This window comes from Cryobacterium sp. TMT3-29-2, assembly GCF_004564305.1.
In the GTDB taxonomy this organism is placed as follows: domain Bacteria; phylum Actinomycetota; class Actinomycetes; order Actinomycetales; family Microbacteriaceae; genus Cryobacterium; species Cryobacterium sinapicolor.
Window position 1 is genome coordinate 1 of sequence record NZ_SOGK01000025.1, and the last position, 57,671, is coordinate 57,671.

Sequence of the window (57,671 nt, forward strand, 5' to 3'; positions counted from 1 at the left end):
CAGGGTGACCGGGTCATGCGCCCGAGTGCCCGCCTCGTCCAGAACTCCTGCAATTTGCCGCGGGGCCGTTTCGGCTGAATCGGGCACATCGGTCAGAATTTGCAGCAGTTGCGCGCGCCAATCCGGGGCTGGCGCAGGAGAATCTCGGTCGGCGGTGGCTTCTACCCGCGGATTCAGGCACCGCCTGTGTCCAGTCCGTCGAGACCCGGAGGCACAGCCCAGCCCTCTTGCTCGGCGGTGCGATCAGCGTCTGTTCCGAGTCGACCTATACCGGCCGGTGCTCGGTCGCAGTCGAGCCACAGGCATCCGCCGTCACGCACGGCCATCGCGGCCCGCTGTGCATCGGTGAAGGGTCGTTCGTCGAGGCCGACGTTGACGATCTGACCGACGGTGTCGAACGTGGTGGCGCGGATGCCGGTTGCACCCAGGATCCGGTCGATTGTTTCCAGCGAGATCGGAACCGGGTTGCCCTCGATCTGCCCCGTGCGCGGCGGGTTCGGCCGGCCCGTGTTCGCCGTAGGCCTGCTTTTCGCAGGCGGCGATGCCGGCCTCGTCGAGCCCGTCACGCATCCGTCGCGTCCGTGTGAAGATCTAGTCGGCATTCAGCGACGACACCTCTGCCAGGAGGGCTTCGAGTGTCGCCGCGAGCCTCTCGATTGTCACGGCGGTATCGATCTGGCCGAGCCCCGCGGCGTCCGGGTCAAGGAGGCGGCGGGCGGAGGCTATTCGCTTCTGACCGGCCGGCGCCTCGGCGTCGGTAGGACCGCAAGGTCGGCACTCGAGGAGCCCAGGAGGGGCGTCGCCACCGGCTTGACCATCGGGGCGGGAAGGGGGAAGGCGGCCTCCCCGGGGATGACCCCGACGAAACCACCACCCACCGGGAGAGTGAAAAGCCCCTACGCGGCCACGCGATCCAGCCGTGCCACCCCGATCTTCGAGTCGGCCATGCCGTAGAACACGAACAGCTGCCCCGCGATCTCCTCGATCGCGGTCGGGAACACCACGTTCGGCACGATACCGCTGATTTCGTCGGGTGTCTCCGCCTGGAGCAGCGGCTCCGACGTGCGCTGAAGAACAATCGTCGGGTCGTCCGCATCCAGAATCATCGCGCCGGCCGCGTAGTTCACCTTCTGCTGCTGCGAGAACGCGCCGTCGATGGTTCCGGTGACGCCATGGTGCATCAGGAGCCAGCCCTCCGGCACCCGCAGCGGGGCCGGGCCGCCGCCGATCTTCAACTCCTCGAACGCGAACTCCGGCCCCGCGAGGAAGCGGTGCCCGCTCCAGAGTACGAGCTTGGTAATGTCGGCCAGCACATCCGCGACCGGCACGTAGCTGATCCAGATGCTCTGGCGAGTGTCGGTGACGCCCGCGGGAACACGGATGCCCTCACCCGGCTTGACCTCGTCCAGATCCCACATCGGCCGGTGCAGCACGGCGAAACTCTCGACGCCACCGGGTCCGGCGACGGGCTCCGGGAAGAACACGGTGTCCTTGTTGTGGAACAGGTTCAGGTCCATGTCCAGCGCGTCGTCGAAGGTGAACAGCGCCGGGCCGAGCCGGCGCCACTCGCGCAGGTCCGAAGACACGGCAACGGCCGTACGCGGGCCGAGCGGGCCGTATGCGACGTAGGTCATCACGTGCAGGCCCAGTCGGGGCACGAAGGTGATCCGGGGGTCTTCGACCCCGGCGTTGTTCGCTCCGCGCTCCCAGCCGCGGTCCGGCTCGAGTACCACGCCCTCGCGTTCGACGCCCGTGGGCACGCCGTCGGTGATGATGACCTTCGCGAGTCCGACGCGGGAGACGTTGCCGGTGGCGACCAGACGGGGGAGGAGATATAGCGTTCCGTCGGCGGAGTGCCCGGTGCCAGGGTTCAGCACGCCTTCGGCCTCGAGGTCGTTGCCCGGTTCGGGCGTCATGATGACGCCCATTCGGGTCAGGGTGTACGGGAATTCACTGGGGTTGGGCATTTCTAACCTTTCACGCCGGAGCCGATATTGTTCGACACGAAGTGTCGTTGGAAGAGGATGAACAGGATCACAGCAGGGCCGGCCAGGACGCAGGCCCCGGCGAGGACCGCCCCGAACGGGTTTGCCGCGGTGGCGGCGATGTTGCTGAGATAGTTGGCGAGTGATACGGCGAGCGGCTGGAGGGACGCCTCCTTGGTGATCAGGAACGGCCAGAGGAACTCGTTCCACGGACCGATGAAGGTCAGCAGTACGACGGTCAGCAGGGCCGGCCGCACGAGAGGTAAGGCGATTCGCCGCAGGATCCGCAGTTCGCCTGCGCCGTCGATGCGGGCGGCGTCGAACAGTTCCTTCGGAATCTGAAGGAAGTACTGCCGGAAGATGATCACGGCCGTCGAGTTGATGGCGAACGGCAGGATCATGCCCAGGTAGTTGTCGGCCAGCCCATAGTCCCGGGCGATCATCACGTAGAGCGGGATCATCAGCAGCTGGAACGGCACGACCTGTACGAGCAGGGCGAGAGCGAAGGTGACCCCACGTCCGCGCCACTGCAGCTGGGCGAGGGCGTAGCCCACCAGGACACCGAAAATCACGGTGCAGAGGATGACGCCACCGGTGAAGATCCCCGAGTTGAGCAACCCCTGAAGAAGGTTGATCCGGCTGTTGATGTCACCGTAGTTGTCGAGCGTCAGATTCGCGGGGTTCGGGAACGCGCCGGCGACGGTCGGGTCCGGTTCCTCCTGCAGCGAACCGATGACCATGTAATAGAACGGGAACAGGAACACGAGAGCCCCGACCGTGAGCACCACGCCCCGCAGGATATTCTGCCCGCGGCTCATGATTCGTCACCGCCCGCAAGCTTGCGCTGGATGAACGCGAGGATGAGAACTCCGATCACGAGGATGACGCCGATCGCAGCCGCCGTGTCGGGCGATCCCTGTTCGATCCCGCGCTGGTACATCATCAGCACGGGCGATGAGGACGCCCCGTTCGGACCGCCGCCGCCGGTGAGCAGGTACGGCTCCGTGAAAAGGTTGGCGCCGGTGACCGTCGAGAGCAGCATCACGAGCACGGTCGCCGGGCGCACACCCGGCACGGTGACGGAGAAGAAGCTGCGGATCTTGCCGGCGCCGTCCGTCGAAGCGGCCTCATAGAGCTCCTCCGAGACGTTTTGCAGGGCGGCCAGGTAGAGCAGGATGAAAAATCCGAGGCCCTTCCAGGTGACGAAGATCGCGATGGTGGGCATGGCCCAGTCCTCGTTGATCAGCCACGCCGGATTGGGGGCGAGTGGGCCGAGAATCTGGTTCACAAGGCCGTTGCCGCTGAACAGGAAGATCCAGACGCCGACGACCGCGACGCTCGCGGTCACATACGGCACGTAGTACGCCACGCGCAGGAAGGTGCGGAACCGCACGGCCTTGTTCAGGGCGGTGGCGAGCACGAGCGAGAGGATGACCGTGAGCGGCACGTTGATCAGCAGGAAGATCCCCACGTTGCCGAACGAACGGATGATGGCCGGGTCGGCCAGCACTTCCCGAAAATTGTCCAGGCCGACGAAGGGCCGGTCGACGTCGGCGCCGGGGGCGGCGAAGAAGTAGTCGTGGAACGACATCCAGAAGGCGAAGACCAGCGGATAGGCGAAGACCGCCAGTACGAAGACCAGGTACGGAGCGCTGAGCAGGAGGCCGAACGGATTCTTGCCCAGGAGGGGGCGTTTGCTCCGGCGGGGGCCCCCGCCGGGAGGAGTGGTGCTCCTCCCGGCGGCGGTCCGACTCGCGGTTGACTGAGACATCCGTTACGGCTTGGCGATCAGCGTGTTGATCTTCTCGGCGGCGGCATCAAGAGCGGCCAGCACGTCGCCCTCGCCGGTGATGACCGATTTCGTGTACGCGTCGCGGAAGGTCTGCCACATGGCAACCGAGCTGGGGACGTTGGGAACCTCGACCATGCGGGATGCCTGGTCGCCGAACTGCTCGTAGGCCGGGTTGGCCGCGAAGTACTCCGGGTACACCGTGGGGAGGTCCTCGCGGAGCGGCATCTGGCCGGTCAGCTCGAGGAGCTGTCCGTCCTGGTCCTCGCTGGTGGCGAACTTCAGCACGTCCCAGGCGGTGGCCTGATTCTCGCAGGCCGTGAACATTCCGACGTTCTTCGCGTCGCTGAACGTGTAGGTTTCCTCGGCCGGCGTGCCCTCGCTGGTGGGAACGGGGACCGCACCCCAGTTCACGGCGTCCTTGTAGACCGACACGGCCCACGGGCCGACGATGGACATCGCGGCCTGACCGTCGGCGAACGAGTCACCCTGATACTGCTCCTTGCCGGCGAGACCCTCGGCGTACAGGGTCTTCCAGAACTCCGCGACCTTCGCGCCGTCCTCGGTGTTGAAGGTGGCCGCGCTGTCTTCGACCAGCTGCGCTCCGCCGGTCTCGGCGGCGTACAGCGGGTAGAAGTCGAACCAGCTCTGGAAGAATTGGCTGGTCGGGGCCGGGTAAATTGCGTTCGGCGCGGCGCCGCTCTCGACGAGGGTGCGCGAGGTGGCGAGGAACTCGTCGTAGGTGGACAGCTGCGGGTTCTCGGCGTCGAGTCCGGCGGCGGCGAACATGTCCTTGTTGTAGAAGATCATCACGGGGTTGGACTTCCACGGCATCTGGAAGTACTTCCCGTCCGCGCCCTGATACTGCTCCGCCGTGTCGCCGCTGCGTGCCTCGATGTAGGCGGCGCCGTCCTCGAAGCCGGACAGGTCGACGAGACCACCCTGCTTCTCGAACTGCGGTACCGCCACCGGGGCCGTGTTGAACACGAGGCAGGGGGCGTTGCCGGCTGTGATGGCTGCGCCGATGACTTCCTCGCTGCTCTTGCCTGCCGGGATCTCCTGAGCCTTCACCGTCTCATCCGGGTTTTCGGCGTTCCAGGCTTCCACCATCTGCTTGCCCCAGGCGATCTCGGTCTCGTTGTTCGAGTACCAGATCGTGATCGGCCCCCGACTGGTGGCCGTGTCGCCTGTCGTTCCCCCGGACGCGCAGGCGCTCAGTGCCAGGGCCACGGTGGCGGATGCCGCCGTGACGGTGAGAATCCGCCTGGCCATTCCATTGCTGTGCATGTGTTGCTCCATTTCTCAAAACCCGCAGCAGCTTTGCTGCGGTAATCTTGTGTGTTCGCTGTGTTCGCTGTGTTCGCTGTGTTCGCTGTGTTCGCTGTGTACGAGCCGTTCCTTGTCAGGTCCCGCTTCTGCGTCAGCTGCTCGGTGTCAGCCGCGGGACGGTGCGGTCGAACCGCGGATCACGAGCCGGGCCGCCGGGAGATCCACGTCGTTCGCCGAGCCGTTCTCCATCAGGGCCAGCAGCGTGCTTGCCGCCGCGCGGCCCCACACCATCGGTGCGGCGCTGACGGTCGTCAGGGGCGGGTAGACGTAACGGCAGAAGTCGATGTCGTCGTAGCCCGTGATCGAGAGATCGTCGGGAACCCGCACGCCCAGTTCGTGCGCCATACCCAGGCCGGCGATGGCCATCGGGTCGTTGGCGTAGACGATCGCCGTCGGGGGCGTGTCCTGGGTCAGCAGGCGCCGGGTGGCGTCCGATCCGGCCGCGACGGAGAAATCGGTCTCCACGGTCTGCCCCTCCGGCAGGCCTGCCTCGCGCAGGGCGCTGGTGAAGGCCCCGCTCCGGCGGCTGCCGTGCAGCAGGGTCGAGCTACCCGCGACGTGCGCGATGCGCCGGTGGCCGAGGGCGACGAGGTGGGCAACGGATGCCATCACGCCCGGTGTGTCGTCCACGGTCACCGCGGGAAAAGGGCTGGGTCCGTCGGGGCGCCCGAGCGTGACCGCCGGCAGGCCGAGGCCGGCGAGGAGCGGGATGCGCGGATCGCCGTGCCGGAGGTCGCTGAGGAAGACTCCGTCGACGCGGCCGTCGGCCACGAGTGAGCGGTAGGTCCTCAGCTCCGTCTCTTCGTCGGGAACGACGCTGAGCACCAGCGCGCGACCCTCCGGCGCGAGGATGCTCTCGACGCCCGCGATGAAGGAGGGAAAGAACGGGTCGGACGCGAGCACGTCCGGGTTGCGGGCGATGACCAGGCCGAGGGCGTAGGACCGCTGGGTGGAGAGCGATCGGGCGCGGAGCGAGGGCTTCCAGCCCAGCTCCTTGGCGACCTGCAGAATGCGCACCCGGGTCTCGGGCGCGACGCCGGGGCGGTTGTTGAGGGCGAAGGAGACGAGGCCTTTACTGACGCCGGCCCGCTTCGCGACCACCTCGATGGTGACTTTCGGGGGATTCGCGGCAGACTTCGCGCTGGACTTGCCGCTGGTCTTTGCGCGGGGGTTAGCCGTGGTGCCGGCAGGAATGATCACAGGCATGTTCACTGGGCCTCCTCGTATACAGCCGACCAAACCTGAACCGGTTTAGAAAGGCTATACCGGTTTAGTTCCCCCCGTCAAGGTGCCCTCGTCGATTGATCGCCTGTCGATTGAACGCAGGCCGAGGGAGGCCTAGATTGTGTGCAAATGGACTGGTTCGGGGCCGGAGACTACGAGATCGCGCGGCAGGTGCTGCAGCGCGGGGTGGCAGCCTGCTACCTGATCGCCTTCGTCTCGGCACTCAACCAGTTTCCCGTGCTCCTCGGCGACCACGGCCTGCTTCCGGTGGCCCGGTTCGTCGCCCACGTGCGGTTTCGCGAGTCGCCCAGCGTCTTCCACTGGCATTACTCCGACCGGATGCTCCGCGTCCTGGCCTGGGCCGGCGCCGCCGTGGCGGCGGCCCTCGCGGCCGGGCTGCCGCAGCTCGGGCCACCCTGGCTACCGATGGTCGCCTTCCTCCTGCTCTTCGTGGGGTACCTCTCGATCGTCAATGTCGGCCAAACTTTCTACTCCTTCGGCTGGGAGAGCCTGCTGCTCGAGGCCGGTTTCGTCGTGGCTTTCCTCGGCTCCGATCAGGTGGCCCCACCCATTTTCGTGATCCTGTTCTGTCGCTGGCTGCTCTTCCGGCTGGAATTCGGCGCCGGGCTGATCAAGATCCGCGGCGGCCGGGAGTGGCGGGACCTGACCGCGCTGTACTACCACCACGAGACCCAGCCGATGCCGAACCCGCTCAGCTGGTTCGCGCACCACCTGCCCCGGTGGTTCCACCGTGGTGAGGTCATCGGCAACCACTTCGCGCAGTTGGTCGTGCCGTTCTTCCTGTTCGCACCTCAGCCCGTCGCATCCGTCGCGGCCCTGATCGTGATGTTGAGCCAGTTCTGGCTGGTGCTCACCGGCAACTTCGCCTGGCTGAACTGGATCACCATCGTGCTGGCCTTCTCCGCCGTCGACGACGTCACGCTCCGCGCATTGCTGCCGTGGTTGCGGACCGAGACGGCGTCGCCGGATGACCCGCTCTGGTTCGTGATCGTGGTCAGCTTGGCCACGGTCCTGCTCGTCATACTCAGCTACTGGCCGCTGCGCAACCTGTTCGCCCGCCGGCAGCTGATGAACGCGAGCTTCAACCGCTACCACCTGGTGAACGCCTACGGAGCCTTCGGCACGGTCACCCGTCAGCGCCACGAGGTGGTCATCGAGGGCAGCGACGCCGCCGACCCGGCCGACGAAACGGGCTGGCGCGCCTACGAGTTCCGCGGAAAGCCCGGCGACCCCGAGCACCGGCCCCGCCAATTCGCGCCGTACCACCTGCGGCTGGACTGGCTGATGTGGTTCCTGGCCCTCGGCGCACGCGACACCCGGTGGTTCGAGATGTTCCTGGCCCGCCTCCTCGAGGGCGACCGGCCCATGCTCCGGATGCTGCGGGTCAACCCGTTCCCGCAGGCCCCGCCCCGCTACGTGCGCGCCCGGGTCTACCGCTACCGCTTCTCCACCCCTACCGAACGCCGTGAGACCGGCGAGTGGTGGGTCAGGTCGGAGGTCGGACTGCTCGTGGCCCCGATCACCCTGTCCTGGAGGTCCCGTGCCTGACGTCACTGTGGTCGAAGCCGGTCCCAACGGGCTGGCGGCGGGGCGCCGCGCTCTCCGGCCCGTGCCGCTCCCGCCGCCTCACCACTTCGACGGAGATTTTAGGGAAAAAGCCGGTTTCCGGGCTGTTCTGTCCCGTTTCGGACACAATCTCCGTCGAATTCGTTCGGGCGGCGCCCGGGAGCGCGTGCTGGATGCCCGGACCGCGCGAGAGCTGCCCATCCGGCGGCACTTGCGGCCGCCTCCGGAGACCCGGTCAGGGTGGAGCCCCGCCTCGGGCATGATTCCTGCAATTCGCCGACGGAGGCCGTGTTGGGCCCGGAAGTCGGGGGACTCCGATGGCACCGGCACGGAGTCATGCGCGCACGTCGGCGGCTAGAACTGGCCCACGGAGTCATGCGCGCACGTCGGCGGCTAGAACTGGCCCACGGATGTCGGGACGCACCCCGGCTACTCGTCGTCGGGGTCCGGCGGCAACGCCTCGGGCGCCCGGAGTCTGTCGATCTCGCGGCGTTCGCGCTTGGTGGGACGGCCGGCGCCGCGGTCCCGCATCGGGAGCAGCGCCACCTCCTCACGCGGGGGCGGCGGGGGAGTCGTGTCGATGAAGCACTCCGCCGCGACCGGTGCGCTGACCCGCTTGACCATGATCTTCGACACGACCAGGATGCGGTCGAAACCGCTGATCCGCACCCGCACCTCGTCGCCGATCCGCACGGTCTGCGCGGATTTGGCCCGCTCGCCGTTCACCTTCACATGGCCGGCCCGGCAGGCAGCCGTGGCCTGGGAACGGGTCTTGAACATCCGCACGGCCCAGGTCCAGCTGTCGACGCGGGCGGAGTTCAACGGTTCCATCCCTCGACTCTACGGCCCGCAGGCGGGACGGGTCAGCAGGCTAGAACGGCCCGAGCATCACCCAGGCGATCAGCAGCATGGTCACCAGGAAGCCGGTCAGGAAGTTCAGCCAGAGAAAACGCTTCCAGCCGGCGTTCGCGGTCTCGGCCTGCTCGTCAGAGACCGACCGGAACGGCCAGGCCGCCAGAATGTAGGGCACTGCGAGTACCGAGGCCAGCAGTCCGGGCCAGCCGGTGAACAGCATGAGCACCCCGGCCAGGGCCCAGAACGTGAGTGCCAGACGAACGGTGCGCGCCGCGCCGAGCGCGGTCGCGATCGAGGAGATGCCGCCCTCCCGGTCCGGCACGACATCCTGCACAGCGCCGAACGCGTGGCTGGCCATGCCCCAGAGGAAGAAGGCCGCGAGCAGGGCCACCAGGCTGGGCGTCACGACGGCGCCGGCCACAGCGAGACCGTAGACGGCGGGGCTGACGAAGTGCGTGCTCGAGGTGATCGAGTCCACGATCGGGCGTTCCTTGAACCGCAGTCCGGGAACGGAGTACGCGGCCACGGCGAATAGGCTCACGGCCAGGATGAACCACGACCACGGATGCTCCGGGCCGGCCAGCACGAGCATCGCAACCAGTATGGGCACGGCCGTCACGATCCCGGAGACGAGCACCGTGCGGTGCAGACCCGGGTCGAGCATGGCTCCCTCGATCCCGCCCTTGCGCGGGTTGCGCAGGTCGGACTCGTAGTCGAAGACATCGTTGATGCCGTACATCAGCAGGTTGTAGGGGATCAGGAAGAAGAGGGTGCCCACGACCAGCAGGGCGTCCACCCGGCCGGTCGTCACGACATACGCGGCGGCGAACGGGAATGCCGTGTTGATCCAGCTCAGCGGCCTCGACGAGAGCAGGACCTGCCGGGTCTTCCAGAACGGCGGGGTGCGGGTCTCAGTCATTCGGTTTTCTTTCCAGCAGGGCCCAGAGCGCGGGCAGCAGGAGCGCTGCCCCAACGGGGTAGGCGAAGTCTTCGATCGGGGCCAGGCCGATCCGCAGCCCGAAGATGCGCGTCGGGTCGTAGTCGACCAGTCCGACCCCGATCATAATGCTGTCGAAAACGGCCGTGAGCACGAGCACGGCGGCGAGGGCGATTCCGGCGGCGATGATGCGGCTCCGGGAGAGCCGGCCGCGGCGCACGGCCACGAGGAACACGGCCGCGGCGAGCACGAGGAAGACGGTGTTCAAGAGCAGGTACGTCATCCGTCGCTCCCGTCATCGAGGCCGGCCCGGCCGGCACGTGCGGCCCGGGTGGCGAGCAGTAGGTGCGCCCCCTGCACGGCGTTCATGGTGAGGTAGCAGAGAAAGGTGAGGAAGAAGAATTCCTCCACGGGCAGTTCCGGGGCTAACACCAGGCCCGTCATCAGGGTCGTCTCGCCGCGGTAGAAGATGCCCAGGCCGATGCCGAACAGGTCCCAGACCAGGAAGTATACGAGCCCGGCGCCGAGCACGACGGCTGCCCGCCCCGGGCTCCGCCAGAAGAAGAGCCGGAAGCGATGGTCGAGGAGAACCATCGCCCCCAGGCTCATGAGCAGCGTCAGCAGATACGCGAACGTCACCGTGATACCAGAATCACGGTGCTACCGGAGTCACTGGGCTTCCGGCAACGGTGTGCGCACGGAGTTCGGCAGCGGTTCCGCCAGTGGTCCCGTGGACGTGTCGCCGTTGATGCGCTTCAGGAGAATCTCGGCGCTGATCAGACACATCGGCAGACCGATGCCCGGAATCGTGGTTCCGCCGGCGTAGTACAGGCCGTCGACCTTCGCCGAGGCGTTCGAGCCGCGGAGGAACGCGCTCTGCCGCAGGGTGTGCGCCGGGCCGAGGGCCCCGCCCCGCCAGGAGTTGAGGTCGTCGGCGAAGTCGCCGGGCCCCACGGTGCGCCGCACCACGATCCGCTCGGCGAGGTCGGGGATGCCGGCCCAGGCGCTGAGCTGCGCGATGGTGTCGTCGGCGATCTTCTCGATCGCGGCCGAGCCCTGGCCGTTGATGCCGCCGCGGCCGAGGCCCGGGTCAGCGGGAATCGGCACCAGCAGGAACATGTTCGTGTGGCCGTCGGGGGCGACGCCCGGGTCGGTGGCACTGGGCATGCAGGCATAGAAGGAGGCCGGGGAGGGCACGCTGGTCGTCTTGCCGAAGATGCGGCCGAAGTTCTCGGCCCAGTCCTTCGTGAAGAACAGGCTGTGGTGAGCCAGCGTGGGCAGGTCTCCCTTGATGCCGAGCAGCACGAGCACGGCGCCCGGACCGGAGACGCGCTTCTGCCACCAGCGCTCCGGGTAGGTCTGCGCGGATGCCGGCAGCAGCTCGGTCTCCGTGTGGTGCAGGTCGGCGGCCGAGACGATCGCGTCGGCGTCGAGGGTGACCATGGTGCCGTCGACAGTGCGGTAGCTGACGCCGGCGACGGCGGTCGAGGCGCCTGGGGTGGTGTGGATGGCGGTGACGGTCGCCTCGGTGATCACGGTCACGCCCTGCGCCTTCGCGAGGTCCGCGATGCTGTCGATCAGCCGGGTGAACCCGCCCTGCGGGTAGAGCACGCCGTCGGCCATGTCGAGGTGGCTCATCAGGTGGTACATCGACGGAGTCTGGTCGGGGGAGGAGCCGAGGAACACGGCCGGATAGCCGAGGATCTGGCGAAGCCGGTGGTCCTTCACATAGCCGGCCACGAACTTGTCCAGCGGCTGCAGCAGCAGCCGGGCCAGCCGGCCCAGCCGCTTCAGGACATCCGGCACCAGCAGCGGCTTGAAGGAGGCGAAGCTCGTGTACAGGAACCGTCTGACGGCCATGTCGTACGTCTCTTTTGCCGAGTCGAGGTAGCGGTCGAGGGCGGCGCCCGCACCGGGTTCGAGGCTTTCGAACAGACGGATGTTGTCGGCCCGCTCGGCCGCGATGTCCACCGGCTCCTTCATGCCCTCGAAGAACACCCGGTAGCCCGGGTCGAGGCGGGTCAGCTCGAGCTGCTCCGCGGAGGACGTGCCGAACAAACGGTAGAAGTGGTCGAACACCTGTGGCATCAGGTACCACGACGGCCCCGTCTCGAACCGGAACCCGTCGACCTCCCAGTAGCCGGCACGGCCGCCGAGGGTGGCGTGCTTCTCCAGCAGGGTGACCTGGTGGCCGTCGCGCGCCAGCAGGGCGGCGCTGGCCAGCCCGGCGATGCCGCCGCCGATGACGACGGTGTGCGTGGCGGGGGTGCTCAACGCTTCCACGCTCCCGGTCCGAACGATGCGGTGAGTGCAATCATGATTTTCTCCGGATCCGGCACCCGTACCCGGGCGCTCATCAATGCTCGTGCGGGGGTGGCTCGCAGCTTCGCCGACAGGCGGGCGAAGAGGTGGTGTGCGGCGGTGACCGCGCGGCGGCTCCCCACCGGGAGCATGGGCAACACGCGGGCGGCCGCTTCGAGGTCGGCGTCCATGTCGTCGAGGAGTTCGTTCTTCTGTTCCTCGGTCATGGTCAGCAGGTTCACGCCGGGAAAGTAGTTGCGGCCGAGAGCGTCCCGGTCGGCCGCGAGGTCGCGCAGGAAGTTGACCTTTTGGAAGGCCGCGCCGAGGCTCCGGGCGCCGGTCTCCAGCACCTGAAGCTCGTCCGTGGTGCGGGGCGTGTCCTGCACGAAGCAGCGCAGACACATCAGCCCGACCACCTCGGCCGAACCGTAGATGTACTCGGCCACGCCCGCCGCGTCGAACGGCGACGGGTCGAGGTCCCGGCGCATCGAGGCGAAGAAGGGTGCGGTCAGGCTGGTGTCGATTCCGGCTTCCCCGGCGGTCGCCGCGAAAGCGTGCACGACCAGGTTGGTGCTGAAGCCCGACCCCATCGCCTGAGCGGTCTCCCGTTCGAGGGCGTCCAGCAGGTCGCGCTGGCCGGCCACGCTCACGCCGGCCTGGCTGGCGGCGCCGTCCACGATCTCGTCGGCAACCCGCACCAGGGCGTAGATGGTGCGCACCTGGCTGCGCACGCGCGGCTCGAGGAGCCGGGCGGCGAGGCCGAACGAGGTGGAGTAGTGGCCGATGACCGTGGCGGAGCTGGCGCGGGCTGCGGCGTTGTACTTCGCGATGCCGGTGTGGGCGGCGGGGCGGTCGCGGTTCATCGGCTGCGATTCACGGCCGTGGCGGCCAGGGTGGTGAGCATCTCGCGCAGGGGGTCCGGCACGGCGGCGGTGTCGAGCGCGGCCACGGCGCGATTGAGGTGGTCGGTGGCCAGTTCATCCGCTGCCTGCAGGGCGCCGCAGGCCCGCAGCAGGTCGCGCGCGGTTGCCGCCTCCACCTCGGTGAGGTCGGCCTTGCCGATGTATGGAGCGATCTCGGGCCAGCCGGTCGTGGTGCCGGCGTGGGCGATCAGGGTGGTCTGCTTGCCCTCCCGGAGGTCGGTGAGCACGCTCTTCCCGGTCTTCTCGGGGTCGCCGAACACGCCGAGGATGTCGTCGGTCAGCTGGAAGGCCACGCCGATCAGGCGGCCGTAGGCGCCGAGCACGCCGATCACCTCGTCTGAGCCGCCGGCCAGGATGGCTCCGGCCTGCAGAGGAGCCTCGAACGAGTAGACCGCGGTCTTCTGCTCCAGGGTGGAGACGACCTGGGCCACTGTAAGCGGATGCTTTGAGGCGGCGTTGGTGACGTCGGCCAGTTCCCCGGCGGCCGAGATGAACACGGCGCGGTCGAGGAGATCCAGCAGTCGGCCGCGCAGTTCGAGCTCGACCGGCAGCATCGCGAGGGCGCGGTGGGCTTCGCTCAGTGCGAGGTCGCCGGCCAGGATCGCGGCCGTCGCGGCCCACGCCCCGGCCTGGTCGCCGGCGCCGTGGGAGAGGGCCCGTTCGGCGAACCGCCCGGCGATGTTGGCCACGCCGCGGCGGGCGAGATCGTGGTCGATCACGTCGTCGTGGATCACGAAGGCAGTGTGCAGCAGCTCGAAGCTGACCGCGACCGGGGTGGCCAGGGTGAGATCGGTGCCGCCGAGGCCGGTGAACGCAGCCAGGACCAGCGCCGGGCGAACGCGTTTGCCGCCGCTGCTGGCCTGCTCGAGGGAGTCCCAGAGCGCGACATAGTGATCTCCGTAGTCACTGGCCCGCAGGCGGGCGGCAGCGAAGAAACGCTGCAACTCCGTCCCCACCCCGAGTGTCTGGATTTCATGCATTGAAGCTGGTCAATTCCTTGAGCTGCAGCCCCAGCCAGGGGCTGAAGGCCCACGGGGAGTCCCGCACCGAGCGCTGCAGGGCGGCCGGCTCGACCCAGGCGAACTCCATGACCTCGTCCGGGTTGGGCACGGGGTCGGCGGTGGCCCGGGCCAGGTAGACGGGGCAGATCTCGTTCTCGACGATCCCGCTGCTGTCGACGGCACGGTAGCGGAAGTCCGGCAGGGTGACGGTGAGGTTCGCAATCCGGAGTCCGAGCTCGAATAGCGCACGTCGTTCGATGGCGGCCTGGAACTCCTCGCCCGGCAGCGGGTGTCCGCAGAAGGAGTTGGTCCAGACGCCCGGCCAGGTCTTCTTCGACAGGGCACGCCGGGTGACGAGAACCTCGCCGGCCGGGTTGAGCACGTGGCAGGAGAAAGCGAGGTGAAGCGCGGTGTCCGTATCGTGAACGCTGAGCTTCGGGGCCGTGCCGATTTCGCGGCCGGACTCGTCCAGCAGGACCACGAGTTCTTCAAGCACTTCGACCGGCCGCATTAGCCATCCCTTCGGGTGATTCAGTCAAGATACTCGAAAAAGTACCTAACCTTATTAGCTAAATTCGAGGCTATCACGGGGCCCTGTCCGAACCGTTCAAAACGGGTGGTCCGGAGGCCTGTCGGGGAGCGTTCGGGAGGCCCGGACGGCAGCGGTCGGCCGAGCGCTTAAACTCGGGGGGTGCCCACCCCCGCTGCAGACCATGTCCATGCCCTTCTCGCCTCGTACGAGGACTTCCCGCAAGCGGGCATCCTCTTCCGAGACCTCAACCCGGTGTTTGCCGACGCCGCAGCTTTCCGGGCGCTGATCGATGAGCTCGCCGGCCGGTTCCGGGGTGAGTTCGACGCGGTGGCCGGCATCGAGGCTCGCGGGTTCCTGCTGGCCGCGGCGATCGGCTACGCGGCGGATGTCGCCGTGCTCGCCGTGCGTAAGGGCGGCAAACTTCCCGGAGCGGTGCTGAGCGAGGAGTACGACCTCGAATACGGCTCGGCCTGCCTCGAGCTCGAGATCGGTCAGCTCGCGCCGGGCGCCCGAGTGCTGGTCGTCGATGACGTGCTGGCCACCGGCGGCACGATCGCCGCGACCTCCCGGCTGGTCGAGCGCGCCGGCTACCGCCTGACCGGAGTGGGCGTCGTGCTCGAACTGACCGAACTCGTCGGCCGAACCCGCCTCGGCGACGCCCCCATTCACGCCATCGTCGCCCTGTAGCCTGCCCTCGCGGCGCACCCTGCGGAAGCCGGCACACGTTCTATCCTGTTGCCACCCTCCACCACTTGCGCCGCGAGTCGCGTATCCGCCGGAACACGGTGCGTTCTCACGGGACCGTGGCGCATGCTTGAGCCATGAGAACAAACGGCGACAGGTGGGTGTATGGGCCTGACGGCCGCAAATTCTGGGGTCTCTACGGCGCGGCCGGACTGCTTGTGCACCACGAGGAATTCGGGGTTCTGCTGCAGCACCGTGCGCTCTGGAGCCACGAGGGCGACACCTGGGGGCTTCCCGGAGGGGCGCGTCACCAGCACGAGAGCGCCCTCGAGGCGGCCCTGCGGGAGGCCGGCGAGGAGGCCGGCGTGCCCCCGGATCTGGTCTCTGTGTGGTTCAGCTCCGTGCTCGACCTCGGTTTCTGGTCGTACACGACCGTAGTGGTGCGGGCCACAGAGCGTTTTGAGCCCGTGATCAGCGACCAGGAGAGCATCGCGCTGCGCTGGGTGCCGACCCATCAGGTCGACGCGCTGCCGCTGCATCCGGGTTTCGCCGCCAGCTGGCCGGCCCTGCGCGCCCGCCTCGGCGGTTGAGCCTGCCGAAACCCCGGTCAGCGGCCCTCTACTCCCGCACCACCTCGCCCGGTGACTTGTCCGGCCGCCGGCCGCGCCAGACCGGGTGGCGCAGCCGCCCCGCCCCGGTCCACTCGGAGAATTCAACCTCGCCCACCAGTACCGGGCTCACCCATCGCGCATCGCGGGCGTCGGCGGCCGGGATGCCGGTGAAGGGGTTGTCCCTCGCCGCGATCGCATCCAGTCGCGCCCGCAGATCGTCGAGGTCCACGTCCCGGAACCCGGAGCCCACCCGGCCGATGTAAATCAGCGCATCGCCGTCCGGGATCCCCAGCAGCAGCGAGCCCACGGTGTCCTGTCGGCGCCCGTTGCCCGGACGCCACCCGCCGATCACCGCGTCCTGGGCGCGATGGTGCTTGACCTTGATCCACGACCGGGACCGCCGACCGGCCTCGTAGCGTCCCTCCCGGGTCTTGGCGACGATCCCCTCGAGGCCGAGGGCGCTGCTCGCCGCGACTGCGCGGGCGGGGGCGCCCATGAAGACCGGCGGCACCTGCACCGCACCAGCACCAGCACCGGCGACAACCTCCTCGAGCACCCGGCGCCGCGCCGTGTACGCCAGATCGAGCAGCGGCTCACCGTCGCGCTCGAGCACGTCGAAGACCAGGAACCGCACCGGGGTGGTTGCCGCCGCCGCCTCGATCTGCCGGCGATCGGTCAGCCCCAGCCGCGTCTGCAGCAGGCCGAAGTCGGGCCGCCCGCCGGCGCCGGGGGCGACGATCTCCCCGTCGAGTACCGCCGAGCCGGCGGACACCGCCGCCGGCAATGCCCGCACCAGTTCGGGGTACGCGTGCGTGACGTCGTTGCCGTTGCGGGTGAACAGGCGCACGGCCTGCTCCGGATCGTCGACCGTGACGTACGCGAGCGCACGGATGCCGTCCCACTTCATCTCGTAGGTCCAGGCGTCGTCCTCGGGCAGGTCGGCGATCGAACCGAGAGTCGCCAGCATGGGCTTGTATCGCGGGCGGTCCGCGGACCCGCCGCCCGCCCGGCCCGAGCCGGCGGCCGCATCCGCCCCGGCACCGGTCCCGGTCCCGACGTATCCGCCACCCACGTATCGGCCACCCACATCGCCGGCCCGCCGGGCCGGTTTCGTCTTCATCAGGTGGATCAGCCAGTTCCGGTCTGCCCCGCCCGTGCTTTCCGTGCGGATCAGTGCGAAGCGCCGCGTGCCGCCGAGCCCGCCGCCCGGTTCGCCGTGCAGCACGGCGATCACCTCCTCGTCCCGCCACTTCTCCAGGTCGTAGCGGCCCTGGTCCCAGATGCTCACGGTGCCGGCCCCGTATTCGCCGGTCGGAATCTCGCCCTGGAACGCGCCGTATTCGAGCGGATGGTCCTCGGTGCGCACGGCGAGCCGGTTCTTGGCCGGATCGGTCGGCACGCCGCGCGGCAGCGCCCACGACGCCAGCACCCCGTCATGCTCGAGTCGGAAATCGAAGTGCAGGTTGCGGGCGTGGTGCTCCTGGATGACGAACGACCGCCCGGCCGAAGCCGCCGGCGCACCCGTCGGCATCGGCTCCGGTGTGCGGGAGGCGTCTCGTTTTCCGAGATAGACGGCGAGCGCGCCCGCGCCTTGCCCGGCACCGGTGGCACCGGTATCCGTGGCGCCCCGGCCGGTATGTGCCTCGAGCAGGCCGGCCAGCGGGTCCCCGCTGCGCTGCACCCGGTGCATCGCCTGCTTGTAGTCGACCTGTGCGAGCCCGGGGGAGGCCAGCTCCCGCCACGTGCGCGGCATGGCCACCATCGGATGCAGCGTCCCGCGCAGCGAATACGGGGCGATGGTCGTCTTGCTTGCGCTGTTCTGGCTCCAGTCGATGAAGACCCGGCCCGGCCGCAGCGCCTTCTTCATATCGCTGACGATGAGGTCCGGATGGTCCGCCTCGAGCGCCCGGGCCAGCTCGCGGGCCACCTGGGAGACCTGGTCCGAGGTGTGCGTGAGGTCCAGCGGGGCGTAGAGGTGGATGCCCTTCGACCCACTGGTGACCGGCAGCGGGTCCAGGCCCATGTCCCGCAGGATGGCCCGAGCCAGTCGGGCGACCTCCGCGCACTCGTCGAGGGTGACGCCGTCCCCCGGGTCGAGGTCGAGCACGAGCCGGTCGGGGTTGCGCGGGGTCCCGCCGCGGCCGAACTGCCACTGCGGGACGTGGATTTCCAGGGCCGAGATCTGCGCCAGCCAGGTCAACGTCGCCAGGTCGTTGACCAGCGGGTACTCGTTCGTATGGTTCGAATGCGCGATTGTCCGGCGCTTCACCCAGCTCGGCGTCGACTGGTCCAGGTTCTTCTGAAAGAAGACGTGTCCGGGTTCGTCTCGGGTGCCCACGCCGTGCACCCACCTCTTCCGGGTCGCCGCCCGGTTCGCGATGTGCGGGATCATCAGGTCGGCGATGGACGCGTAGTAGCCGAGAACGTCAGCCTTCGTGGTCCCCGACTCGGGGTAGAGCACCTTGTCGAGGTGGGTGAGCGTGATGCGGTGGCCGCCGACGGTGACGACCTGGCGGGAGTCCAGGGAGTCCGGCCTCGCGTTCATGGCACCAGCATGCTCTCGCGGCCACACTGCGCCTAGTCCCTTTCGCGCTCCAGGTGTCTACTGGAGGGATGAGATCCATTTGGAAGGGCGCGATCACCTTTGGACTGGTCAATGTGCCCGTCAAGGTCTATAGCGCCACCGAGGACCACGACGTCGCCCTGCATCAGGTGCACGATGCCGACGGCGGGCGCATCCGCTACCAGCGACGATGCGAGCGCTGCGGCCGGGTCGTCGACTACGCGCACATCGACAAGGCCTGGGACAGCGGCGACAAGACGGTCGTCATCACCGACGAGGATCTGCGCACGCTGCCGGCCGAGAGAGGCCGCGAGATCGAGGTCGTCGAGTTCGTGCCGAGCGAGCAACTCGACCCGATCATGTTCGAGCGCAGTTACTTCCTCGAACCCTCCGGCTCGCCCAAGGCCTACGTCCTCCTGCGGCGGGCGCTCGAAGCGACCGACCGCACGGCTATCGTGCGGTTCGCCCTGCGGCAGAAGACCCGCCTCGGTGCCCTCCGGGTGCGCGGGGACGTGCTGTTGCTGCAGTCGCTGCTCTGGGGCGACGAGGTGCGGGCCGTCGACTTCCCGGTACTCGGGGAATCCGTGCGTATCTCCGCCCAGGAGCTGGAGCTCTCGGCCGCGCTGGTCGACTCCTTCGCCGCCGACTTCTCGCCGCAGGACTTCCGCGACGACTACCAGGACCAGCTCCGGGAACTGCTCGAGGCGAAGCTCGCCGCGGGCGACGCCGTCGACACCGATCTCACGTTCGGGCGGGAACCCGGAACGGACGTGGAGGGGGAGGGAGAGGTCCTCGACCTGATGGAGGCACTCCGGCGCAGCGTGGAACGCGGCCGCAGCCGCAGCCAGACGGAGCAGGACGCACCGGAGAGGCCCGACAAGCGCGCCGACAAGGCGCGAAAACGGGCATCGGGACAGTGATGGAGCCGCAATCCGGTTCGCCCGCCGCGTCGGTAGACTCGGGGATTGTGACAGGGGCAGAGGGAAGCGGCGTCAGCTCGAAAGTGATCACCCTGCCCAATCTGCTCAGCATGCTGCGCCTGGCGCTGGTGCCGGTCTTCCTGGTCCTGCTGGTTCGGGGAGAGGATGCCTGGGCGCTCCTGGTCCTGGCGGTCGCCAGCCTCACCGACTTCCTCGACGGCTACCTGGCCCGTCGGTTCCGCCAGATCACCCGTCTCGGCCAGCTCCTCGACCCGGCCGCCGACCGGCTGTACATTTTCGCGGCCCTGGTGGGACTGGCCTGGCGTGACCTGGTGCCCTGGTGGATCGTCCTGGTCATCGTGGGGCGGGACGTGTTCCTGCTCGGTCTCGGGGTCATCCTCGCGAACTTCGGATTCGGGCCGCTGCCCGTGCATCAGCTCGGCAAGGTCGCCACTTTCTGCCTGTTCTACGCCCTGCCGATGATCATGCTGGGGGAAGCCTTCCCCGCGGTGTCCTGGTGGTCGCTCCCGGTGGGCTGGGCCTTCGGCATCTGGGGAGCGTTTCTTTACTGGTGGGCGGGCATAATCTACGCCGTCGAGACAGCCAGGGTGATTCGCATTCCGCGGGCAATTCGACCCATTCCATCCGATACGCTGGAGAGGTAGGAGGTGCACGGTGATTGATTCCAAAAAGACGAATGAACCCCAGCGCAAAGCAGCGCCCGATAACTATTCCAACACCGACACGACGATGACGTTCGGGCAGGAATTCGCTGCCCAGCTGGCGTCGCTCGACGGCGATGTCACGGCCGAGGAGCAGGAAGCCATCGCGGCTCTCCCGTCCGGATCGGCTCTGCTCATTGTTCGGCGGGGCCCGAACTCCGGCGCCCGGTTCCTGTTGGACGCGGACGTCACGACGGTGGGTCGTCATCCCCATGCGGACATCTTCCTCGATGACGTCACGGTCTCCCGTCGGCACGCTGAGTTCCTGCGCCGCGGAACCAAGTTCGACGTGAAAGACCTGGTGTCCCTCAACGGAACCTATTTCGACGGGGTCCGTATCGATACCGCCATGCTTCACGACGGCGCCGAAGTCCAGGTCGGCAAGTTCCGGCTGACGTTCTACGCCTCGCGGCACGACCTCAAGCTTCTGGCGAGCGAGTAGTGCCCGCGTCCGCCGCCCAAGCCAGAGCGCCGGGCGCGACGTCACTGCTCAGCATCGGACAGGTGCTTGCCCGGCTCACGCCGGAGTTCCCGGACCTCACCCCCTCGAAGCTCCGGTTTCTGGAGGAACAGCGACTGGTGGCCCCGGCGCGCACGGAATCCGGCTACCGCAAGTTCTGCGCCGGCGACCTGGACCGGCTTCGCCTGGTTCTGTCCATGCAGCGCGATCACTACCTTCCACTGAAGGTCATCCGGGGCTACCTGGACGACCTCGACGCGGGCCTCTCGCCGACTCTGCCGGGCGGAGTGACGCCCGGACCGTCGATGCTGACGAACGCCCGCCGGCTGGACCGCGACGAGCTGCTGCGTGAAGCCGGTGCATCCGCGATGCTGCTGCACGACGCCGTCTCCGCGTCGATCATCCTGCCGGCCGATTTCTACGGCGACGATGCCCTCAGCGTGCTGCGGGCCCTGGTCGAGCTGCAGCGCAGCGGCATCGAGCCGCGCCACCTGCGCGGCTTCCGCGGCGCGGCCGAACGCGAGCTCGGCCTGATCGAGAGCGCCTTGGTGCCGCTCTCGCGTCGCAAAGACGCCTCGAGCCGGGCGAAGGCGGCCGAGATGGCGGTCGAGATCGCCGGCCAGCTCGAAGTGATCCGCGGCAGCCTGATCCGTTCGGCTCTGGGGCGCCTGACCAAGTAGACGTGTCCGACACGCCGATTTTCTCGACCGGATGTCGTTGATCAGAACGGTCCCCGTCGGTAGCGTAGACGGAGCGACCATCCGTATCGCAGATCCATCCCCCGAGAGGCCATCGTATGAGCGAGCTGAATCAGCGTGACGATGCCTCGCGCTACGGTCTCGGCCTTCTCTTCACCGACGGGATGCCCGAGCTCGACGACAACTCCGGCTACCGTGGCGCCGTGGCGGCCCGGGCCGCCGGGATCAGCTACCGTCAACTCGACTACTGGGCTCGCACCGAGCTGGTCCAGCCCACCGTTCGCGGCGCTGCCGGCTCCGGTTCCCAGCGTCTCTACGGTTTCCGAGACATCCTGGTTCTGAAACTGGTCAAGCGGCTCCTCGACACCGGCATCTCCCTGCAGCAGATCCGCACCGCCGTGAACCAGTTGCGTGAGTCGGGGGTCAGCGACCTTGCCCAGACCACTCTGATGAGCGACGGCGCCAGTGTCTACCTGTGCACCTCCGACGATGAGGTCATCGACCTCGTCAGCCGGGGTCAGGGAGTGTTCGGCATCGCCGTGGGCAAGGTGCTCCGCGAGGTGGAGACGAGCCTGGTCGAACTGGAAACCCTTCCGGTCGACCCGTCGGACGAGTTGTCCGTGCGCCGCGGAAACCGCAAAGTCTCCTAGGGGCTGCCGGCGTCCCGCCGTGAGCCGTCGTAGCTGTCAGCCGGCGCGCCTCTCGGCCGTCGGCTAGCGCTGTTCGGCGTACTCGCCGATGCGGGCCGTGCGAAGCACGCGTTCGAGAAGTTGGTCGAAATAGCGCGCCATCTCTTGGGCGCTGTCGCCGGGCCACGTGTGCAGGGGCTTCGCCGCGCCCTGCGCCTGCTGCAGGGAGGTGCGCTCCGGCAGCTGGGGGCTGAGGACGAGCGGCCCGAACATGTCGCGCAGCTCCTTGATCCGGAACTGGTGCTCGAGCGACGCCACTCGGGCACGGTTGACGATGATGCCGAGCGGCTGCAGCCGGGGGCTCAGTCCGCGGCGGATCTCCTCGATCGCCCGGAGCGCGCGGTCGGCCGCGGCGACGGAGAACAGGCCGGGTTCGGTGACCACGGCGACCCGGTCGCTGGCCGCCCACGCCGTGCGGGTGAGGGCGTTCAGGGACGGCGCGCAGTCGATCAGAACCAGGTCGTAGTCTTTTTCGACTGTCGAGAGCGCCTCTTCCAGCTTCCAGATGTCACGGATGCTGGGGTGCGGCCCGTCGAAATTGATGGCCGACGGGCTGCCGATCATCACGTCGATGGTGCCGGGGCGGCCGCGCGTCCAGCCGCTGGGAACGATGGCCGCGCGCACGACCTTCTCCTTGGGAGAGGCGAGCACATCGGCGATGTTGAGGTGGCCGGTGACCTCGATATCCATGCCGGTTGAAACATCCGACTGCGGATCAATGTCCACAACCAGGGTTCGCACGCCGCGGGCGAAGGCAGCAGACGCCAGACCCAGGGTCACTGTGGTCTTTCCTACTCCTCCCTTGAGGGAGCTAACGCTTAGTACGTGCACAAGTAGATACGTTACCTTCACTAGTCTTGGAGAACCTAACCGTCAGCTGCGCGCGGCGTCACGCTTGAAAGGTCTGCATGTTCAGGAAAATTCTTGTTGCCAACCGCGGGGAAATCGCGATTCGGGCTTTTCGGGCGGCCTATGAGCTGGGTGCCAAAACCGTGGCCGTGTTCCCCTTTGAGGACCGCAACTCCCTGCACCGCCTGAAGGCCGACGAGGCGTACCAGATCGGCGAGCCGGGACATCCGGTGCGTGCCTATCTCACCGTGAGCGAGATCATCCGGGTCGCCAAGGAGAGCGGGGCCGACGCCATCTACCCCGGTTACGGCTTCCTGTCGGAGAACCCTGAGCTGGCCCTGGCGGCCCGCCAGGCCGGCATCACCTTCATCGGCCCGGGCGAGCACGTGCTCGAAATGGCCGGCAACAAGGTCACCGCCAAGGAGCACGCCATCGCGGCGGGCGTTCCGGTGCTGGGGTCCAGCGCTCCGTCGCGCGACGTCGAGGAGCTGATCGCCGCGGCCGAAGGCATCGGGTTCCCGATCTTCGCCAAGGCCGTCGCCGGCGGCGGCGGACGCGGCATGCGCCGCGTGGCGCAGATGAGCGAATTGCGCGGCTCCCTCGAGGAAGCCATGCGCGAGGCAGACAGCGCCTTCGGCGACTCGACCATGTTCCTCGAGCAGGCCGTGCTGCGGCCCCGCCACATCGAGGTGCAGATCCTGGCCGACGCGTCCGGCGAGACCGTGCACCTGTTCGAGCGCGACTGCTCCGTGCAGCGCCGCCACCAGAAGGTGATCGAGATCGCCCCGGCGCCGAATCTCTCCGACGAGATCCGTCAGCGCCTCTACGCCGACGCCGTCGCGTTCGCGCGCTCGATTGGCTACGTCAACGCGGGCACGGTCGAGTTCCTACTCGACACGGTCGGCGAACGCGCCGGCCAGCACGTCTTCATCGAAATGAACCCGCGCATTCAGGTCGAGCACACCGTGACCGAAGAGGTGACGGATGTCGACCTCGTCCAGTCCCAGATCCGCATCGCCGCGGGCCAGACTCTCCGCGAGCTCGAACTCACGCAGGACAAGATCGTGTTGCGCGGGGCGGCCCTGCAGTGCCGGATCACCACCGAGGATCCGACCATGGGGTTCCGCCCGGACACCGGCAAGATCACCACCTACCGTTCGCCCGGCGGTGCCGGCATCCGGCTCGACGGCGGCACGATCAACCCCGGCGCCCAGATCAGCCCGCACTTCGACTCGATGCTCGCCAAGCTCACCTGCCGCGGTCGGGACTTCCCTGCCGCCGTGACCCGCTCCAAGCGCGCCCTGGCCGAGTTCCGTATTCGCGGCGTGTCCACGAACGTCTCGTTCCTGCAGGCCGTGCTGGACGACCCGGACTTCGTGTCCGGCAACCTGAGCACCTCCTTCATCGACGAGCGCCCGGAGCTGCTGCGCGGTCGGGCCTCGAAGGACCGTGGCACGAAGATCCTCAACTGGCTCGCCGATGTGACCGTCAACAAGCCCAACGGCGTGCCACTGACCCTGCTGAACCCGGCCGAGAAGCTGCCGAAGCTCGACCTGTCCGTGCCGGCCCCGGCCGGATCCCGCCAGCGGCTCCAACTGCTCGGCCCGGCCGGCTTCGCCGCCGACCTGCGCGCCCAGACCGCCCTGGCCGTGACGGACACCACTTTCCGCGACGCCCACCAGTCGCTGCTGGCGACCCGGGTGCGCACCCGCGACCTCGTCGCCGTGGCCCCATACGTGGCCCGGATGACCCCGGAGCTGCTCTCGATCGAGGCCTGGGGCGGCGCCACCTATGACGTGGCGCTGCGCTTCCTCGGCGAAGACCCGTGGGAGCGTCTGGCGTCGCTGCGGGAGGCCCTGCCGAACATCAACGTGCAGATGCTGCTCCGTGGCCGCAACACGGTCGGCTACACCCCGTACCCGACCGAGGTGACCGATGCGTTCGTGCGCGAGGCCGCCAAGACCGGCGTCGACATCTTCCGCATCTTCGACGCCCTCAACGACGTCTCGCAGATGCGACCGGCCATCGACGCCGTCCTGGCGACGGGGTCCTCCATCGCCGAGGTCGCACTCTGCTACACCGGTGACCTGCTCGATCCGGCCGAGGAGCTCTACACCCTCGACTATTACCTCCGGCTCGCCGAGCAGATCGTGGAATCCGGCGCGCACATCCTTGCGATCAAGGACATGGCCGGCCTACTGCGCCCCGCCGCGGCCGAGAAGCTCGTCACCGCCCTGCGGGAACGCTTCGACCTCCCGGTGCACGTGCACACGCACGACACCCCGGGCGGCCAGCTCGCGACGCTGCTGGCGGCCAGTCGGGCCGGTGCCGACGCGGTCGACGTGGCCAGTGCCCCGATGGCCGGCACCACCAGCCAGCCGTCAGCGTCGTCCCTCGTCGCCGCGCTCGCCCACACCGACCGCGACACGGGCATCTCCCTGCAGGCTGTCTGCGACCTCGAGCCCTACTGGGAAGACGTGCGCCGGGTCTACCACCCCTTCGAATCCGGCCTGCGCGCGCCCACCGGTCGCGTCTACAAGCACGAGATCCCCGGCGGTCAGCTGTCCAACCTGCGTACGCAGGCGGTCGCCCTCGGCCTCGCCGACGACTTCGAACTGATCGAGGACATGTACGCCGCGGCCAACGACATCCTCGGCCGGGTGCCGAAGGTGACGCCGTCCTCCAAGGTGGTCGGCGATCTCGCCCTCTACCTCGCCGCTGTGCGGGCCGACCCGGCCGACTTCGCCGAGAACCCGGGCAATTACGATGTGCCCGACTCCGTGATCGGGTTCATGGCGGGGGAGCTGGGCGACCTGCCCGGCGGCTGGCCCGAGCCCTTCCGCAGCAAGGTGCTCGCCGGGCGCACCGTGCGCGTCGGGATCACCGAGCTCACGCAAGAGGAACGCGTGGCCCTGGGCGGCGACAGCCTCACCTGCCGAATGATGCTGAACCAACTGCTCTTCCCGGCGCCCACGCGCCAGTTCGAGCAGATCCGGGAACTCTTCGGCGACCTGTCCGTGCTCGACACGGTGGACTACCTCAACGGTCTGCAGCAGGGCATCGAGCACGCCGTCGAGATCGACAAGGGCGTGCGCCTGTACGTCGGGCTCGAGGCCATCGGCGAGGCCGACGAGAAGGGCATGCGCACCGTCATGACGACGTTGAACGGCCAGCTCCGGCCCGTTTTCGTGCGCGACCGCAGCATCACGGTCAGCACCAAGGTCGCCGAGAAAGCGGATGCGAACCTGCCGGGCCAGATCGCCGCGCCGTTCTCCGGGGTGGTCACCCTCAAGGTCGAGGAGGGTGACGCGGTCGAGGCCGGGCAGGCCGTCGCCTCGATCGAGGCCATGAAGATGGAGGCCGCGATCACCTCGCCCATCACAGGACACGTCGAACGGGTGGCGGTGCCGCGGACCCAGCAGGTCGACGCCGGCGATCTGCTCGTGGTGGTGCGCCCACGCTAGGCTTGGTGCGATCTATCGACGAAGGGATTGATCTTTTTGTCAGATGAGCGCACAGGCACCGATGCGACCGATCCGGACGCCTCCTCGGAGCCCCGCACCCAGCCGGGGGACGAGTACCACAGCGAACTGCCGCCGCACACGATTGTGAACCTGGCGGCGGCCCTGCCGGAGAACCTGAACCGCCCCGCCACGCACACGATCGAGATCAGCACCCCGGCCGTCTCCCGTCCCGATCGGTCGTTCACAAGCGGAACGGGGGCGGTCCGGGCTCCGACCGGTCCGGCCGCGAGCGAGGCCTCCCTGCAGTCCCGCCGGGAGAGGCTGCGCCCGGCTGGCGGTTCGGCGCCGGAGTCTGCCGCGATGCTCACCCCCGACCGTCTACTGGCCGTGAACCGCCGCACCAAGCCCCCGCCCCGCGGAGCCTGGAACAGTTTTGTCTTCGCGGCGACCCTGCACCTGGTCAACCTCGGCGACTCGGCCCAGGTTCGCGCCCACAAACACCTCGACGAGCGCATCCGTCAAGAGTTCGAGGGTGGGACCCGCTTCGTGCCGATCCTCACCCGCAAGGGCGGGGTCGGCAAGACCACGGTCACCGCGCTGCTCGGAATGGCACTGGCCGACGCCCGCGACGACCGCATCATCGCCGTCGACGCGAACCCCGACCGTGGCACCCTCTCCGAGCGGGTCACGAAGCAGACCCGGTCCACCGTGCGCGACGTCGTCACGAAAGCCGCCTCGATCGGCGGCTACACCGATTTCTCCACGCTGGTCTCCCGCGACGCCACCCGGCTCGACATCCTCGCCTCCGACACCGACCCGCTCCTGTCCGAGGCGTTCGACGAGGACGACTACAACGTCGTCGCCGACCTGGCCGCACGGTACTACTCGATCATGCTCACGGACTGCGGCACCGGAATCGTGCACTCAGTCATGCGCGCCACCCTGCAGCGTGCCGATTCGATCGTCATCGTCTCCGGGGGCAGCATCGACGAGGCCCGGTTGGCATCCGAGACGCTGACCTGGCTCGAAGCCAACGGCTACGGTGACCTGGTCCGCAACGCGGTCGTCGCGCTCAACACCGCAACGCAGGGCACGAACCTGGTGAAGCTGGAGGAGATCGAATCGCACTTCCGCTCGCGGGTGCGTGAGATCGTGCGCATTCCCTGGGACCCGCAGCTCGCCGCGGGCAGCGTCATCTCCTTCGACGATCTGAAGCCCATCACCCGGCTGGCGGCACGCACCCTTGCGGCCGTCGTCGTCGAGGGTCTGCCGGCCGACCGCGGCATCTGACCCGATCAGACACCTCACACCACCGCATCCATGACTTGGAGTCACCCTTGCCCGAGCGCCAGATCCGTCTCTTCGGAGATCCCGTCCTCAAAACCGTCTCCGACCCGATCGGCACCATCGACGCCCGGGTGAGGGGCCTGGTCGATGACCTGGTCGACAGCGTGCGCCTACCCGGCCGGGCCGGCGTCGCGGCCTCCCAGATCGGCGTGAACCTGCGGGCCTTCAGCTACAACGTCGATGGTGAGATCGGGTACATCCTCAACCCGGTGCTCGTGGAGGTATCGGGGGAGCCCGAGCTTGTCGACGAGGGCTGCCTGTCGGTGCCGGGACTCTGGTATCCCACCAAGCGGTATCCGTTCGCCCGGGTGACCGGGGTCGACCTCGACGGTGCGGCGGTCGAACTATCCGGCACCGGGATCATGGCCCAGGCCCTACAGCACGAGACCGACCACCTGGACGGCCTGCTCTACCTGGACCGCCTCGACAAGGAGAACCGGCGGGCGGCCATGAAAGAGGTTCGCGAGTCGACCTGGTTCTGACCAGATCGACCTGTTTCCGACCAAGGGAAGTCCTGACGGCAGCGGGCGGTGAGTCCCGGGCGAATTCGACGGAGATTGTGTCCAAAACGGGGCCAAACCGGCCGAAAACCGGCTTTGAGGCCACAATCTCCGTCGAATTGGTTGGACGCCGTCCCGGAACACCACCGCGGAACGGCGCGCATGAGCCCCCGGCGTCGCGTGGAGGCCGGGGGCAGGGCTGGTTTTCGCCGCGCTCTAGCTGGTGACCGGGTTCGTCCCCGTCACCGGGGCGCCCGCGTACATCGCCTCGATCTGATCGGCGAAGTCCTGCAGGATGACATCCCGCTTGATGCTCAGCTTCGGGGTCAGGTACCCGGCAGCCTCGGTCAGCTCGGTTGTCAGCACCGTGAACTTGCGGATCGACTCCGCCCGGGACACATGGTCGTTGGCGTGGTCGATGGCACGCTGCACCTCGGCGAGCACCTTGGGGTTGACGGATGCCTCGGCCAGCGTCATGCCCGCATCCTCACCGTTGTTGTTCAACCAGACCGCGAGCATGTCGGGGTCGAGCGTGACCAGCGCGGCGATGAACGGCTTGCGATCGCCGACGACGACCACCTGGCCGATCAGCGGGTTGGATCGGATCGGGTCTTCCAGCGCGGCTGGGGCGACGTTCTTGCCGCCGGCGGTGACGATGATCTCCTTCTTGCGCCCGGTGATGGTGAGGAAGCCATCGCCGTCCATGGCGCCGATGTCACCGGTGCGGAGCCAGCCGTCGTGGAAGGTGGCCGCGGTGGCCTCGGGATTCTTCCAATACTCCTTGAAGACGTTGACGCCCTTGACCTCGATCTCGCCGTCGTCGAGGACGCGCACCGAGACGCCGGGAAGAGGCGGACCCACGGTGCCGATCTTGAACTTGGTGGCCAGGCCGACGGTCGTCGGCGCGGTGGTCTCGGTGAGGCCGTAGCCTTCCAGGATCTTGATTCCCAGGCTGTGGTAGAAGTGGCCCAGGTGCATGCCGAGGGGAGCGGAACCGGAGACGGCGTACTTCACGTTTCCGCCCATTGCGGCCCGCAACTTGCTGTAGACCAGACGGTCGAAGAGTGTGAACTTGAGCTTGAGCATCAGCGGGACACTCTTGCCCTGATCGATCAGCATCGAGTGGTCGACGGCAACCTGGGCGGCCGTTTCGAAGATCTTGCCTCGACCGGCGGTCAGCGCCTTCTGCTCGGCGGAGTTGTAGACCTTCTCGAACACCCGCGGCACCGCGAGCAGGAAGGTGGGCTTGAAGGTGCCGAGCGATTCCAGCAGTTTGCGGGTGTCGGGCTGGTGTCCGACGCGCACTCCGGCGTGCACGCAGAGCACCGAGATGAACCGGGCGAAGACGTGCGCGGTGGTGATGAACAGCAGCGTGGACGCGCCGTTCGCATCGGTGAGGACCTCTGTCAAGGCCACTGCCGAGTTACGGGATGTCTCGACGAAGTTGGAGTGGGTGAGCACACAGCCCTTGGGTCGGCCGGTGGAACCCGAGGTGTAGATCAGGGTGGCGATGTCCGAACCCACGGCGAGGGAGCGGCGGCGCTCGATTTCGGCATCCGTCACGTCGGTGCCGGCGGCCGCGAGCTTGTCGAGGTCACCCAGATCGATCTGCCAGACCTTCTGCACGGTGCCGAGCTCGGGGTGCACCTCGTCGAAGCGTGAGAAATGCTCGGCGGTTTCGACGATGACCGCCGCTGCGTCGGAATCACCCAGGATCCACTGGATCTGGGTGGGCGAGCTGGTCTCGTAGACGGGGACGAGTACGCCACCGGCGAACCAGGTGGCGAAGTCGATCAGCGTCCACTCGTACCGGGTCTTGCACATCAGGCCGATCTTGTCGCCGGGCTGGATTCCAGCTGCGACGAGTCCCTTGGCCAGGGCGATGACCTGGGCGTGGAACTCCGTCGTGGTGACGGGGGACCAGACTCCGTTTCTCGGCAGTGAGAACAGCACGGAGTCGGGCGTCGCCGTCAGGCGTCCGACCAGGAGATCGGTGACATTGGCTTGCGGGTCTGCGGGAACGATTGCGGGCAGATCGTACTGTTTCACGGTAACTCCTCTGGTACCGGGCGGGCGATTTGCCCCACTCTATCCACGTCGGTTCGTGGAAGCAGCCGTTTCGCCTGGCCGTGTCTTGATTCACTACACTCTAGGGGGACGCACGGGCTTCGTTGTTTCGCCTCGCAGAGCGCTCCGCTTCATCCATCGACGAAAGAAGTCCGCTGTGCACGCCATTGGTATCGACATCGGCGGCACAAAAATCGCCGCGGCCCTGGTCGACGAGTCTGGAACGATCATCCGCTCGGATCGACGCCCGACCACCGCGAGCGATCCGCGCGGGATCGAAGACGCCGTGGTCGACATGATCACGGAACTCTCCGAGGGTGAGGATGTCGTGGCGGCCGGGATCGCCGCCGCCGGCTTCATCGACGCCGCGCAGTCCACCGTGTACTACGGGCCCAACGTCAACTGGCGTCACGAACCGCTTCGGGCCACCCTCGAGGCCCGCCTCGACCTTCCGATCCTGATCGAGAACGACGCGAACGCCGCCGGCTGGGCGGAGTTCACCTTCGGTGCCGGCCGCGGCTACACCGACATGGTCACCCTCACCATCGGCACCGGCGTGGGCGGGGCGATCGTCGCCGACAACCACCTCTTCCGCGGCGGCTTCGGCTGCGCCGCCGAGCTCGGGCACCTGCGCGTGGTGCCGGGCGGTCGGCTCTGCGGCTGCGGTGCGCACGGCTGCATCGAGCAGTACGGCTCGGGCCGCGCACTCCTCCGGATTGCCACCGAGCTGGCGGATGCCGGCGGAATCGGCCTCGGCCTCGCCGCCGCCCGTGATCGCAAGGGCAAGCTGACCGGTAAGGATGTCGGTCGACTGATCCAGGAGGGCGACAACGGCGCCCTGGCCGCCCTGAGGCAGCTGGGCGGCTCGCTCGGTCAGGCCTGCTCGAGTCTCGCGGCCGTGCTCGACCCGCAAATCTTCGTTTTCGGCGGGGGAGTCGCCGCCGCCGGCGAGCTGCTGCTCGAACCGATCCGCGCCGCCTACCTCGAAAACCTGCCCGCCAGGGGCTTTCACCCCGAGGCCGAATTCGCGATCGCGCAGCTCGTCAACGACGCCGGTGTGGTCGGCGCGGCCGACCTGGCGCGGAAACACGTTTTCGCACAGTAGGCTTTTCGGGTTACCGAGGGAGCAACGATGTTCTACTGGCTCATGAAAAACATTGTCATCGGCCCTCTGCTGCTGGCTGTCTTCCGGCCCTGGGTGGTCGGGCTCGAGAACATCCCCAAAGAGGGTGGTGTGATCCTTGCGAGCAACCACTTGTCGTTCATCGATTCGGTGTTCCTGCCGTTGGTCGTGTCGCGGCGGGTCGTCTTCCTCGCCAAGAGCGAGTACTTCACGGGCAAGGGCCTCAAGGGGTGGGCGACACGCCAGTTCTTCAAGGCCACCGGGCAACTGCCGATCGACCGGTCGGGTGGTAAGGCGTCCGAGGATTCCCTCAACACCGGCCTGCGGGTGCTGGGTTCCGGCGGCGTGCTCGGCATCTACCCTGAGGGCACCCGCAGCCCCGACGCGAAGATGTACCGGGGCCGCACGGGTGTGGCGCGCATGCTGCTCGAGGCGGAGGTCCCGGTCATCCCCGTGGCCATGATCGACACGGAGAAGGCCATGCCGACGGGTACCCGCATCCCGAAGGTGCGCCGGATCGGCATCGTGATTGGCAAACCCCTCGACTTCAGCCGGTTCGATGGCATGGAGGGCGACCGGTTCGTGCTTCGATCGGTGACCGACGAGCTGATGTACGAGCTGCAGGCGCTGAGCCGGCAGGAGTACGTGGACGTGTACGCGACCAGTGTGAAAGAAAAGCGGGCCAGCCTGATCCGATAGAATCAGACGGTTGCCCAGGAGCCGTCAGGTTCCCACAGAAACAGCCCGGCTTGCGGTGTATTCCGCGCCGGACCAGAGAAAAAAGGAATAGTCCCGTGGTAGACCCCACCGAACCCGTCGTCCTCGCAGATCGATCTGTGGTTGCCGGTCTGGACTATTGGCGCACCCTCCCGATCAAGCAGCAGCCGACCTGGCCCGACGCGGATGCGGTGGCCGCCGCATCCGCCGAATTGTCGACGCAGCCTCCGCTCGTCTTCGCCGGTGAGGTCGATATTCTGCGGAACCGGCTCGCCGAGGCTGCCGGCGGCCACGCCTTCCTACTGCAGGGCGGCGACTGCGCCGAAACCTTCAGCGGTGCCACCGCGGAGCAAATCCGGAACCGGGTCAAGACCGTGCTGCAGATGGCCGTCGTGCTGACCTACGGCGCGTCGATGCCCGTGATCAAGATGGGCCGGATGGCCGGCCAGTTCGCCAAGCCGCGCTCCAGCGACTTCGAGACCCGGGGCGGCGTCACCCTGCCGGCCTACCGCGGCGACATCGTCAACGGGTACGACTTCACCCCCGAATCGCGGGAGGCCGACCCGGCCCGCCTGGTCAAGGGATACCACACGGCAGCCTCCACCCTCAATCTCATCCGCGCCTTCACGCAGGGCGGCTTCGCCGACCTGCGTCAGGTGCACAGCTGGAACCAGGGCTTCGCGGCGAACCCGGCCAACCAGCGGTACGAGAAGGTGGCCAAGGAGATCGACCGCGCGATCAAGTTCATGATCGCCTGCGGGGCCGACTTCGAGGCCATGCGCCGCACGGAGTTCTACACCAGCCACGAGGGTCTGCTGATGGACTACGAGCGACCGATGACCCGGATCGACTCCCGCACGGGCACGCCGTACAACACGTCCGCGCACTTCATCTGGATCGGGGAGCGCACTCGCGACCTCGACGGCGCCCACGTCGACTTCCTCTCCCGGGTGCGCAACCCGATCGGGGTCAAGCTGGGCCCGACCACGTCCACCGATGACATGTTGCGCCTGGTCGACAAGCTCGACCCGAACCGCGAGCCGGGTCGGCTCACCTTCATCACCCGGATGGGTGCCGGCAAGGTGCGCGACGCCCTGCCCCCGCTGCTCGAGGTCATCAAGGCCAGCGAGGCCAAGCCGCTGTGGGTCACCGACCCGATGCACGGCAACGGCGTGACCACCCCCACCGGCTACAAGACTCGTCGTTTCGACGACGTCGTCGACGAGGTGCGGGGTTTCTTCGAGGCGCACCGCAGCGTCGGCACGCACCCGGGCGGCGTCCACGTCGAACTCACCGGTGACGACGTCACCGAGTGCCTGGGTGGATCGGAGCACATCGACGAGGCCGCACTGGCGACCCGGTACGAGTCGCTCTGTGACCCGCGCCTCAACCACATGCAGTCGCTCGAGCTGGCATTCCTGGTCGCCGAAGAACTCGCCGCCCGCTAGCCCGATCCGCAACACTGGCCGAACCCCAGACCCCGAACGCCGAACGCCTGACGTCTGACGCCTGAACCAAGACTCAGGTGCCCGTTGCGGTCGAGAGTGCCCGCTAAACCGGTCACTCTCGACCGGAACGGGCACTTTCGTGTGCCCGCACGCGGTTCGGCGCGGGGCCGCGGTGTTCCGGGCCCCTCCCGGTGGCGACCGACTAGCCGAACGGGTTGGTCGGCTTGAGGGTGACGGTGCTGTTCTTGGGCGCGTCGGTGCCGGCCGCGGGGGCCGTCGACGCGACGCTCAGGAGCGGCGCGATGGCATCCGCGCCGAGATTGTAGCTCAGCTTGAAGCCCAGGTCGGTGAGCACCTGCTTACCCTCGTTCCAGGGCAGGCCGACGATGTTCGGAACCGTGACCGGCTTCGGGCCGAGGGAGGTCGTGAGGGCATAGGTGTCGCCGGCCCGCACGGGCCCCTCGTTCACCGCCGCCGCGCTCACGACGTCTCCCTCCGCGATCGAGTCGCTGAAGACCTCGTCGCCGGTCGTGACGAGCAGCCCCCGGTCGCCCAGGATCGCCGTTGCGTCGTCGACGGATTCGCCGGACACGTCCGGCACGGAGCCGAGGGAGAGCACCAGGTTGACGTTCATGCCCTCGAAGTAGTCCCCGCCCTGGGAGACGTCTGCGCCGTCGAGTTCACGGGTGGCCGAGATGACCAGGCCGGATTCCACGGTGTCGTCGAAGATGGAATCGGTCGCGCCGATGCCGGCCTTCAGCTCGGTCACGGTGGCAGTCGCCGCGTCGGCCGTCAGCCCGGCCAGCGCGGGCAGGACGATGGGCTGCGGACCCTGGGAAACCCGGAGCGTGACCGTGCTGCCCTTCGCAACTCGGATGCCCGGATCCGGGTTGGTGCTGGACACGAGCCCGGCCGGTATGGTGCCGCTGAACTCGGTGCTGAGCGCCGCCTCCAAGCCGAGCTCGGTGAGCTGGGCGGTGGCGTCTTCGGGTGAGGCCGAGATGAGGGTGGGGATCGGGACGTCGGATCCGGGGCCGGTGCCGAAGAACCATCCGGTTCCGCCGGCGAGGGCCGCGAGCAGGAGCACCAACGCGAACAGGAAGTATCCGCGGTTCTTGCGCTTGCGGGACTTGTCGGTCAGGAGCGCGGCGGGGGTCGCGACCGCGGTTCCCACACCGGCAACTGCCGGGACGAGTGGGGCTCCGCCGAGGATCTGGGTGTCGGCGTCGGCGACCGCTGCGGCCACGCCGCCGGGCATCACCATGGTGGCGGATTGCCCGGTCGCCGGGGGAGCCGGGCGCACGAGCCTGTCGAGGTCGAGCAGTTGGTCGAGCATGACCCGGGCGTCCCGGGGGCGCTGCTCCGGATCGCGGGCGGTGGCCCAGAGCACCAGTTCGTCGAGCTCGTGCGGAATCGTGGGTATCCGCACGCTCGGCATGGGCACGGTGTCGTTCGCGTGCTGGTAGGCGATCTGCATGGGTGCCTCGCCCACATAGGGCTGTTCGCCGGTGAGCATCTCGTAGGTCATGATTCCGAGTGCATAGATGTCGCTGCGGGCATCCGCGATGCCCCGCGTGACGAGTTCGGGGGAGAGGTAGGCGATCGTGCCGAGCAAAGCCTGACCGGTGGCCGTGTTGTTGTTCACGGCGCGGGCCAGACCGAAGTCGCCGATCTTGATGCGCCCGTCGTCGGCCAGCAAAACGTTCTCCGGCTTGAGGTCCCGGTGCACGATTCCCGCCTTGTGCGCGGCGGCGAGACCGGCGAGCACCGCCTCAAGGATGTCCATCGTCTGCTCGCTGGTGAGACGGCCGTAGTCCTTGAGCAGATCGCGCAGGGTGATGCCGGGCAGGTACTCCATGACCAGGTAGGCCATGTCGGCGTCCTGGCCCTGGTCATAGACGTTCACGACGTTGGGGTGCGCGAGGCGGGCGGCCGAGCGGGCCTCCTGCACGAAGCGGGCCTTGAACGTGTTGTCGTCGGCGAGGTGCCCGTGCATGATTTTGATCGCGACCCGGCGCTCGAGTCGCAGGTCGGTCGCCAGATACACGGTGGCCATGCCACCGCGGGCGATCCGGGAGCGCACCTGATAGCGGCCGTCTATCAAACGGCCGACCATGGGATCGCTAGGGGTATCGCTCACTAGTCGAGTCTAGGGATTGTCACGCCGTTCCTCGCGCTGGAACACTCGCAAGTCAGAGTTTTCAGGGCTGACCGGATGCGAGCGGCAGGTCAGCCGAGTTCGGCCAACCACGCCCGGGCCGATGTCTCCCACTTGGCGTAGTGGTTCGGGTGGGCCGAGATCTGCACGGTCTGCGCGGCCTCGGTCACGGTCATCGCCTCCCACCCAGGGACGTCGAGCAGCCCGCGCGTGATGCCGGGGTTGGGGTTCACGGGGCCGCCGAAGAAGGCGAGGCTGGCTCGCACCGGGTCGAGGACCTGCTCGGGGGTTCCCCAGCCGGAGCTGGGCCGCTGCTGGAAGAGGCCGAGGGAATCGCGGTCGCCGTGTGTCACATTGCGCAGGCCGGATTCCTGGGCGGCGGCGGCCAACGCGATCACGATGCCGGCGTCGCCGGCGCCTGCCAGACGCCCGCTCTCGATGATGGTGGCCGCGTGCCGGCGCATGTCCTCGCTGAGGGGCGTAACCACATCGTGCGCCGCTGACGGCGCGGGGACGGCGGCCTCGATCAGGATCGCGGGTTCCATCGAAGGCACGGCGGGGGCCGACTCGGACGGGATGGCCAGGACCTGCCCGGGGTAGATGATGCTGGACCAGCCGAGGCCGTTGGCTTCGAGCACGGACTGCACCGAGACGCCCGCCGCGGACGCCACAGCGCCGATGGTCTCACCGGTGACGATCGTGTGCGTGCCAGGAGTGTTCTGGGGAGCGGAGGCCGTGTCGGTGGCCGCGGTCGGTTCGCTCGGGAGAGGGGACGCGCCGCCCCCCGGCGGCAGGACGACGGCCTGCCCGGGGAAGATGATGCTGCTCGCGTCGAGTCCGTTCGCACGGAGCAAGGCGTCGAGGGCGAGCCCGTGCGCCGCGGCGATGCCGGACAGGGTGTCCCCGCTCTGGATCAGGTAGCGCGTGATCTCCGCGGCGACGGGCGCGGGCGCCGGCGCAGACGGTTGCGCCTGGCCGGCCAGGGTCAGCATCTGGCCCGGGAAGATTATCGCGGACCAGCCGAGCCCATTGAGGGCGAGCACGGATGCGGTGGAGAGGCCGAAACGTCCGGCCACGCTGCTGACGGTGTCGCCTTCGACGACCTGGTACTGGGTCGGCGCCGTGGCGGTGGCGGCGCTCTGCCGGCCCAGATCCGAGGGCACGGCGGACGGCAGAATGCTCTTGCTCTTGAGCGGCTTCTTCGCGATGGCGGCGGCGTCCGCGGGCGACGCCAGGTTCAGGCTGATCGCGATCGTGCTGATCAGCACGAGCGGTACGGTGATCAAGATACCCAGACCCCGGCGCTCGGTTGACTGCCGGTGGCGGCCCTCACCCTGCGACGATGCGTTCCCGTTGGTGCTGTTGCTGGCTGGACTGTTCCTGCTGGCTGGTGCCGACATTCCGCTCCCGTCGATTGCGTGCGGCAGCGGTGCTGACACAGTTTCTCGACCAGTCAATCAGGCTGGCCCCCGTTCTGGGCGTCAACACGCGCTATCGCGTCAGGAGAGTTTGTCCACCTTGGCGAATCATGGGAGGCTGGATCCGTGACCGAAACGTTCTCAGATCAAGAGTGGCTGTCCATCCCCGACCTCGTCCGGGTGCTCGGCGTCAGCCAGAGCCGCGTGCGTCAGTTGGTCGACGACAAGCAGCTCCTCGCTGTTCGCCGTGACAACGGCCCCCTGCAAGTTCCCGCAGCGTTCATCAAGGACGGCGCCCCGCTCCCGGAGCTGCGCGGCACGTTGATCGTGCTCTCCGACGACGGCTTCACCGACGAGCAGGCGATGCGCTGGCTGCTCGAGGTCGACGACAGTCTCGGCGTTCCCCCCGTGCAGGCGCTGCTCGCCGGCCGTAAGGCCGAAGTGCGCCGCGTCGCCCAGGCGCTCGCCTGACCCTAGAACACGCGGCGGGTCACCGTCTCGGCCAGCTCCGTCAACCGCGTCGTGACGGCGCCGCTGATCGGCGATCCCTCGAGTGCGGCCAGGGCCTCGGCGACGTTCGAGGCGATCAGGGCCTCGATCCGCTCGACGGCGCCGCTATCGACGATGGTGCGTTGCAATACCCCGATCTGGTCTTCCGTCAGCAGCGGGTCGCCGAGACGGGCGTCCAGCTCCGATCGGGCCGGCTCCGACAGGCTCTCGCGCGCCAGGGCGATCAGAACGGTGCGCTTGCCCTCGCGCAGGTCGTCGCCGCTGGGCTTGCCGGTGACGGCGGTGTCGCCGAACACTCCGAGCAGGTCGTCCCGGAGCTGGAAGGCTATGCCGAGTGGCAGCCCGAAAGCACGCAGGGCGTGGAGGTGGTCCGGATCGGCGCCGGCCAGAGCCGCGCCGATCACGAGCGGCGCCTGGACGCTGTACTTGGCCGACTTGAAGACGATGACCCGCAGGGCCCGACCGAAGAGTTCCGATTCGGGTTGGATGAGCCAGGCACGTTCCTCGAGGATGTCGAGGTATTGGCCCACCGTGACCTCGGTGCGCATCCGGTTGAATTCGCTCCGCGCCCTGTCGGCAGCCGATGCGTCGGGGGCCGCGGCGAGACCCTCGTCGAGTAACTCGTCACTCCAGCCCAGGAGGAGGTCGCCGAGGAGAATTCCGGCCGCCCGGCCGAAGTCGACCTGGCTTCCCGCCCAGCCGCTCCGGCCGTGTATGCCCTCGAAGAGTTTGTGGGCGGAGGCCGCACCGCGGCGGGTGTCCGAGTTGTCGATGATGTCGTCGTGGACCAGCGCTGCCGCGTGGAAGATCTCTAGGGCCGCCGCCGCGGAGACGATCGGCGCCAGATCGGTCGGGGAGCGGTCGAAATCCCGGCCCGCACCAGCAGATTCACTTGTGGCGACGCTTTGCCAGCCCCAGTAGCAGAACAGGGCCCGGAAGCGCTTTCCACCGCTGAGAAACTGCCGTGAGAACTCCACCAGTGGCGTGAGATCGGGGCTGATGGTAGTCACAATTGGTTGACGGGTTTCGAGGAATTCGTCGATGCGAGAATGAACCAGATCGATCAGTTGATTGCTTTGCTCCACCTGCCTAGCCTAGCCATCACGGCGGGGTTAGAATCGGTGAAGCACAGCGCGATCCCAAACAGGAGGAATGAGATGCCGCTTTCGGAACAAGAGCAGCGACTCCTCGAAGAGATGGAGCGCGGCCTGTACCACAATGACGCCGACTTCGTTGCGACTGTCGGCGGCAGCAGCCTCCGACCCAACTACCGCTCGATCTCCATCGGGGTTCTGGCCGCGGTTGCCGGCATCGGTGGCCTCATTGCCGGCGTGGCGATCCAGCAGCTCTGGCTCGGTGTCCTCGGCTTCATGATCATGTTCGGCGGTGTCCTGATCGCCACCACGCCGAGCAAGTCCGCCCGACGGATGTCCGCATCCGCGCCGCGCTCGCGTCCGAACCAGCAGCAGTCCTCTTCCCAGCGCGGTTTCATGGATCGCATGAACGAACGCTGGGATCGTCGGCAGGACGGTCAGCAATAACTCTCCACCTTCCACCACCGCACCACGCAGACAGGGCCGATCATCCGATCGGCCCTTTTTTTGTGCCCGGAAACGGGACTGAACTGCCACGGTCGTGAAATTTCCCTCCACTCCGCTGTTCCCTGTAATCACGGGTCCCACTGTGGAGAAATTCACCTAAATACCCTCGTATTCCCAGTTTGGTGGATCAAAGTGGAGTAAAGTGGAGCATGATTCGGATCATGGTCGGATGAGAGGGGGATGAATGTTCTTAGGCACGTATGCCCCCAAGCTCGACGAAAAAGGACGCCTCATCCTTCCCGCGAAATTCCGGGACGAGCTGTCTCCCGGGATCGTCATGACCCGAGGCCAGGAGAACTGCCTCTACGTGTTCACCACCCGGGAGTTCGAGGCGTACTGCGCGAAGATCAACCAGGCGCCGCTCACGGCCCAGAGCGGGCGATCCTTCAGCCGCATGATGTTCTCCGGCGCGAGCGCCGAGCAGCCTGACAAACAGAACCGGGTGACCATCCCCGCCAACCTGCGCGCCTGGGCCGGGCTTGACCGGGACCTCACCGTGATCGGCGCCGGCAACCGGGTAGAGATCTGGGACACCGCCGCGTGGGACGCGTACCTCTCCGAACAGGAAGAACCATTCGCCAACATCACGGAGGAGGTGATTCCGGGACTCATCTAGCTCCTGACGCCTGACTCCCAGCCGTTCTGCCTGACACACTTCCCCGGTGCCAGAGACGAATGGATGGGGATCAGGAATCAGGAACCACCCGGGACTATGGCCATCAACGACATCCACACCCCAGTTCTGCTCGACCGGTGCGTCGACCTGCTCGCGCCGGCGTTGGAACGACCCGGCGCCGTCCTCGTCGACGCCACGCTCGGCATGGCCGGGCACGCCGAGGCGTTCCTGCAGCGGTTCCCCGGGCTCATCCTGGTCGGACTCGACCGAGACCTCGACGCCCTCGCGATCGCCGAGGAGCGGCTGAAACCGTTCCGCGACCGGGTGCACCTCGTGCACACCGTCTATGACGGCATCCAGGACGCCTTGGCCGGACTCGGCATCCCCGAGGTGTCCGGCGTGCTCTTCGACCTCGGTGTGTCCTCGCTGCAGCTGGACCGGGTCGAGCGCGGCTTCTCCTATTCCAAGGATGCGCCGCTGGACATGCGCATGGACAACACCAGCGACCTGACGGCCGAGCACATCCTGGCGACCTACAGCGAGCAGGAACTGCGCCGGATCTTCCACGAGTACGGCGAGGAGAAGCTGGCGGCACGCTACGCCAAGGCCATCGTCGAAGCCCGTGAGACCACCCCGTTCGTGCGGTCGGCCCAGCTGGTCGCGGTGATCACCGCCGTCACGCCCGTCGTCGTGCAGCGCGCCGGACACCCCGCCAAGCGGGTCTTCCAGGCGCTGCGCATCGAGGTCAACCAGGAACTCGCCGTGCTCGAGCGTGCCATCCCGGCGGCACTCGACTCGGTCGCCGTCGGCGGGCGCATCGTCGTCATGGCCTACCAGTCCCTCGAGGACCGGATCGTGAAGAAGATCCTGGCCAAGGCGTCCGGCTCCACAGCCCCGGCCGGACTGCCGATCGAACTTCCCGAACACAAACCACTGTTCAAACTCCTGATCCGAGGCGCCGAACTGGCCTCGGATGAGGAAAAGGCGAGAAACCCGCGCGCAACGCCGGTTCGCCTTCGCGCCGCCGAGCGACTGAGGAGAGCCGCATGAGTGACAATCTCGCACGCGTCCTACGACCCGACTGGGAGAGCACCCCCGACGCCGATCCGGTATCGGAGCCGCGCCACATCCAGATCGTGTCGCCGCGCAGCCAGCGACACGCGCGGCCGAAGATCGTCTACGCCCTGTCGGCCGTCACCGGCGTGGCGGTCATCGTGATCGCCCAGTTGCTGCTGAGCGTCGGGATCTCCCAGTCCGCCTACGAGGTGTCCCGACTGCAGGCCAGCCAGGTCGAACTCGGGCGCACGGCGGAGAGCGTGACCGAGGACCTCGTGCGGGTGTCCTCCCCGCAGAGCCTGGCCGCGAACGCGGAAGCGCTCGGCATGGTCACCAACTCCAATCCGTTGTTCCTGCAGCTCTCCGACGGCGCCGTGCTCGGCGCCCCGGCCTCCGCCAGCGGAAGCCAGGCCGGGACGGCGAGTCTGGTGCCGAACTCACTCCTGGCCGGCGTACCTTTGATCACGGAACTGCCGCAGAACACCGGTCAGGGAGCCAGCCTCGGCGGTTCACCGGCCGAGGCTCCCGCGGCGGTTGCCCCGGCTGCCCCGGCAGCCGAGTCCAACGGCCTGCCGACACCGACGACCCGCTAACCTACCCCTGAGCAGGTGCCCGCTCCCTGCGGCGCACCGCCCATCCTCCCGTTAGTCCGTTCGCACGACTTGCCCAACCCGCGGCCCCAGGCCGCAGTAAGGATTCGTAGGTGGCGAGCAGCACCCGGCCCAGCACCCGGTCCAGCAGGCGCCGCAGCGCCGCCACGGTTCTGTTCCTGTTCATCTTCGTGGCCGTGTTCGTGGTCAGGCTCGTCGACATCCAGGTCGTGCGCGCCGAGGCCCTGAGTGCCGATTCGCTGGGCAACCGGTCGGTCGAGCAGCCCGTCTACGGATCGCGCGGGGACATCGTCGACGGGAACGGGGTCGTCCTGGCCGGCACCGTCATGCGCTACAACATCACCCTGTCGCCGCGGAACGCCAAGGAATTCGACCGCACCACCGAGGCCGGGGACGTGACCGTGACGGTCGCGCAGGCGGCCGCGGAGGTAGGTGCCCTGACCGGGCAGACCGGCGACGAAATCCTTCAGATCATCTCCGGTTCCCTGGCCGCGAACAAGAACTCCGACTACGCGGTCGTCGTGCGGGCCGTCGACGTGTCGGTGTTTCGGGCCATCGATGCGCTCGACATTCCCTGGATGTACGCGGAGAAGAACCCGGGCCGGGTCTACCCGGACGGTGCCGTGGCCGGCAACCTGGTCGGTTTCGTCTCTTCCGGGGGAGAGGCCCAGGCCGGCATCGAACTCGGACAGGACGCCTGCCTGGCGAGCACCAACGGAACCGAGACCTATGAGAAAGGCGCGGACGGCGTGCGCCTGCCCGAGAGCACCGTCACCACCGCAAAGGCCAAGGACGGCGGAGACGTCGTCACGACCATCGACTCCGATCTGCAGTGGTTCGTGCAGCAGGTGCTGGCCGAACAGGCCGTCGCCACGGGCGCGGCCTGGGGCAACGTGGTGGTGCAGGAAGTGAAGACCGGAAAGCTCGTGGCGGTTGCCGACTACCCCTCGGTCGACCCCAACAACGTCAACGGCACCTCCGACGCCGCGGACCGCGGCTCCCGAGCCTTCACCGCCCCCTTCGAGCCAGGATCGACGTACAAAGCCCTGACCACGGCATCCGTTCTCGACGCCGGGGCGGCCACCCCGCTGAGCCGGGTCGTCGCTCCGTACCGGTATCTGCCGCCCAACGGCGCCAACGTGAACGACAGCTCCAATCACGCCGACCTGAACCTCACCCTCACGGGCGTGATGATCGAGTCCTCGAACACGGGCATGTCGAAGTTCGGCGAGCTGATCAGCGACCAGCAGCGCTACGACTACATGAAGAAGTTCGGCGTGGGCTCGGCGTCGGAGTCGGGCTTCCTCGCCGAGGAATCCGGCACCCTGCGCCCCTATGAGGACTGGGACAACCAGACCAAGTACGCGACCATGTTCGGCCAAGGGCTCACCACCACGGCCATCCAGGTCTCGAGCATCTACCAGACCCTGGCCAACAACGGCGTGCGGATGCCCGTGCAACTGGTCGCAGGGTGCCGTCACGCCGACGGCACCATGACCGACGTGCCCGAAGCGGTCGGCACCCCGGTCGTGTCTGCCGCCGCCGCGCGCGAGACCGCCGACATCCTCGAGATGGTCTACCAGAAGGCGTGGCTGGCCAAGACCTGGGAAATCCCGGGCTATCGGGTGGGCGCGAAGACCGGTACGGCGCAGATGCCCGACGGCCAGGGTGGATACACCAAGGGGTATCTGGTGTCGGTCTCCGGCTTCGCTCCGGCCGACGATCCCCAGTACGTCGTTTCGGTCAGCCTCGCTGATCCTGTTAAACTGAACTCTTCCGCCGCATCTGCTCCGATCTTCCAGGAGGTCATGAGTCAGGTGCTGAAGAAGTACCGGGCGGTCCCATCGGGCGCCACCGCGCCTGCCCTTCCCGGTACCTGGTAAGAAAGCGAGCCCCGTGACCGAATTGGCACCCTCGGCTCTCCGTCCTCAGCATCCGGTCCCCAGATCGTTGTCGGGACTGGTCGATGAATTCGAACTGTATGTGCATGGCGACGTCGATGGCCTCGAGGTCACCGGCGTGAGCCTGAGCTCCCGAACCGTTCAGCCCGGAGACCTCTATGTCGGCGTTCCCGGACGGGCCAGTCATGGCGCGTCCTACGCTGCCGGCGCCCGTGACTCCGGCGCGGTCGCGATCCTGACCGATGAGGCCGGCGCGTTACTGGCCGCCGAGAGCGGCCTCCCGGTCCTCGTGACCCCGGACGCGCGCGCGGCGCTCGGAGCCGTCGCCGCCTGGATCTACCGCACCGACGCGAACCCGGCCACGCTCTTCGGCGTGACGGGAACCAACGGCAAGACCAGCGTGGTGTACCTCCTCTTCGCCCTCCTCAACCAGCTGGGCGTCGTGTCCGGCCTCACTTCGACGGCCGAGCGCCGCATCGGCGACCTCGCCGTGGTGAGCTCGCTGACGACGCCGGAGGCCACCGAGCTGCACGCCCTCCTCTCGCGTATGCGGGAGGCCGAGGTGCGCGCCGTCGCCATCGAGGTGTCGGCCCAGGCGCTGACCCGTCACCGCGTGGACGGGCTCGTCTTCGACGTCGCCGGTTTCACCAATCTGAGCCACGACCACCTCGACGACTACGCGGGCCTCGACGAGTACTTCCAGGCCAAGCTCGAGCTGTTCCAGCCCGACCGGTCCAAGCGCGGGGTCATCACGGTCGACTCCGACTGGGGCCGCCGGATCGTCGACGAGTGCCGCATCCCGGTCACGACCCTGAGCAGCAAGCCCGACGTTGCCGCCGACTGGCACATGTCCATCGTCTCCGAGAGCGCGCTGTACACAGAGTTCTTGCTCGAGGGGCCGGAGGGACGCCGCCTGCAGACCCGGGTTCCCCTGGTGGGCTGGTTCATGGCGGCCAATGCGGCCCTGGCCATCCTGATGCTGGTCGAATCCGGCTACGACCTCGAGGCCATCGCCCACTCCCTCGACCGGGACGGCGGAATCGACGTCTATATCCCCGGGCGCGCCGAGCGCATCTCCGGTGACACGGGCCCGCTGGTCTACATCGACTACGGGCACAGCCCGGACGCGTTCCTGAACACCCTCGCCGCCATTCGCAAATTCACCCCCGGCCGCCTGATCATGGTCTTCGGCGCCGACGGCGACCGCGACACCACGAAACGGGCCGACATGGGAGCGATCGCGGCCCGCGGAGCGGATGTCGTCGTCGTGACCGACTTCCACCCTCGTTTCGAGGACCCCGCTGCCATCCGTGCCACTCTGCTCACCGCCGCCAGGGAGGCCGTGCCCGGCGGCGAGTTCCATGAGGTGCCTGACCCCCGGACGGCGTTCCGAACGGCGCTCTCCCTAGCGAAAGAAGGCGACGCGATCTTGTATGCGGGACCAGGCCATGAAAATTACCATGAGGTCGCCGGAGTGAAGATTCCCTATTCCGCCCGGGACGACTCCCGCCAGGCGCTGCGCGATGCGGGGTGGCTGTAGATGATCGCCCTGACCCTCGGCCAGATCGCCCTGGCTGTCGACGGTACGCTCCAGCTGAGCGGGACCACCTTGAACATCGATTCCGTCACCGACGGAATGGTGCACACCGACTCGCGCGACACCGTTCCCGGCTCCGTCTTCGTGGCCAAGCCCGGTGAGGTGACCGACGGTCACCTCTACGCGCCGGTCGCCGTCGAACGCGGCGCCACCCTGCTGATCGTCGAACGACTGCTCGACCTCCCCGTGGCCCAGATCGTCGTGCCGGACGTGGTGCTCGCCCTCGGCGCCCTCGCCACCTACGTCGTGGCCCGCGTGCGGGAGGCCGGCAACCTCAAGATCGTCGCCGTCACCGGTTCCAACGGCAAGACCACGACGAAGAACCTGCTCCGGGCCGTACTCGAACGCGTCGGCCCGACCGTCGCGGCCCGCGCCTCCTTCAACAACGAGGTCGGCGCGCCGCTGACCATGCTCGAACTGACCCACGACACCCGATTCCTGGTAGCAGAGATGGGCGCGAGCGCCGTCGGCGAAATCGCCCGTCTGGTCCGGATGGCCCGTCCCGACATCGGAATCGTGCTCAAGGTCGGTCTGGCCCACGCCGGTGAATTCGGCGGCATCGAGGCGACCGTCCGCGCGAAGACCGAGATGGTCACCGACCTGCTCGCGACGGATGTCGCCGTGTTGAACGCCGACGACCCGCGCGTCGCCGGCATGGCCGCGTCGACCGCAGCTCAGGTCGTCTGGTTCGGCCAGGACGGCGACGAGGGCGTGCGCGCCACCGCGGTGCACGCCTCCGGGTCCGGAACCACCTTCACGCTGCACCTGGCGTCGGGCCAGTCCCGGCCGGTGGCCTTCCAGGTGCTCGGGGAGCACCACGTGATGAACGCCCTTGCCGCTGCCGCCGCCGCCGAGATCCTCGGGGTCCCGATCGACGACATCGTCTCCGCCCTCGAGTCCGTGCAGACCGCCGAGCGCTGGCGCATGCAGGTCATGGGCGGGCGTGACGGCGTAACCGTCATCAACGACGCCTACAACGCCAGCCCGGACTCCATGACGGCGGCGCTCAAGACCCTCGCCCAGATCACGGTTCCCGGCCAGCGCACCTTCGCCGTGCTCGGCGAGATGAGCGAACTGGGAGAACTGGCCGGTGAAGAGCACGACCGCGTCGGGCTGCTCGCTGTGCGCCTCAACATCTCCCAGCTCGTCGTCGTCGGGCGCGGCGCCCGGCGCATGCACATCAGCACCATCAACGAGGGATCCTGGGACGGGGAGTCGGTGTTCGTCGAGAATTCCGACGAGGCCTTCGACCTGCTCTGCGCCACCGTGCAACCGGGGGACACCGTGCTCGTGAAATCATCCAATTCCGCCGGTCTGCGATTTCTAGGCGACCGTCTGGGAGAGTGGTTCTCGTGAGAGCCCTCCTGATGGCGGGAGCCTTCTCCCTCGTTTTCACCCTGACGCTGACGCCGCTGTTCATCCGGCTGTTCCACAAGCTGGGCTGGGGACAGTTCATCCGCGACGACGGGCCGCAGAGCCACCACGCCAAACGCGGAACCGCCACCATGGGCGGCATCATCCTCATCGTCGGAACCGTGGTCAGCTATTTCTCGGCCATGTGGATCACCGGCACGCACATTCCGATTTCGCCGCTCCTGGTCCTGTTCATGATGGTCGGGCTCGGCCTGGTCGGTTTCATCGACGACTTCCTGAAGACCCGCAACCAGCGCAGTCTGGGGCTCGGCGGGTGGGCGAAGATCACCGGCCAGGTCCTCGTGGCCGGCACGTTCGCCGTCCTGGCCATCCAATTCCCGAACGCCAACGGCGTCACTCCGGCGTCCACCCAGATCTCCTTCCTGCGTGACCTTCCGCTGGACTTCATGGCGCTGGGCAGCATCATCGGTATCTCCCTCTTCGTGCTCTGGATCTGCCTGATCGTGACGGCCACCTCCAACGGCGTCAACGTCACCGACGGCCTCGACGGACTCGCCACCGGGTCCTCGATCCTCTCGATCGGCGCCTTCATCGTGATCGGCTTCTGGCAGTCCAACCAGGCCCGTTTCGGCGGAGCCGACGTGGCGGACCTCTACCGGGCCTACGACGTGCGCGACCCGCTCGATCTGGCCATCGTGTCCGCGGCCATCGTCGGCGGCCTGATCGGCTTCCTGTGGTGGAACACCTCCCCGGCGAAGATCTTCCTCGGCGACACCGGTTCGCTGGCCATCGGCGGCGCCCTCGCGGCGCTGGCCATCCTCAGCCGCACCGAACTGCTGCTCGTGCTGATCGGCGGCCTGTTCGTGATCGAGGCCGGATCCGTCATCGTGCAGCGGGCCTACTTCAAGGTGACGCGCGGCAAGCGCATCTTCCTGATGAGCCCCATCCACCACCACTTCGAGCTCAAGGGCTGGGCCGAGGTCACCGTGGTGGTGCGCTTCTGGATCATCGGCGGGCTGCTCGTGTCCGCCGGCGTCGGCACCTTCTACCTCGAATGGCTGACCGCCAAGTGACCGGTCGACACTCGGACGACGCCGAGCCCACTGCAGCGGATGCCGCACGCCTTGACGCCCTGACGAGCTGGCACGCCGACTGGTCCGGCCTGCGCGTGGCCGTGCTCGGTCTGGGCATCACGGGCTTCGCGGCCGCCGACACCCTCGTTGAACTGGGCGCCAATGTGCTTGTCGTGGCCGGGGACGCCCCCGCCACCACCGTCCGCCTGCTCGACGTGATCGGGGCCGGCCTGGTGCAGGCCGCACCGGGAGTCGTTCCGGACGAACTGACCCGGCACCGGCCGGAGGTTCTGATCGCCTCGCCCGGTTACCACCCCGACCACGCTCTGCTGCTTTGGGCAGCGCAGGCGGGGGTTCCGGTCTGGGGCGACATCGAACTGGCCTGGCGCCTGCGCGACAAGGTCGGCCCTGCGGCCGAGTGGATCCTCATCACCGGCACCAACGGCAAGACCACGACCGTGCAGCTGACGGCCACCATGCTCGCCGCCGCCGGCCTGCGCGTCGCCCCCTGCGGCAACATCGGTGTGCCCGTGCTCGATGCCGTGCGCGACCCGCAGGGCTGGGACGTTCTCGTGGTCGAGCTCTCCAGCTACCAGCTGCACCACCTGCCCCGCACCGGTCCCGGCGCCCTCGTGCCGTTTTCCAGCGTCTGCCTCAACATCGCCGACGACCACCTCGACTGGCACGGTTCGGCTGAGGCGTACCGCGACGCGAAAGCCACGGTCTACGCCAACACCAAGGTGGCCTGCGTCTACAACAAGGCGGATGCCGCGACCATGCGCATGGTCGAGGAAGCCGATGTGCAGGAGGGTTCCCGGGCGATCGGCTTCGGCCTCGGCGTGCCCGGCCCCAGCGACTTCGGCATTGTCGAGGGCATCCTCTGCGATCGCGCGTTCCACGAGGACCGGTTCGAGACCGCGATCGAGATCACGACCGCGCCGGAACTCCGGGCACGTGGTCTCAGCGCCCCTCACCTGCTGGCCGACATCCTCGCCGCCAGCGCCCTCGCCCGGTCGTTCGGAGTCGAGCCCGGCGTCATCCACGACGCCCTCGAGGGTTTCCGCCTCGACGCGCATCGCATCGAGATCGTGGCCGAGTCCGCCGGCATCCGCTGGATCGACGACTCGAAGGCCACCAACCCGCACGCGGCGGACGCCTCGCTCACCGCGTTCGAGACCGTCGTCTGGCTGGTCGGCGGTCTACTCAAGGGCGTGGACGTCGACCAGCTGGTGGAGCGGCACGTCGGCCACCTGCGCGGGGCCGTGATCATCGGCGTCGACCGCTCCGTGCTGCGGGACGCATTCGCGCGACACGCGCCGGAGCTTCCGGTGTTCGAGATCGACGCCGACGACACTGGACTGGTGATGCCCGGCGCGGTCCGGCTCGCAGCCGGGCTCGCCGAAACCGGTGACGTCGTGCTGTTGGCCCCGGCCGCAGCATCCATGGACCAGTTCACCGACTACGCCCAGCGGGGCCGGTTGTTTGCAGAAGCCGTACGGGATCATCTGGGAGGTGAGGAGGATGAAGACTCCGCCCCGGCCCCCGGCGCCTAGGCAGGTCGCGCCCACCGCCTCCGCATCCGTCCAGCCCGCCCAGCACAGTCCCACCCGAGCCGATGCCGCGGCCCAGGTCGCGTCCGCCCGGATCCACTTCGGCCGGGTGTTCAAGGCCGAGTCCGCGAGCTACTTCCTACTCCTCGGCACCACCCTGTTCCTCGTCGTGTTCGGTCTCGTCATGGTGCTGTCGTCCTCTTCGGTCGACTCCTACCTGGAGAACACGGGCTTCTTCGGCACCGTGCTGCGCCAGGGCGGCTTCGCGCTGATCGGCGTTCCCGTGATGCTCATGATCAGTCACCTGCCGCTGAAGTTCTGGCGGAGGGTGGCCTGGCCGATGCTCATCGTCGCCTGCCTCCTGCAGTGCCTGGTCGTGTTCACCCCCCTCGGCGTCGAGGTGGCCGACAACACCAACTGGCTGTCGATCGGCGGGATCCAGTTCCAGCCCTCCGAGGGGATCAAACTCTCCCTCGTCGTCTGGCTGGGGATGATCCTGTCGCAGAAGGAGAACCGGCTCGACGACTGGCGCCACGTGTACATCCCGGTCTTCGGCGTGGGCGGCGGCGCCGTGATGCTCGTGCTCATCGGCGGCGACCTCGGAACCGTTCTGATCATGGCCGGGATCCTGTTCGGAGCCCTGTTCTTCGCCGGGGTGCGACTGCGTCTCCTGGCGGTTCCCCTCGCCGCCGGGCTCGTGCTGGCCGCGCTGATGGCGTTGACGAGCTCGAACCGGATGACGCGCATCCTGAGCTTCATGGGAGCGGGCTGCGAGGAGGTCGACGGTCCCATCTCGGCTCCCTGCTGGCAGCCGCTACACGGCACCTGGGCCCTCGCCAACGGCGGCGTCTTCGGCGTCGGGCTCGGCAATTCCAAGGCCAAGTGGTCTTGGCTGCCCGCGGCCGACAACGACTACATCTTCGCCATTGTCGGCGAGGAACTCGGACTGATCGGGGCGGTCGTCGTCCTGTTCATGTTCATCCTGCTGGCCTTCGCGTTCCTGCGGATCATGCGCACCAGCACGAGTCTTCAAGCCCGTGTGTCGACGGCCGCCGTGCTGGTCTGGCTGATCGGTCAGGCTTTCGTCAACATCGGCGTGGTCCTGGGCGTATTCCCGGTGCTGGGCGTCCCCCTCCCGCTGGTGTCCGCGGGCGGTACCGCCCTGCTCACGACCCTCGGCGCGATCGGCATCGTGCTCTCATTCACCCGGGGCGACCATGCGGACCAACCGCGGCGCGCCGACACGTCAGGAGTCCCACAGTGACCACCTATCTGCTCGCCGGCGGCGGAACCGCCGGCCATGTGAACCCGCTCCTCGCCGTCGCCGACACCATCACCAGCCGGGAACCGGATGCGACGGTCATCGTTCTCGGAACCCGGGAGGGTCTCGAGGCCCGCCTGGTGCCGGATCGCGGCTACGAGCTGGTCTTCGTTCCCCGCCTGCCGTTCCCACGCCGTGCGAACCGGCAGGCACTGTCGTTCCTGCCGCGGTTGAACCGGGCCGTGGGCGACCTGGCGCTTCTGATCCGGTCCCGTCACGTCGACGTCGTCGTCGGGTTCGGCGGCTACGTCTCGACCCCGGCCTACTTCGCGGCGCGCCGGGCCGGCGTGCCCATCGTCATCCACGAGGCCAATTTTCGGGCCGGGTTGGCCAACCGGCTCGGGGCCTGGTTCACCCGCCACGTCGGGGTGGCCTTCCCCGGCACACGGATCCGCCACCCGCACGTCGTCGGGATGCCGCTGCGCCCCGAGATCGCCGGACTCGACCGGGAAAAGGCGCGCCCGGAGGCCCTGACCTTCTTCGGCCTCGACGCCGACCGCCCCACCCTGCTGGTGACCGGCGGATCGCTGGGCGCGCGGCGCCTGAACAACACCATCGTGTCCGCTGCCGCCGGCCTGATCGCGGCCGGCTGGCAGGTGCTGCACATCACCGGTGAGAAGTCTGACGTGACCGACCCGGGGCTGGACCACTACCGCCTGATCTCCTACTGCGACCGGATGGACCTGGCGCTGTCCGCCGCGGACTTCGCGGTGTCCCGGGCCGGCGCCGGAACCGTGTGCGAACTGAGCGCCCTCGGCATCCCTGCCGTCTACGTGCCGTACCCCGTCGGCAACGGGGAGCAGCGCTTCAATGCGGCCGACGTGGTGCGCGCCGGGGGCGGGATCCTCGTCGATGACGCGGACTTCCTGCCGGCCTGGGTGCAGCACGAGCTCGTTCCGGTGCTCGCCGACCGCGAGCGCGTGCGCCGGATGGGCGTCGCGGCGGCATCCGCCGGGGGACTCGACGGCTCGGCGCGCATGACCGACTTCATCCACGCGGCCCTCGCGTAGCCACACCGGCTAACGTTGTTCCAGCACCGGAACACCAGCACCCCAGCATTCGTCTCCAACTGAGAAGAGCCAGCAACCGTGATCAAGCCCGACCTGAACCTCACCATTCCCCGTGACCTCGGCACGGTGCATTTCGTGGGCATCGGCGGCTCCGGGATGAGCGGGATCGCACGGTTGTTCCTCGCCGCCGGGCACACCGTCACCGGCTCGGACGTGCGCGAGTCCGACAATGTGCTCGCCCTGCGCGCGCTGGGAGCCCGCATCTCGATCGGCCACGCCGCCGAGAACGTCGGTGACGCCGACAGCCTCGTCGTCACGGGCGCGCTCTGGCAGGACAACCCGGAATACGTGCTGGCGAACGAGCGCGGCCTCCCCGTGCTGCACCGCTCCCAGGCCCTCGCCTGGCTGATCGAGAAGCACCGCCTCGTCGCCGTCGCGGGTGCCCACGGCAAGACCACCTCGACCGGCATGATCGTGACCGGCCTCCTCGGCCTCGGCACGCATCCCAGCTTCGTCAACGGCGGCGTGATCGAATCGCTCGGCGTGTCGGCGGCCGCGGGAACCGACGACCTCTTCGTCGTCGAGGCCGACGAATCGGACGGCTCGTTCCTGCTCTACAACACGGCGGTCGCCCTGGTCACCAACGTCGACCCCGACCACCTCGACCACTACGGGTCGCTGGAGGCGTTCGAGGCCGCGTTCGTCGAGTTCGCCCAGAATGCGGGCGAGTTCGTGGTCATCTCCTCCGACGATCCCGGCGCGGTCAGCGTGACCGGCAAGCTCACCGGCAAGCGGGTCATCACCTTCGGCGAGGATGCCGCGGCCGACGTGCGCGTGCACTCGGTCGTCACCGACGGACCGGTTCGCTTCTCCGTGGCCTGGGCCGGGCACGACTACGTCGCCGCCCTCCGGATCCCGGGCCGGCACAACGCGATCAACGCGGCCGGCGCCTTCGCGGTGCTCGTCGGGCTCGGCTTCGACCCGGAGGCATCCCTGGCCGCCATCTCGGAGTTCGGCGGCACCGAGCGCCGGTTCGAACTGCACGGCACCGTGGGCGGTGTCAGCGTCTACGACGACTACGCCCACCACCCCACCGAGGTCGCCGCCGCGCTGTCCGCCGCCCGTACCGTGGTCGGCACCGGCCGGATCATCGCCGTGCACCAGCCGCACCTGTACAGCCGCACCCGGCTGTTCGCCCAGGAATTCGCCCAAACCCTGGAGGAGAAGGCGGACCAGACCGTCGTCCTCGCCGTTTACGGCGCCCGAGAGGACCCCGAGCCCGGCGTGACCGGGGCCCTCGTCTCCGACAAGTTCACAGATGCCGCCAAGGTCGTCTACGTGCCGGACTGGCAGGAGGCAGCCGACTACGTCGCCTCGATCGCAAAGGACGGCGACTTTGTCGTCACCCTCGGCTGCGGCGACGTCTACCGGATCGTTCCCCAACTGCTCGCCTCGCTCACGCAGGCGCGCGGATGACCCGCAACCGAGCATGAAGAGGCCCGAGGGCTACGACCGCCCGGCGGCAGCCGACGAGCGGGCCGCCGGTACGAAGGGCACCCTGACGAAGAGCACCCTGACGAAGGGCACCCTGACGAAGAGCACCGCGGGGAAGGGCGCCGCGCCGAAGACCACCGCTGACAGCAGCGCCGGCACCCAGAGCACGGCAGCGAAGCAGACGGCGGCAAGGGCAGGCCGTTCCAGATCCACCGGTCACGGCGATCACACGAGCACGGAGCCGATCACGCTTCCGGCCGCCGACCCGATCGCGACAGTGTCCCGGCTACGGGCGGCGACCGGGTCCGCACCGTCTGCCTCCCCATCGTCCGCTCCGGCGCCCCGGGAACCCCACGACACTCCGCTGACTCCGGCCGGCGCCAGGCGCAAGCTCCGGGCTGCCCGACGTGCCCGCAAGCTCTACGAGCGCGAGGAGGTGCGTCGCTTCACCTGGCGGTCCCGTCGGCGGCGGAACATCTGGTTGACCGCGCTCGGCATCCTGGGCGCCCTCGTCGCCTTCGTTCTCGTCGGCACCTTCTCGCCTCTGATGGCGCTCCGCACCATCGAGGTCGTCGGGGCGAACCGCGTGCCGGCCGAGCAGATCCAGTCCGCCCTCGACGGCCAGCTGGGTACGCCGCTGCCACTCGTGGACTTCGCCGAGGTGAAACAGGAGCTGTCGGCCTTCACCCTGATCCAGAGCTATGTCACCGAAAGCCGTCCACCGAACACCCTCGTCGTGCGCATCGTGGAGCGGGAGCCCGTCGGCACACTCGTGACCGAGTCCGGATTCGACCTGGTCGACGCGGCCGGCGTGGTCATCCAGAGCAGCGTGGAGCGACCCGCCGGGTACGCCACCATCGACGCGCGCGCCGGGGTCGGCAGCGCCGGGTTCCGGGCGGCAGCCGCCGTCATCGCGGCCCTCCCGGCCGACATCCGTGCCACCCTCGACACCGTGACCGCCGCCACCACCGACGATGTCACCCTCACGCTCGCGGGCGGCACGCGCGTGGTGTGGGGGAGCGCGGAGAAGTCGGATTTCAAGGCGGTCGTGCTCGCGGCCCTGATCGTGAGCCATCCGGTCGGCACCGTCGGCGAATACGACGTGTCGTCGCCGGACAGCGCTGTGCTTCGCTGAGATATTGGTTGGATCTTCGCGACACGCGGGCGCGCCTCCCCGACCCTGATCGGCTGGCGCATAACTTTCTAACAGGAATTGCATACTCAGCATAACTTTAAACTTCGACAAGAGGTTTAGGGTTCCACCGGAGGCCGGACGTGTCAACAACAAATCAGAATTACCTCGCAGTCATCAAGGTTGTTGGAATCGGTGGCGGCGGTGTCAACGCCGTCAACCGCATGATCGAGCTCGGCCTCCGCGGAGTCGAGTTCATCGCCATCAACACGGATGCCCAGGCGCTCCTGATGAGCGACGCCGACGTCAAACTCGACGTGGGCCGCGATCTCACCCGCGGTCTCGGCGCCGGCGCCGACCCTGAGGTCGGCCGCCGCGCCGCCGAGGACCATGCCGAAGAAATCGAAGAGGCCCTGGCCGGCGCGGACATGGTCTTCGTCACGGCCGGCGAGGGTGGTGGAACGGGCACCGGCGGTGCACCGGTCGTCGCCCGCATCGCCAAGTCCATCGGCGCGCTCACCATCGGTGTCGTCACCAAACCCTTCGGTTTCGAGGGCAAGCGCCGTCAAGCTCAGGCCGAGGCCGGTGTCGCGTCCCTGAAGAACGAGGTCGACACCCTCATCGTCGTGCCGAACGACCGCCTGCTCGAAATCAGCGACCGTGGGATCAGCATGCTCGAGGCCTTCGCCACGGCAGACCAGGTGCTCCTCGCCGGCGTGCAGGGCATCACCGACCTGATCACCACCCCTGGCCTGATCAACCTCGACTTCGCCGACGTCAAGTCGGTCATGCAGGGTGCCGGCTCCGCGCTGATGGGCATCGGCTCGTCCCGCGGCGCCGACCGCGCCATCAAGGCAGCCGAACTGGCCGTGGCGTCTCCGCTGCTCGAGGCATCGATCGACGGCGCCCACGGCGTGCTCCTGTCCATCCAGGGTGGCTCCAACCTCGGAATCTTCGAGATCAACGACGCCGCGCGCCTCGTGCAGGAAGCCGTGCACCCGGAAGCCAACATCATCTTCGGCGCCGTCATCGACGACACCCTGGGCGACGAGGTGCGGGTCACCGTCATCGCCGCCGGATTCGATGGCGGAGAGCCCGGCGCCAAGGCGGTCGAGGTTCGCCGCGCCGACCTGGTCGCCGCCGGTGTCGCCGCCGGTGCCGGTGTCGGTACCGGTGCGAGCACGGCGGGCGCTGCGGCGACCGGCGCGAACGATTCGGTTCCCTACTCGGATTCCGCGGCATCGTCGGTCTGGTCCGGCGTCGAGCCCGGTGCGGCCGTGGCCGATCCGGCCTTCGAGGAAGACCCGGACGACCTGGATATCCCGGACTTCCTCAAGTAGTGCCGTTCGCACCGACAGTCCCCGGGGTGGCGAGATGAGTGATTCGGGCAGGCCCCGGCCCGGCGGCCTCGCGGATCGGTTGGCCGCCGTTCAGAGGGGGATCACCGCCGCGGTCGCCGCCGCAGGGCGCGACCCGGAGGAGGTCACGACGATCGTCGTGACCAAGTTCCAACCCGTCTCGCTGCTCGAGGAGCTCGCCGCCCTCGGCGTGCGGGACTTCGGGGAGAGCCGTCACCAGGAGGCGCAGGGTAAGGCTGCCGCCCTGCAGGACCCGGGTCTGACCTGGCATTTCGTGGGTCAGGTTCAGGGCAAGAAGGCACGGCAGGTGCGGGCCTACGCCGACGTCATCCACTCCGTCGATCGCACCTCGCTGGTGGATGCGCTGGGCTCGGACGAATCCGTGGTCGACTGCTTCGTGCAGGTGAACCTGACGGATGACCCTGCTCGCGGCGGTGTCGCTCCGGGGGAGCTGCACGGGCTTGTCGAGCATGTGCTCGACACGGCCGGGGTGCGGCTGCTCGGGCTGATGGCGGTGGCTCCGATCGGTGCCGAACCCCGGCGAGCCTTCGCCCGGGTGCGCGAATTGGGCGAGACGGTTCAGCAGCTCGCACCGCACGCCAGATACCTGTCGATGGGCATGTCCGCGGACTACGCGGAGGCGATCAGCGAAGGGGCGACACACCTTCGAATTGGCACAGCAATCACCGGGAATCGCCCGGTATCCGGTTAATCTGGATAAGAAGAATCACCAACACGGAGGTCGAGATGTCCAACCCGCTCAAGAAGACCATGGTTTACCTGGGTCTGGCAGACGAGGAACTCGAGTACGAGGCGCCCGCTGCTGCGCCTGCGTCGACGGCCCCTCACTCGACGGCGTCGACTGCTGCGGCATCGAAGGCCGCTGCTCCCCACTCCGCCCCGAACTCCTCTCACGCCGCGTCGAACGCGTCGTCGCACTCCGCCGGCGCATCCGCTTCGGCCGGTCGCGCACCGGTGACCCCGCTGCGCAAGACCTCCGCTCCCAAGAATGTGGCTGCCTCAGACATGAATGAAATCCTCACCGTCCACCCGCGCCAGTACAAGGACGCCCAGGTGATCGCCGAATCCTTCCGCGACGGAATCCCGGTCATCATCAACCTGTCCCAGATGAGTGACGCCGATGCGCGCCGACTGATCGACTTCGCCAGCGGCCTGTCCCAGGGCCTGTACGGCAAGATCGAGCGCGTCACGGCCAAGGTCTTCCTGCTCTCCCCGTCCCACGTTGTCGTGTCAGGCGACAATGCCGCGGAGGACTCCGAAGCCGAGGCGTCCTTCTTCGCGCAGTCGTAGTAACCGCCGTGGTCAGCATCGTCGGAATCATCGGGAGTATCGCGTACTTCGTCCTCCTGCTCTACTTCTTCGTGATGTGGGGTCGGTTCATCATCGACCTCGTGCGCAGCGTCAACCGGTCCTGGCGACCGCAGGGCTTCCTGCTGGTCGTGATTGAGCTGGCCTACTCCCTGACGGACCCGCCGATCAAGTTCTTTCGGCGGCTCCTGCCGCCGCTGCGGATCGGTCCGATCGCGTTCGACTTCGGCTGGAGCATCACCATGCTCTGTGTCATCGTCGCCATGTCGATCACTGGGCTCATGCGCTGACCGATACCTCCCGCCTCGGACTTGGCATGTATTCTTGTGCGACGGCGTGCTGGGCTGACGCGGTCCGACTACACCTCGGACCTTGGTAGCGTTGGTTGAACGCAAACAGAATGTTCGCAACTCTAGTTTTAAGGGTGGAAAGCCATGGCGCTAACTCCGGAAGATGTAGTCAACAAGCGGTTCCAGTCGACGAAGTTTCGCGAAGGATACGATCAGGACGAGGTCGATGACTTCCTCGACGAGGTCGTCGTTGAACTTCGCCGACTTACCGCAGAGAACGAAGAGCTCAAGGCCCGCGCCGGCTCCGGCGTGCCAGCCGAGCCTGCCGCCGCAGTCGAGGTCGCACCGGCGCCCGAGGTTGTTGCGGAGCCCGTCGCGGCTCCCGTCGCTGTGGCTGCACCGGTCGTGGCCGAGCCCATCGATGAGACCGCCGGCACGACCAACCTTCTGCAGCTGGCACGCCGCCTGCACGAGGAGCACGTCAAGGAGGGTGCCGAGAAGCGCGATGCACTCATCGCCGAAGGCCACGCCACCGCCGCTCGCCTTGTTGCCGAGGCCGAGGCCAAGCAGCGCGCTCAGCTCACCATTCTCGATCAGGAGCGTTCCGTCCTCGAGACCAAGATCGATGACCTGCGCACCTTCGAGCGCGAGTACCGCCAGAAGCTGAAGAGCTACATTGAGACCCAGCTGCACGACCTCGACGCCACGTCGCCGGTCGAGTCGGGTAATGCCTCGAAGTCCAGCTTCCAGAGCTTTGGCGCCTAAGGTTCGAACGAAGAAGCGCCCCGGTGCGTTGATCCTCCTGGCCGTCGTGGCCCTGGGGATCTTCGCACTGGATCAGATCAGCAAGTACCTCGTCGTCAGCAGGCTGACCGAGGGTGACATCGTCCGGGTTCTGGGAGACGTGCTGCAAATGCACTTCGTCCGGAACCCGGGCGCTGCCTTTT

At 67.9% G+C, this 57,671-nt stretch carries 54 protein-coding genes (1 of these 54 running past the window's edge); 34 read left to right on the forward strand and 20 right to left on the reverse strand.

The features are described from left to right. Positions 1-173: 173 nt before the first annotated feature. From E3O67_RS03100 to E3O67_RS03125, 6 genes are all read right to left on the reverse strand, one after another. Complete coding sequence (locus E3O67_RS03100; RefSeq protein WP_135101839.1) at positions 174-566, reverse strand: hypothetical protein; 393 nt, start codon at positions 564-566, stop codon at positions 174-176. Positions 567-896: 330 nt separating this feature from the next. Then, a complete protein-coding gene (locus tag E3O67_RS03105) occupies positions 897-1,967 on the reverse strand; it encodes a glycosidase (protein WP_198417210.1) in 1,071 nt (356 codons plus the stop codon). 2 nt (positions 1,968-1,969) lie between these two features. Beyond that, positions 1,970-2,803: a carbohydrate ABC transporter permease gene (locus tag E3O67_RS03110; protein WP_134432381.1), complete on the reverse strand. Its 834-nt coding sequence runs from the start codon at positions 2,801-2,803 to the stop codon at positions 1,970-1,972. After that, on the reverse strand, positions 2,800-3,756 hold the full coding sequence (locus E3O67_RS03115; RefSeq protein WP_135101840.1) for a carbohydrate ABC transporter permease: 957 nt from the start codon (positions 3,754-3,756) through the stop codon (positions 2,800-2,802). The genes E3O67_RS03110 and E3O67_RS03115 overlap by 4 nt, the downstream gene beginning before the upstream one ends. A gap of 3 nt (positions 3,757-3,759) precedes the next feature. Next, positions 3,760-5,046, reverse strand: a complete 1,287-nt coding sequence (locus tag E3O67_RS03120; RefSeq protein ID WP_135101858.1) for an ABC transporter substrate-binding protein — start codon at positions 5,044-5,046, stop codon at positions 3,760-3,762. A gap of 162 nt (positions 5,047-5,208) precedes the next feature. Beyond that, positions 5,209-6,309: a LacI family DNA-binding transcriptional regulator gene (locus E3O67_RS03125; RefSeq protein WP_134432377.1), complete on the reverse strand. Its 1,101-nt coding sequence runs from the start codon at positions 6,307-6,309 to the stop codon at positions 5,209-5,211. 147 nt (positions 6,310-6,456) lie between these two features. Here E3O67_RS03125 and E3O67_RS03130 point away from each other — a divergent pair, with 147 nt between their 5' ends. Further along, positions 6,457-7,896 carry a lipase maturation factor family protein gene (locus E3O67_RS03130; RefSeq protein ID WP_135101842.1) on the forward strand — a complete coding sequence of 480 codons (1,440 nt, stop codon included), beginning with the start codon at positions 6,457-6,459 and terminating at the stop codon, positions 7,894-7,896. A 447-nt stretch (positions 7,897-8,343) separates the two neighbouring features. Here the strand turns inward: E3O67_RS03130 and E3O67_RS03135 are convergent, their stop codons facing one another. From E3O67_RS03135 to idi, 8 genes are read right to left on the reverse strand one after another with little or no spacing between them, the layout of a single operon-like run. Beyond that, positions 8,344-8,745 (reverse strand): RNA-binding S4 domain-containing protein, encoded by a 402-nt coding sequence (locus tag E3O67_RS03135; RefSeq protein WP_134432373.1) that lies wholly within the window; start codon positions 8,743-8,745, stop codon positions 8,344-8,346. 40 nt (positions 8,746-8,785) lie between these two features. Continuing rightward, positions 8,786-9,688 (reverse strand): prenyltransferase, encoded by a 903-nt coding sequence (locus E3O67_RS03140; protein ID WP_135101844.1) that lies wholly within the window; start codon positions 9,686-9,688, stop codon positions 8,786-8,788. Continuing rightward, on the reverse strand, positions 9,681-9,989 hold the full coding sequence (locus E3O67_RS03145) for a lycopene cyclase domain-containing protein (protein WP_134432369.1): 309 nt from the start codon (positions 9,987-9,989) through the stop codon (positions 9,681-9,683). The genes E3O67_RS03140 and E3O67_RS03145 overlap by 8 nt, the downstream gene beginning before the upstream one ends. Beyond that, positions 9,986-10,345: a lycopene cyclase domain-containing protein gene (locus tag E3O67_RS03150; protein WP_134432367.1), complete on the reverse strand. Its 360-nt coding sequence runs from the start codon at positions 10,343-10,345 to the stop codon at positions 9,986-9,988. The genes E3O67_RS03145 and E3O67_RS03150 overlap by 4 nt, the downstream gene beginning before the upstream one ends. 30 nt (positions 10,346-10,375) lie before the next feature. Continuing rightward, positions 10,376-11,980 (reverse strand): phytoene desaturase family protein, encoded by a 1,605-nt coding sequence (crtI, locus tag E3O67_RS03155; RefSeq protein WP_135101846.1) that lies wholly within the window; start codon positions 11,978-11,980, stop codon positions 10,376-10,378. Beyond that, complete coding sequence (locus tag E3O67_RS03160; RefSeq protein WP_135101848.1) at positions 11,977-12,870, reverse strand: squalene/phytoene synthase family protein; 894 nt, start codon at positions 12,868-12,870, stop codon at positions 11,977-11,979. Before E3O67_RS03160 ends, crtI begins: the two co-directional genes overlap by 4 nt. After that, positions 12,867-13,910, reverse strand: coding sequence for a polyprenyl synthetase family protein (locus tag E3O67_RS03165; RefSeq protein ID WP_135101850.1), 1,044 nt, complete (start codon positions 13,908-13,910; stop codon positions 12,867-12,869). The genes E3O67_RS03160 and E3O67_RS03165 overlap by 4 nt, the downstream gene beginning before the upstream one ends. Beyond that, entirely contained in the window at positions 13,903-14,442 is a 540-nt protein-coding gene (idi, locus tag E3O67_RS03170; RefSeq protein ID WP_134432359.1) for an isopentenyl-diphosphate Delta-isomerase, read from the reverse strand. The genes E3O67_RS03165 and idi overlap by 8 nt, the downstream gene beginning before the upstream one ends. Positions 14,443-14,622: 180 nt before the next feature. On the opposite strand from idi, the gene E3O67_RS03175 reads away from it, so the two are divergent. Both E3O67_RS03175 and E3O67_RS03180 read left to right on the forward strand, forming a co-directional pair. Beyond that, positions 14,623-15,150, forward strand: coding sequence for an adenine phosphoribosyltransferase (locus E3O67_RS03175; protein WP_134432357.1), 528 nt, complete (start codon positions 14,623-14,625; stop codon positions 15,148-15,150). Positions 15,151-15,284: 134 nt separating this feature from the next. Then, positions 15,285-15,737, forward strand: coding sequence for an NUDIX domain-containing protein (locus E3O67_RS03180; protein ID WP_135101852.1), 453 nt, complete (start codon positions 15,285-15,287; stop codon positions 15,735-15,737). A 28-nt stretch (positions 15,738-15,765) separates the two neighbouring features. Here E3O67_RS03180 and E3O67_RS03185 read toward each other — a convergent pair whose 3' ends face one another. Beyond that, on the reverse strand, positions 15,766-18,303 hold the full coding sequence (locus E3O67_RS03185) for an ATP-dependent DNA ligase (RefSeq protein WP_135101854.1): 2,538 nt from the start codon (positions 18,301-18,303) through the stop codon (positions 15,766-15,768). Positions 18,304-18,371: 68 nt separating this feature from the next. Here E3O67_RS03185 and E3O67_RS03190 point away from each other — a divergent pair, with 68 nt between their 5' ends. From E3O67_RS03190 to E3O67_RS03210, 5 genes are all read left to right on the forward strand, one after another. Continuing rightward, on the forward strand, positions 18,372-19,241 hold the full coding sequence (locus E3O67_RS03190; protein WP_134432351.1) for a Ku protein: 870 nt from the start codon (positions 18,372-18,374) through the stop codon (positions 19,239-19,241). Between the two features lie 47 nt (positions 19,242-19,288). After that, positions 19,289-19,906: a CDP-alcohol phosphatidyltransferase family protein gene (locus E3O67_RS03195; RefSeq protein WP_255575485.1), complete on the forward strand. Its 618-nt coding sequence runs from the start codon at positions 19,289-19,291 to the stop codon at positions 19,904-19,906. 85 nt (positions 19,907-19,991) lie between these two features. Continuing rightward, positions 19,992-20,405: an FHA domain-containing protein gene (locus E3O67_RS03200; RefSeq protein ID WP_134432441.1), complete on the forward strand. Its 414-nt coding sequence runs from the start codon at positions 19,992-19,994 to the stop codon at positions 20,403-20,405. Continuing rightward, positions 20,405-21,103: a MerR family transcriptional regulator gene (locus E3O67_RS03205; protein WP_134432347.1), complete on the forward strand. Its 699-nt coding sequence runs from the start codon at positions 20,405-20,407 to the stop codon at positions 21,101-21,103. Before E3O67_RS03200 ends, E3O67_RS03205 begins: the two co-directional genes overlap by 1 nt. Positions 21,104-21,219: 116 nt before the next feature. Then, entirely contained in the window at positions 21,220-21,771 is a 552-nt protein-coding gene (locus tag E3O67_RS03210; protein WP_134432345.1) for a MerR family transcriptional regulator, read from the forward strand. Between the two features lie 63 nt (positions 21,772-21,834). On the opposite strand, the gene E3O67_RS03215 is transcribed toward E3O67_RS03210, so the two are convergent. Continuing rightward, positions 21,835-22,641, reverse strand: coding sequence for a ParA family protein (locus E3O67_RS03215; protein ID WP_134364122.1), 807 nt, complete (start codon positions 22,639-22,641; stop codon positions 21,835-21,837). A 77-nt stretch (positions 22,642-22,718) separates the two neighbouring features. Between E3O67_RS03215 and E3O67_RS03220 the strand changes: the two genes are divergently transcribed. Genes E3O67_RS03220 through E3O67_RS03230 form a run of 3 tightly spaced genes read left to right on the forward strand, consistent with a single transcriptional unit; the run spans position 22,719 to position 27,952 of the window. Next, positions 22,719-26,123 carry a pyruvate carboxylase gene (locus tag E3O67_RS03220; RefSeq protein WP_134432343.1) on the forward strand — a complete coding sequence of 1,135 codons (3,405 nt, stop codon included), beginning with the start codon at positions 22,719-22,721 and terminating at the stop codon, positions 26,121-26,123. Between the two features lie 36 nt (positions 26,124-26,159). Beyond that, positions 26,160-27,413, forward strand: coding sequence for a MinD/ParA family protein (locus E3O67_RS03225; RefSeq protein ID WP_241979352.1), 1,254 nt, complete (start codon positions 26,160-26,162; stop codon positions 27,411-27,413). Positions 27,414-27,460: 47 nt separating this feature from the next. Continuing rightward, entirely contained in the window at positions 27,461-27,952 is a 492-nt protein-coding gene (locus tag E3O67_RS03230; RefSeq protein ID WP_134432341.1) for a peptide deformylase, read from the forward strand. Between the two features lie 234 nt (positions 27,953-28,186). On the opposite strand, the gene E3O67_RS03235 is transcribed toward E3O67_RS03230, so the two are convergent. Continuing rightward, complete coding sequence (locus E3O67_RS03235; RefSeq protein ID WP_134432339.1) at positions 28,187-30,019, reverse strand: long-chain fatty acid--CoA ligase; 1,833 nt, start codon at positions 30,017-30,019, stop codon at positions 28,187-28,189. Positions 30,020-30,194: 175 nt separating this feature from the next. Here E3O67_RS03235 and E3O67_RS03240 point away from each other — a divergent pair, with 175 nt between their 5' ends. The 3 genes from E3O67_RS03240 (at position 30,195) to E3O67_RS03250 (ending at position 33,325) form a co-directional block, all read left to right on the forward strand. Further along, positions 30,195-31,142, forward strand: coding sequence for an ROK family glucokinase (locus tag E3O67_RS03240; RefSeq protein ID WP_134432337.1), 948 nt, complete (start codon positions 30,195-30,197; stop codon positions 31,140-31,142). A 27-nt stretch (positions 31,143-31,169) separates the two neighbouring features. After that, positions 31,170-31,859 (forward strand): 1-acyl-sn-glycerol-3-phosphate acyltransferase, encoded by a 690-nt coding sequence (locus tag E3O67_RS03245; RefSeq protein WP_134432335.1) that lies wholly within the window; start codon positions 31,170-31,172, stop codon positions 31,857-31,859. Between the two features lie 95 nt (positions 31,860-31,954). Continuing rightward, a complete protein-coding gene (locus E3O67_RS03250) occupies positions 31,955-33,325 on the forward strand; it encodes a class II 3-deoxy-7-phosphoheptulonate synthase (protein WP_370259983.1) in 1,371 nt (456 codons plus the stop codon). A gap of 202 nt (positions 33,326-33,527) precedes the next feature. Here the strand turns inward: E3O67_RS03250 and pknB are convergent, their stop codons facing one another. Both pknB and E3O67_RS03260 read right to left on the reverse strand, forming a co-directional pair. Next, positions 33,528-35,465, reverse strand: a complete 1,938-nt coding sequence (pknB, locus tag E3O67_RS03255) for a Stk1 family PASTA domain-containing Ser/Thr kinase (RefSeq protein WP_134432333.1) — start codon at positions 35,463-35,465, stop codon at positions 33,528-33,530. 89 nt (positions 35,466-35,554) lie between these two features. After that, positions 35,555-36,769, reverse strand: a complete 1,215-nt coding sequence (locus tag E3O67_RS03260; protein WP_241979351.1) for a LysM peptidoglycan-binding domain-containing protein — start codon at positions 36,767-36,769, stop codon at positions 35,555-35,557. A 258-nt stretch (positions 36,770-37,027) separates the two neighbouring features. On the opposite strand from E3O67_RS03260, the gene E3O67_RS03265 reads away from it, so the two are divergent. Further along, positions 37,028-37,372, forward strand: coding sequence for an Rv2175c family DNA-binding protein (locus E3O67_RS03265; RefSeq protein WP_134432329.1), 345 nt, complete (start codon positions 37,028-37,030; stop codon positions 37,370-37,372). Between the two features lie 2 nt (positions 37,373-37,374). Here the strand turns inward: E3O67_RS03265 and E3O67_RS03270 are convergent, their stop codons facing one another. Further along, a complete protein-coding gene (locus E3O67_RS03270) occupies positions 37,375-38,496 on the reverse strand; it encodes a polyprenyl synthetase family protein (protein ID WP_134432327.1) in 1,122 nt (373 codons plus the stop codon). Here E3O67_RS03270 and E3O67_RS03275 point away from each other — a divergent pair. The 19 genes from E3O67_RS03275 to lspA form a co-directional block, all read left to right on the forward strand. Continuing rightward, positions 38,428-38,952 carry a DUF3040 domain-containing protein gene (locus E3O67_RS03275; protein WP_338145404.1) on the forward strand — a complete coding sequence of 175 codons (525 nt, stop codon included), beginning with the start codon at positions 38,428-38,430 and terminating at the stop codon, positions 38,950-38,952. The two genes, E3O67_RS03270 and E3O67_RS03275, sit on opposite strands and share 69 nt — an antisense overlap. Positions 38,953-39,196: 244 nt before the next feature. Further along, positions 39,197-39,628, forward strand: a complete 432-nt coding sequence (gene mraZ, locus E3O67_RS03280; RefSeq protein WP_134432325.1) for a division/cell wall cluster transcriptional repressor MraZ — start codon at positions 39,197-39,199, stop codon at positions 39,626-39,628. Positions 39,629-39,724: 96 nt separating this feature from the next. Next, entirely contained in the window at positions 39,725-40,678 is a 954-nt protein-coding gene (rsmH, locus tag E3O67_RS03285) for a 16S rRNA (cytosine(1402)-N(4))-methyltransferase RsmH (protein WP_134432323.1), read from the forward strand. Further along, positions 40,675-41,277 carry a hypothetical protein gene (locus E3O67_RS03290; RefSeq protein WP_134432321.1) on the forward strand — a complete coding sequence of 201 codons (603 nt, stop codon included), beginning with the start codon at positions 40,675-40,677 and terminating at the stop codon, positions 41,275-41,277. Before rsmH ends, E3O67_RS03290 begins: the two co-directional genes overlap by 4 nt. 110 nt (positions 41,278-41,387) lie before the next feature. Further along, on the forward strand, positions 41,388-43,178 hold the full coding sequence (locus E3O67_RS03295) for a penicillin-binding protein 2 (RefSeq protein ID WP_241979349.1): 1,791 nt from the start codon (positions 41,388-41,390) through the stop codon (positions 43,176-43,178). A gap of 13 nt (positions 43,179-43,191) precedes the next feature. Beyond that, positions 43,192-44,736, forward strand: coding sequence for a Mur ligase family protein (locus E3O67_RS03300; RefSeq protein ID WP_134432319.1), 1,545 nt, complete (start codon positions 43,192-43,194; stop codon positions 44,734-44,736). Then, positions 44,737-46,149, forward strand: a complete 1,413-nt coding sequence (murF, locus tag E3O67_RS03305; RefSeq protein ID WP_134432317.1) for a UDP-N-acetylmuramoyl-tripeptide--D-alanyl-D-alanine ligase — start codon at positions 44,737-44,739, stop codon at positions 46,147-46,149. Continuing rightward, positions 46,146-47,240: a phospho-N-acetylmuramoyl-pentapeptide-transferase gene (gene mraY, locus E3O67_RS03310; RefSeq protein ID WP_134432315.1), complete on the forward strand. Its 1,095-nt coding sequence runs from the start codon at positions 46,146-46,148 to the stop codon at positions 47,238-47,240. The genes murF and mraY overlap by 4 nt, the downstream gene beginning before the upstream one ends. Then, positions 47,222-48,793, forward strand: a complete 1,572-nt coding sequence (murD, locus tag E3O67_RS03315; protein ID WP_134432313.1) for a UDP-N-acetylmuramoyl-L-alanine--D-glutamate ligase — start codon at positions 47,222-47,224, stop codon at positions 48,791-48,793. The genes mraY and murD overlap by 19 nt, the downstream gene beginning before the upstream one ends. Beyond that, positions 48,762-50,054 carry a putative lipid II flippase FtsW gene (gene ftsW, locus E3O67_RS03320; RefSeq protein ID WP_134432311.1) on the forward strand — a complete coding sequence of 431 codons (1,293 nt, stop codon included), beginning with the start codon at positions 48,762-48,764 and terminating at the stop codon, positions 50,052-50,054. Before murD ends, ftsW begins: the two co-directional genes overlap by 32 nt. Beyond that, positions 50,051-51,121 (forward strand): glycosyltransferase, encoded by a 1,071-nt coding sequence (locus E3O67_RS03325; protein ID WP_134432309.1) that lies wholly within the window; start codon positions 50,051-50,053, stop codon positions 51,119-51,121. The genes ftsW and E3O67_RS03325 overlap by 4 nt, the downstream gene beginning before the upstream one ends. Positions 51,122-51,199: 78 nt before the next feature. Beyond that, positions 51,200-52,597 (forward strand): UDP-N-acetylmuramate--L-alanine ligase, encoded by a 1,398-nt coding sequence (gene murC / locus E3O67_RS03330; RefSeq protein ID WP_134432307.1) that lies wholly within the window; start codon positions 51,200-51,202, stop codon positions 52,595-52,597. Positions 52,598-52,610: 13 nt separating this feature from the next. Further along, on the forward strand, positions 52,611-53,750 hold the full coding sequence (locus tag E3O67_RS03335) for an FtsQ-type POTRA domain-containing protein (RefSeq protein ID WP_134432305.1): 1,140 nt from the start codon (positions 52,611-52,613) through the stop codon (positions 53,748-53,750). Positions 53,751-53,890: 140 nt separating this feature from the next. Beyond that, positions 53,891-55,087, forward strand: coding sequence for a cell division protein FtsZ (gene ftsZ, locus E3O67_RS03340; protein WP_135101856.1), 1,197 nt, complete (start codon positions 53,891-53,893; stop codon positions 55,085-55,087). A 34-nt stretch (positions 55,088-55,121) separates the two neighbouring features. Continuing rightward, entirely contained in the window at positions 55,122-55,817 is a 696-nt protein-coding gene (locus E3O67_RS03345) for a YggS family pyridoxal phosphate-dependent enzyme (RefSeq protein ID WP_134432301.1), read from the forward strand. A 35-nt stretch (positions 55,818-55,852) separates the two neighbouring features. After that, the gene (locus E3O67_RS03350) at positions 55,853-56,416 is read left to right on the forward strand and encodes a cell division protein SepF (RefSeq protein ID WP_134432300.1); all 564 of its coding nucleotides are present in this window, start codon (positions 55,853-55,855) and stop codon (positions 56,414-56,416) included. Positions 56,417-56,424: 8 nt separating this feature from the next. After that, positions 56,425-56,724, forward strand: a complete 300-nt coding sequence (locus E3O67_RS03355; RefSeq protein WP_241979347.1) for a YggT family protein — start codon at positions 56,425-56,427, stop codon at positions 56,722-56,724. Positions 56,725-56,868: 144 nt separating this feature from the next. After that, the gene (locus E3O67_RS03360; protein ID WP_134432298.1) at positions 56,869-57,489 is read left to right on the forward strand and encodes a DivIVA domain-containing protein; all 621 of its coding nucleotides are present in this window, start codon (positions 56,869-56,871) and stop codon (positions 57,487-57,489) included. 28 nt (positions 57,490-57,517) lie between these two features. After that, positions 57,518-57,671, forward strand: partial view of a signal peptidase II gene (gene lspA / locus E3O67_RS03365; RefSeq protein WP_241981964.1) — the start only. 365 nt of this gene lie beyond the right edge of the window; only the first 154 of its 519 coding nucleotides appear in the window; it begins with the start codon at positions 57,518-57,520; its stop codon lies off the right edge, out of view.

Excerpts from the sequence above, each read along its gene's own strand:
- E3O67_RS03190 (WP_134432351.1), top strand. The coding sequence starts at position 18,372 with ATGAGATCCATTTGGAAGGGCGCGATCACCTTTGGACTGGTCAATGTG.
- E3O67_RS03200 (WP_134432441.1), top strand. The coding sequence starts at position 19,992 with ATGACGTTCGGGCAGGAATTCGCTGCCCAGCTGGCGTCGCTCGACGGC.
- E3O67_RS03360 (WP_134432298.1), top strand. The coding sequence starts at position 56,869 with ATGGCGCTAACTCCGGAAGATGTAGTCAACAAGCGGTTCCAGTCGACG.
- E3O67_RS03140 (WP_135101844.1), bottom strand. The coding sequence starts at position 9,688 with ATGACTGAGACCCGCACCCCGCCGTTCTGGAAGACCCGGCAGGTCCTG.
- E3O67_RS03145 (WP_134432369.1), bottom strand. The coding sequence starts at position 9,989 with ATGACGTACCTGCTCTTGAACACCGTCTTCCTCGTGCTCGCCGCGGCC.
- E3O67_RS03185 (WP_135101854.1), bottom strand. The coding sequence starts at position 18,303 with ATGAACGCGAGGCCGGACTCCCTGGACTCCCGCCAGGTCGTCACCGTC.
- murF (WP_134432317.1), top strand. The coding sequence starts at position 44,737 with ATGATCGCCCTGACCCTCGGCCAGATCGCCCTGGCTGTCGACGGTACG.
- E3O67_RS03290 (WP_134432321.1), top strand. The coding sequence starts at position 40,675 with ATGAGTGACAATCTCGCACGCGTCCTACGACCCGACTGGGAGAGCACC.
- E3O67_RS03165 (WP_135101850.1), bottom strand. The coding sequence starts at position 13,910 with ATGCATGAAATCCAGACACTCGGGGTGGGGACGGAGTTGCAGCGTTTC.
- E3O67_RS03120 (WP_135101858.1), bottom strand. The coding sequence starts at position 5,046 with ATGGCCAGGCGGATTCTCACCGTCACGGCGGCATCCGCCACCGTGGCC.
- E3O67_RS03350 (WP_134432300.1), top strand. The coding sequence starts at position 55,853 with ATGTCCAACCCGCTCAAGAAGACCATGGTTTACCTGGGTCTGGCAGAC.
- ftsW (WP_134432311.1), top strand. The coding sequence starts at position 48,762 with ATGAAGACTCCGCCCCGGCCCCCGGCGCCTAGGCAGGTCGCGCCCACC.
- E3O67_RS03110 (WP_134432381.1), bottom strand. The coding sequence starts at position 2,803 with ATGAGCCGCGGGCAGAATATCCTGCGGGGCGTGGTGCTCACGGTCGGG.
- E3O67_RS03160 (WP_135101848.1), bottom strand. The coding sequence starts at position 12,870 with ATGAACCGCGACCGCCCCGCCGCCCACACCGGCATCGCGAAGTACAAC.
- E3O67_RS03335 (WP_134432305.1), top strand. The coding sequence starts at position 52,611 with ATGAAGAGGCCCGAGGGCTACGACCGCCCGGCGGCAGCCGACGAGCGG.
- E3O67_RS03105 (WP_198417210.1), bottom strand. The coding sequence starts at position 1,967 with ATGCCCAACCCCAGTGAATTCCCGTACACCCTGACCCGAATGGGCGTC.
- E3O67_RS03115 (WP_135101840.1), bottom strand. The coding sequence starts at position 3,756 with ATGTCTCAGTCAACCGCGAGTCGGACCGCCGCCGGGAGGAGCACCACT.
- murD (WP_134432313.1), top strand. The coding sequence starts at position 47,222 with ATGGCTGACCGCCAAGTGACCGGTCGACACTCGGACGACGCCGAGCCC.
- E3O67_RS03130 (WP_135101842.1), top strand. The coding sequence starts at position 6,457 with ATGGACTGGTTCGGGGCCGGAGACTACGAGATCGCGCGGCAGGTGCTG.
- E3O67_RS03345 (WP_134432301.1), top strand. The coding sequence starts at position 55,122 with ATGAGTGATTCGGGCAGGCCCCGGCCCGGCGGCCTCGCGGATCGGTTG.
- E3O67_RS03245 (WP_134432335.1), top strand. The coding sequence starts at position 31,170 with ATGTTCTACTGGCTCATGAAAAACATTGTCATCGGCCCTCTGCTGCTG.
- idi (WP_134432359.1), bottom strand. The coding sequence starts at position 14,442 with ATGCGGCCGGTCGAAGTGCTTGAAGAACTCGTGGTCCTGCTGGACGAG.
- E3O67_RS03135 (WP_134432373.1), bottom strand. The coding sequence starts at position 8,745 with ATGGAACCGTTGAACTCCGCCCGCGTCGACAGCTGGACCTGGGCCGTG.
- E3O67_RS03125 (WP_134432377.1), bottom strand. The coding sequence starts at position 6,309 with ATGCCTGTGATCATTCCTGCCGGCACCACGGCTAACCCCCGCGCAAAG.
- rsmH (WP_134432323.1), top strand. The coding sequence starts at position 39,725 with ATGGCCATCAACGACATCCACACCCCAGTTCTGCTCGACCGGTGCGTC.
- mraZ (WP_134432325.1), top strand. The coding sequence starts at position 39,197 with ATGTTCTTAGGCACGTATGCCCCCAAGCTCGACGAAAAAGGACGCCTC.
- E3O67_RS03180 (WP_135101852.1), top strand. The coding sequence starts at position 15,285 with ATGAGAACAAACGGCGACAGGTGGGTGTATGGGCCTGACGGCCGCAAA.
- E3O67_RS03210 (WP_134432345.1), top strand. The coding sequence starts at position 21,220 with ATGAGCGAGCTGAATCAGCGTGACGATGCCTCGCGCTACGGTCTCGGC.
- E3O67_RS03220 (WP_134432343.1), top strand. The coding sequence starts at position 22,719 with ATGTTCAGGAAAATTCTTGTTGCCAACCGCGGGGAAATCGCGATTCGG.